Raw genomic sequence first — 57,671 nt, forward strand, 5'->3', positions numbered from 1 at the left:
TTATTTTTGAAGAAAGGCTCAGATTATAAAATCTAAGCCCTGACTTTTTAACTTACACACTTTGTGGGAGAGTGTCTCCCATTGATTAATTTTATTCAGAAACGGTTACTGGATAAAAGATCAATCGATATTAATTTCATATGTACACATAACTCAAGAAGAAGTCATTTTTCACAAGTCTGGGCACAGGTGGCCAGTGCGTATTTTAATGTTCCCAATGTTACCTGTTACTCCGGTGGTACAGAGGAAACCGCAATGTTCCATAAAGTTGTGGAAACACTGAATATGCAGGGGCTTTTTATTACAAAAATTTCTGATACCGTAAATCCTGTATATTCAATTAAATATGATGAGCATGTACATCCGGTGTTAGGGTTTTCTAAAAAATATGATAATTCTTTTAATCCTGCTTATGGTTTTGCTGCGATTATGACCTGTTCACAGGCAGATAGTCAACATCCTTTCATTAAAGGGGCTGATCTGCATATTCCCATTACTTTTGAAGATCCCAAAGTTTCTGACCGTACTCCTGAACAGACAAAAGTGTATCATGAAAGGAGTTTACAGATTGGTGCTGAAATGTTTTACGTCTTCTCCCAGATTAAATGACAGAATTGAATGAACCAATCAAAATAAAAATTATTGATCGGTTTTTTATTTAAATTTAGCTGATATAGTATGATAATTTTAGTATACTCATCAATAATTGATGAGTATTTTCCAATAGGATTAATAGTCAGGCTAACACTATATTTACAGTTTCGTATTACCTTTGTTCAAAAGATTTCAGTGTCCCGTCTTCATGATATTCAATATCATATTTATAACGCTCATTTTCGATGGATTGCGGGTACCATTGGATCGTATTTCTTCTTTTGCCGGCATAGATGGTATAATCTTCAGAATGACTCTCAATTTCTTTCCTCTTTTCTGAAAGAGCCCTGTATACATTAGTGACATTTCTAAAAGGAAGTTTATCAAGATTGATCAGCGAACCCTGTACATCATCCATTTTTGACAGAACAACCGGTTTTGGAGTTTGCCACTGTCCGTCCGAATATGTATATTCATCTACATAATTGCTGTTTTCAGGATTTTGAAGTTTAGTGATGATTCTTCCGTCATCATAAAAATGGATGAATTGATAAATAAAAATGGATTTACCCGCAAACTGATTCAGGTCTCGAAGCTGTTTTTCTGCCAGCTCCAGTTTTTCTTTTTGAGAGGTAAAAGGAATTGGCTGTTCAACTGGTTTTTCGATGATGACGTCCGTATTATCAGCAGAATCTGCTTCTGCTCTATTTTGAGAACTTTCGACTGTATTTTGAGAATCTAAGGTATCGTCGATGCTTTTTTTAAAATCTTTGCAGGAAACCAGAATCACCGGGATTATCAGGATATAAAAAATATTTTTCATTGGAATTTAATTATTAATTTCATCAAAAAAACTAAAGTTTTCGGGGTTATCAGGCAAATACAATATTTCTCTTTGTTTCATAGAGGAAACATTTCCGAGATTTAGTAAATCGACAATTTCTTTTTTGCTTGTTTTAATCAGCTTTCCCATTTTATCTTTGAACTCAAGTACAAATTCTATCTGAGGCTGTTCATTGATGTAAGTTCCTGTCTGCCGCACCGAAATAATATCGGCCATGGCCTTCTGGCCCCAAAATTTCAACCGTAATTGTTCCCGGGTCGTCTTATTGCCCATGATAAAAATTTTAAAAATCAAATACATGATACCGGGAAAAAAGATGAGACAGGCAGGTATCACAAGCAAAGGATGAAACAATTCCAAAAACCTCCAGCCCAAGCCGCCACTTTCAGTTGCATAAGCGTAGCGGTAATAGGCAATTACTCCTGCCAGGAATATGCCCCACACCAGAAATAAAAGATAATTGACTTTTGCCTGAGAACCCTCTAAAAAGAGATAAGGATTTCTTTTAAATGTATCATCAACTTTCAGGTAAATAATTTTTCCTGTTTCAAATCTGTTTTCTTCAGGTCTTGTATCTCTGATGATCATAGAATGCAGGATGTCATGACCCGAAAAATTATTGATGTCAAGCACAATTTCTCTTGAAACCGGACCTGACTGATGCTTATTAATCAGTTTTGATTCCTTTATTATCGCCTGGACCCTTCTTCCTGACTGTTCAATATAGGTAAGATTTTTTTTGGCTAAAAAACTGTTTTTTAAAATAAGCCATAAGGTATAACCTAAAGAAGCGCCCCAAAGAATACAGCTTAAGGCTAAGAAAAATAGGGCAAGCATTCCGTTAGGAGTATTATTACTGGAATGGGGGACGTTATAGTATATGATGCAGGGATGAATAAATATAAAATAGGCTATAAAAGCACCCCAAAATATAATAAATCCGTTTTTCATGTTCATTGAATTAATGATCAGTCAACGTTATAGCTAATCGGGCTTTTAAAGTCACAATCGGTATGGGCTATATTGATAACTGATATTGATATCTTACAGATCAAATTTATTCAAATTTTTCTAATTTCATCTTTTAATTTAAAAATAACCGATGGGGTTTTTGTGAAACTGAGCCGGAACCATCCTCTGTTATATCCATATATTGATCAGCTTTCTGCTCTGTTCCATGGCAATTCCGAAAATTAAGTGTGAACCGAATTCCCATACCCACCAGGACTTTGGCATTTCAGAGACTTTCCCCTGCAAACCCAGCACAGGAACAGTGGAACCATGTGTCAACGCCCAAACTGCTGTTCCTGCTTTGATGCCTCCGTCGATTTCTAAATTTTTATTATTATTTACTAAAACAACATACGTAATGCCCACTGCTGTCCCTAACATGTAGTGGATGCATTTCATTGATGTTAAAGTATTATCGTAGGAAAGTCTGTTGTGGGTAACAGCACGGTACACCTTTTTAGCAAGGATTGCCGGAGGCATATTGCCCGGCTGGCGGATTACGTCGGCTCCCTTCAGTTTAAGTTTGTCAGGTTCCGGCGGGAACAGGTTTTCACCCAGTTTTTGTAATGGCGGTTCTACGATTGATTTTATTAACGAGGCAAATAATCCAACGGCAATTCCTTTTAAAATATTCTTTGTCATTATATTCATTGGTAAATATTTTAGTAAATAAAAACAGGTATTCATCCTGACTTTATGCTGTTGCAGCAATATATCTGCTTGCTAAAATTATACCACGAAAACATGGGTAAGCGTTTAAGCTTCCTGTAGAGTTTCTTTTTGAAAATATTTTATGGTCTACATCATTACTGAGAATAGTTCATATTTTAATTTAACCAGCAGATTTTGATTGAACTTTATGCATGAACCCGGAAAGTAAAACAGGTTTGTTTTTCATCCGACATTACAGTTAGTGTACCATTGTGAGCCTTCGCTATTTCAGAAGCAATATAGAGACCCAGTCCCAATCCGTTTCGGCTGGATCGGCTGTTTTTGTTTTCCCGGTGAAAAGGGTGGAAAAGAGATTGCAATGCCTCCTGTGGAATTGGCTCTCCTTCATTGATTACTGAGATTTCCCAAATATTTTCATTAACCGCAGCTTGTATAATCACTGGAGCAGTGGGGGAACCGTGGATGATGGCATTAGCCAGTAAATTGGAAACCAGTTGGGATAAACGTCCCGGATCACAGATGACCGGCTGGTTTATATTAAAATCAGATTGAATGACGCGTTCCGGCCAGGCGAGTTTCAGTTCACCACTTACCTGATTAAGCAATTGCTCAAGATCAGATTCAACAGGAACAATGGGAAAACCGCCTCCCAGGCGTCCTCTGGCAAGATCCATAATGTCATTGATCATTTCGTACATTCTTTTTGATCCCGTCTGAATGATGCTAACAAGCTTCTGTTCACGCTCTTCCAGTTTGGCTCTTGCAAGCAGCTGGCCCGCACTCATAATTCCGCTAAGCGGATTCCGGAGATCGTGTCCGAGAACTGCGATGAACTGCTCACGGATATGGGCATTTTGCTGTTCCATTTTTAGGTTGGCTTCCGCAAGCTGTTTGGCCATCCGGAGATTTTCTTCATACAACCTGCGGTCTGTAGCCCGGAAAATGGTAAACCTTATGAAAAGCGGGTTTTCATTTTCATCTTTTCTTTCATATGCGTTTATGTAAACGGGTAATTTCCCTCTCCCGGAATCTGCCAGTTCCACAGCAACTTCATCAAAATATCCCTGCATCCGCAACAAAGGCCAGAGATGGGTTTCAAAATAAATTTTACCTCCGACAGCCAAAAGGTCAGAAAAACGTTTTCCCGGTAGTGTTTCAGGCTCCATATTAAGCCAGTCGGCTGCACGTTTATTAATGCGGATAATTTTACCTTCCCGGTCTGTAATGATAAAGCCGCACAATGATGATTCAAAAAAATCTTCAAAATCTTCGGCGGATGAAGAAAGGATAGAGTTACTGTCCATGTAAATAATTGTTCATAGCTAAAATAGTCTCCTCCGGAGCACTAAGATTCGGACAATGTCCCGTAGCATTCATAATAACAAGTTTGCTGTCAGGCATATGGTTATGCATATACTGGCCCACTTCTACCGGTGCAATCACATCACTGCTGCACTGCAGGATCAATACAGGAACATTGGTATAAGGCAGGATCCCGCGTTTATCGGTCAGGAAAGTAGTGCGGGCAAAATGCTTGGCAATTTCAGGATCGGTTTTACAAAAACTGTTGGCAAGCTCATCCTGAAGCTCTTTTCTTTCAGGATTTCCCATGATAACAGGAGCAATCGACATTGACCATCCCAAGTGATTGTTATTCATTGATTCCAGTAGCTCATCGATCTCTGGTTTGCTGAAGCCGCCGATGTAATCGTTCTGATTGATATAAGACGGTGAGGGGCTTACCAGAATAAGAGTTTTAAAGATATCCGGAGCCATGCCAGCGGCCATAATGCCCATAATAGAACTTACCGAATGTCCGACAAAAATGCCGTTTTTGATCTTTAGTTCAGTGGCAATTTCCACAATGTCTTCAGCATAGCCTTCAAGCCTGTCGTATTTCTGAAATGAATAGGCTGAAAGATCGGAATTTCCGGATCCTACGTGGTCAAAGAGAACGGTTGTATAGCGGTCTTGGAAATCAGGATAAATATACCTCCACATGTTCTGATCACAGCCAAAACCATGGGCAAACATCATCACAGTGTCTCCGGTTCCACCCACAACGACATTGTTTCTCTTAAGTATACTCATATACGACAGCTTTTCACAAAGATAGTTTATTATTCAAAACAAACATATTTCATTATTGCAAATTCAAAACGGCATTGAAGTAAATGAGGATTTTATTTTAATGGCCTGAAGCACAGGATGAGCCTGTCATGGAATTACTGATGGAATGACCAATATGGGTCTTAATTACTGTATTCTTTTTTCTCATTTCGTTAATTTTAATATCTTTAACTATCAAATTATAAAAAAATACACATGAAATCATCAACATTAGTACTGGCTCTGCTTTTCCAGTTTATAAGCCTGACGGTCTTTTCACAGAAAAATGCGGGCTTAGGTTCCCTGTTAAATAAAAATTCTGAATTTATTTTTCCACAGACTACTGAAAGTATTTCTTCTGTTTTAAAAGAAGAACCTGATTTTTATGAAGATGCTAATGAAGAGAAATATGTCAGATGGGTAACTCCATCGGGCTTGCAGCTTTATTGCAGCCTTGATGCAAGCAAAAATATTAATGAAATGTTTTTTACTATTCCTGACGATAAATTTGTAATTCTGCAGGGGCTTCCGTATAAACTTACTATGAATAAAACTACACTTCAGGAATGTGTTGCCAAATTCAGAAGTTATGGAGCAAAAACACAAAAGTTAGGAGAGGATACTGAATATTCGGGCGGTTCGAAACTTACGTTTAAAAAAGAGAGCCGTTACACCGTTTTACTTTTTGATCACAAGAACCTTTTAAAAGCGATGCAGTTGGTCACCCAGCTGATTGATCCTGCTGTCAATTGATCTTGATTACTGGAGTATATTTACTAAAACAATTTCATAATCAAAAGATTATCTTTAATTTTCTGTAATCTGACTGCTTTATCGTGTTGTTGTTATTTCTACAGATTATACTCTAAGATATTTCTGAGGCTTTCTTCTCCTGCTGATAATCAAAGCAACAAGAATTACGGTTACAGAGCATATTCCCATGGCAAGGAAGCTTTTTGTTACTGTCGTAATTTCTGCGACATACGTAAACAATAAAAGGCCTACGGAAATCAGACTGCTGTCGGAAATGATCACAGACATTACTTTACCCCTGAGATGATCAGGAGTTTTTTCCTGGAAAAGTACCCTGCTGTAACTTCTGAATAACTGGCTGAATAAACCCAGTAAAAATAGGATTGCATAAATAAAAATTATCTCTGGCCTTATAGATAATATAATAAGCAATACGCCACAGAATAAGCCAATCAGATACCACATGCGGATGCCTTGTCTGTTATTTTTAAAAACCCTGTGCAGGATACTTCCTGCCAAAACTGCTCCTACAGCTTCAACAGCTGATAAATACCCGAAATTTTTAATGTCCGATAATAATACATTTTTAACGTAAATGGAAATCATCGCGTCAAAAGGAAACATAACGAGCATCATAAGAATACTCACTATAAAGCACTTCATAAGAATTTCAGAATGATAAATAAAACAAAGCGCTTCTTTATATGAACTTATAAACGACCTTTTAATTCCCTGCTTTGCAGCCTCTGTTATTTTGGGAATTTTGAAAAGAATGATAAAAGAGGGGATCTGCAAAAGCCAGTCGATCCAGAATACAATATGGATTTGGAAATACTGTATAAGCAGTGCCGCCAAGATTGGCGCTCCAATTGCTGCAAGATTCAGCCCTGTGGCATAGTAACCCACAGCTTTTGTGATCATCGACTTATCTGCAATATGAGGTAAAATTGCATTTCTAATACTAGGCTCGGCACCGTCAAACACACTTCTTAAAAATAAAATTCCTGCTAAATAGTACCAGGCCGGCTGATCGTCAACCGAAATTAAGATGGTCTGCAGCAGAGAAGTGCACATAATTAAAAAATACAGCAGGATCATCATTTTTCTTTTGTTATGAAGATCGGCTAAATATCCCCCGACAAATCCCATGAAAAACCGGGGAATGATTCTAAAAGAAAGAACTTTCCCGATAATGGAAAGGTCATTATACGTTTCAAGCAGATACCAGCTTAAGGTGGTTAATGCCATATATTCCCCTAAAGCTCCTATACAGGTACAGTATAAAAAAGAGCGGTAAAATTTGTTGAGTTTCACTTTACCCATGATTAAGTAAAGGATTGGGAATATGACTGAAAACAGTGGAGTCCAATATCCTCATTCTTAAAAGTGATTTTACGGGAATGGTTGTCTTCAGTACAGAATCTTTAAACTTGATTTTATCTGCTGCTGCACATTCGGTTGTCTCTATGATCTCCAATGATATGTTTTTTACCATTTTCCAAAGCAGGTTAACATCCATATTATAATACTCAGCCGAAAAATCAATGATATGACCGATGAGGTTATAATATAATGAATGGAAGAACTCATCAATGCAGTCCTGATAGGATAAAATGGTTTTAGCCGGATCGGTCAGATTGGTGCTCATGTATTGTACCATACAGGATTCCTTCACCATCTGAATGCTTCCCAAATCCCTGTACACCATAGTGTTCGGAATGAAATTACGGTTAAACCTTATGAGGCAGTTCTGGCCATGAGTGTCAAGTGCAATACCCAGCTTCAGGAATATTTCAATAGGCAGATAAAGGATGACGTATAATAACCGTTCCAGATAATCCAAAGCTCCAAGTCCGGATTTTTCCTGAAATTTTATCAGCAATGACTTTTCAATATAGGCTGTAGCATGAGTGAGAGAAGATGCTACTACCAGTTTTTCGCTGTCTGAAGCATACAGCGACGGGTTTTCTCTAAGCGTAAATGAGAGAAGCGGACCTTGCCGGAACTTTTTCACCTCTTCGGTAAGATGCGATCCGTATACATCATTAACAATAATTCCTTTTCCTAAAGAAACAGATTCTAATTGTTTTGAATATATCGAAAGATTCTCAGAAAAGATGATCCCATTGTAAATGTCCCTTTCGGAAAGTAATCTGAACACACTGGTTGCCTGAATGGCAACAGGAAGCTTCACATGTAAACCCGTTCTTTCTTCAGCATTGATCTGCAGTGCATGTGTTCTGAATGAGAGTGTAGGATAGGCCACTATTTTTTCTTCATTCAGTCTGATGATTCCTTCTTTAAATTCTTTATTGAGCGAAGGAAAGATCATGTTTTTTAAATGCCATGGGTGTACGGGGAAAACAGTTTCATCATCATTAAAATGCAATAGAGTAGTGGATTTCAGATGAGACATCCATAAAGCATCATTGCCGTACTCTTTAATATATTCCTTTTTAACGGATAGCAACGGTAGTTCTACTTTCGGGAAAAATTCAGGACAATATTCATAGATTTCATTTTTTGATAACCCGAATTTTGTTTTTGTGCAGACGTGCAGCGGATGGCCTGTGAAAGGAATTGCTTCGGAGGCACGTAATGCTTTATCAATTTCACTAAATGAAGAGCAGTTGATAATGTTATCTATTTCAGACAGCAGGAACGGCAGATTTTTTTCCTCCCATTCAAATGCGGTTTTCATGTTCTGATATGAATTTGAAACTTCATGTAATACTTTTTTTCTTTTATCATCCGGAACATTCCACAGATCAAAAATGTGATGAAGAAAAGACCGGAATTCTACAGGGCGGAAATTTCCATTTTCGTCTACTTCAATAACAGACTGCTTGTTGTGCTTTCCCTGAAAAATAATTAAGAAGGTGTTTGTTTTCTTAATCTCAAAAATTTGGATTTGCTTGTGGTTCGTCTTATATTGAGCATCACCATTTTCGGAATGTTCACGTTCATTCATCAGGGATTTGATCAGTCTTTTTGTAATCTCCTTCTGCGCGATTTTGCTGTGAGCGTTTTTTGCTGCTTTCATCACTCGGTAAAAAGATAATTAAGATAAATTTCAGTAACATTTCGTGGCTTACCACTGGTAGGGAATTCGTGGTCAACAATGCTGGGTCTTGTATTGACTTCTATAACATTAAAATCTGACTGTTCATACGGCAGTGTAATATCTTCACAGCGAATATCCAGCCCAGCCACATCAATGTCCAGAAATCGGGTAATTTCTATTGCCTTTTTTATGATCTGCGGATTTATATCGTCTGTCACATCATGAGCAAGTGCTCCAGACCAGCCATTGCCACAGTTTCCGACATATCTTTTTTCCTGATAAGGAAGTATGTCATCTATGCTATAGCCATTTGATTTTAAAAGCTCTGCTGCGGAATCTTCAGAAATTTCAACCAGCATTTCCGTCTGTTTACCATATACGTCCACCTTAGTATTAAAACGTTTGTGATTCTCAATTTCTATAAGTTCGGAAATACTATTTTCGCCATTTCCCGTTATAAAAGGCCATTCATTCCATAAAACACCAACCACTTCATGGTTAATCAGTAGTATCCGGTAATCTCTTCCTTTGGCCTGCTTCTGGAGAATGGCTTTCTGGCTTACCGATTTAATATGGCTTACTGCAGATTCCAGCTGATACGGATCTACAATATTCATGTGAATTTCTACTCCTTTGTTGGTGTCAAAAGGCTTTGCTACGATCACTGAATGGGTGCTGAGAAAATCTAATGCAGAATCATCAACCTGATCTATGAAAATAAAAGGTGGGATAGGAAATCCATTCTGCTGTAAAATATAGTTACAGGTAATTTTATCTTCTGTAATGGCATTTGGGATATACCTTAGTGAAGGTGAGATCGCACGGTTGATCATAATGGTTTTTCCATTTTTTTTCAACGCTAAAAAATCCTCTTTCTGTGGCACTACAAATGTACATTCTATGTCCATCTGCTTGCACTTTTCAATAATCATCCAGGTATGGATGTTTCTTGTTCTGAAATTCATGGTTATTAATTTTATGGTTTTTTTAAAATCTGAAACTTGCGGTACCTACAACATTCCGTGGGTTCTGCGCCTGTGCATCACTATTCCAGTACTTTTGGTCAGTAATATTGTTAAATTTGAGGCCGGCGGACCAATTTGCACCTTCATACAGGATGCTGGCATTGACTATGGTGTAATGAGGGATAATAATTGAATTGGCGGCATCCCAGTAAACACTGCTTACATAATTTCCTCCTGCACCGATGCGGATATTTTGAAGGAATCCTTCAGGGATTTTATAATCAGCCCAAAGGTTATACATGTTTTTAGGTGATCCCTGCACTCCTTTCCCAATAAGACCTGGTTCTCCGTCAATGAATTTATTTTCATTATAGGCTATTCCGGAGATAAGACTTAAATGATTGAGCTGTGCGATGAGCTCAAATTCAAATCCACGGCTTTTCTGTTCACCGTTTTGCTGTGTGAAATTATTCGCATCTGAAAATGTAGCATCGTTTACGTTTATTTCGTAAAAACTAAGTGTGCCGAATAATTTTTTTTGCAGCAATTGTGCTTTTAGCCCTAATTCCTGCTGATATGCTTTTTTCGGTTTTAAAACAAGCTGTGAACCGTCAGGCTGACTTACCGGTCCCTGATTGATAAATCCGTTCATGTAATTTCCGAATAAGGATAACCTGTCTTTTAATAATTCATAGACAATTCCTATTTTTGGAGAGAAGAAGTTTTGCTCATAGCCGTCATCCTGTTTGGTATTATTTGCAATACTGGGATCATTTTTATAATGATCAAAACGGCCGCTCAGCAAAACGCTTAAATGTTCTGTAAAATTAATCACGTCAGAAAGGTAGACACTGCTGTTATACTCCGTACTGTTCCAGTGTCCTGCATTTCCGCTTCCTAAGATTGCATCAATTTTGGCACGGGTAATTGGTGCAAAGTCTTTATTCACATCAATATCATCATACTTGACCCATTGAAAATTCAGTTTTGTATCGGTTTTGGTGTAGTCGGCACCGAGCAAGATCCGGTTTCGTAAACCGAAAATTTTTACATCTCCATTGAAGTTCTGCTGAAATTGCATAAAAGATAATTTCCGGCCGCTGTATAATCCGACGTTTCGCTCAATCGTTGAGGCTGATGTCCATCTGGGATAAAGCAGATAGCTGAAATCTACAAAGCCCGCACTTGAATTAATGTGAGTGGAAGAAGTCCAGTGATCGGAAATTTTGTACACGGCTTTTACAAAAATATTGGTAACATTTGTTTTGGCATCAACATCTTCACCTCCTATGTACTTATCATAAGCAAGAGGAATTTCATTAAAGTTTTTAAAATAACCTCCTGATAAGTTAGGGTAAGGCATGGCCGTATTTTTTACCGTGGCAAATTCCGCATCGATGAGAACATTGAACCGATCGTTTACTTTGAACATCAGGCTTGGAGAAATAGTAGTATTTTTATAATATCCTATATCCTGAAAGGTATCCTGGTAATTATAAGCCGCATTCAGACGGAATAGAACCGACTTGTCTTTGTTTAACGGCTGATTGGTGTCAACTGTTAACCGTGCTAAATTGAAACTTCCTGCATAGATGGCAAACTCGGTTTTTTGCTGGTCGTAAGGTATTTTGGTCACCTTGTTGATAAGACCGCCGAAAGAAACGGCATTTGCACCATACAAGGTACCTGTAGGGCCTTTTACCACCTCCATCCGTTCGATATTGATGGGATCAGATTCAGCCCTGAACTGGGTAGCCATTCCGTTACGTATGGCATTTCTCGTTTCAAATCCCCTTATCCAGGCAGTAATTGCTCCGGTAGGATTATTAAATGCAACTACCCCTACTGCATTATTAATTATTTCACGGTTGCTGACCAATATTTGATTTTTAATAATTTCTTTTGGAATTACGGAGTACACCTGCGGATTTTCAATATTTTTTAAAGGCATCCTTGCAATGTCTGTACTTTGTTTTTCACCATATTTCTGCGTTGCAGTAATGATTACTTCATCTAAAGAAGTTGTTTTAACAGTGTCCTTTTTAGTTTCTTGGGCATAAGATGTAGTAGAGAGTAGCACTACAGCAAGCAACGGGTATTTTTTATTCACGGCCTTATATTAATTTAGAACAAATATAAATAAAAAATTATTGTGTGGTAGGTTTAATATATAATGATATTTGTCATGATGTATATTTGGAAGATTTTACAACAATTGGGATCATGTTTTTAACTATTTCCAGATATGAAACTGAGTATACGTACAGTCCAAACTGATTAATGTGCAAATTTCTGTTCACTAAATATTTAGTAGAAATATGTTATGATAATTCAATTAATGCATTTTTCGTAATAATAAATCAGTTATTTTATTATGTATTTGATGAAACTTTTTTATTATGAATTTTGGTTTTGAAATATCGTTTTAATTTTATTTATTTCTCAAAAAAATACCACATCACAAAGTTTTTAGATTTTGGGGTATCAGATTTGCATGCATCATCAGAGCAAACCATTTACACCTATTATTATGAAAAAGACAGAAACCCGGGAAAACGGGAATACCGGCAAAATAGCTGCCAAGTCTTCTGCTGCAGAAGGACTTAGAGAATTGTTTATTGATGAGCTTAAAGACATTATTTATGCTGAAAGAGCACTTGTAAAATCTTTACCTAAAATGGCTAAGAATGCTACTGAGCCTAAACTCATACAAGCAATAGAAGAACATGTTGCTGTAACAGAAGGGCAGGTTCAGAGACTGGAAAAGGTTTTTGAAATACTCGGAGAATCCAATCGGGGAAAGAAATGTGATGCAATGGAAGGCCTCATTAAAGAAGGAGAGGGTATTATGGAAGAAACTGAGGCAGGGCCGGTTCGTGATGCCGGAATTATCTCTGCTTCACAAAAAATAGAACATTACGAGATTGCTTCATACGGTACCTTAGCGGCTTTTGCGCGAACACTTGGTGAAGATGAAGTTGCGTCACTTTTAGAAGCTACGTTGGCAGAAGAAAAAGAAGCTGATTCACTGTTGACTGAATCAGCATACAACTCTATCAATTTCCAAGCTGCAGACGAAGATCAGGAATAAATTTTCAAATGCTGATGCCGTTGCCGAGATAAGCATTCAATTTTATAAAAATACAAAGCAGAGATTTGCTCTGCTTTGTATTTTTAGGCGAATTTTTTTGATGCGCAAAGTGCTGCATTAAATGATTTGGTACACCATTTGAAACATGCATTTCTTAAAGTTATCTTTAGGAATAAAATAGATCATGAAAAAAATAATTTTTACAGCATGTTTGCTATTATCTACAGTCAGTATCATCAGCTGCACAGCCTCTAAAATGAACGAGCCAAGCAATTCTGAAAGTCAAAATTCAGTAGCTGTAAGCGGAACTGTAACTCATATTGAAAATGGTAAAGACGGTTACATGGCTACTGTTAAAAATTCCAGCGGAAAAGAATATATTATAACCATCAGCATGGTGAATCTTCAGAAAAGCGGGATCCAGTTTAAACGGTATAATGTGGGAGATACAATCACAGTAACAGGGCCTTCCTGGAAAGATGAACAAGGCAAAGTATATATTACCGCAGAAAAATTGAACTAAGCAAAATGCAAATAAATATCCTTCTAAAAACCAGAAGGATATTTTTTATGATATGTTACTCAATAACATGTAAAAGCTATGTAGTGCTGATGTCACTCATAGAAATAAGATAAAACATTTTGAATATATAAAATATTAATTAAAATAAAAAACAGCTGTCCATGGACAGCTGTTTGGTTTTATAATAAATGCTAAGCTAGTCTTTTAAAATTTTCTGAGAAACCGGTTGATTGTTAACGGTTCCTGTAATAATGTAATTTCCTTTCTGCATATCTGCAACATTTAGAGTTTCATTTGCTTTTACAGAAGAAGTTTTAATTAACTGACCTGAAATTGAATATATTTTAAGGTCTTTTACATCTGTTCCGAATACTATTTCATTATTCCTTACTAAAGAATTTTTAACAAATTCATATCGTGGAGAATGATTGTATACATCACTAACAGCAAGTGCTCCGGCTTGTGGTGTAGGAAGCGTAACGGTAAAGTCTATATTGTTATTATTCGTATCTCCTGAAATTCTTGTAATCGAGTTCAGGATGCTTGGAGAAGGAGCCGCTCCTGAACCTTCATACTGATTTGCCAGACCATATCCCACAAAGTCCAGAACATTCGATGCTGTAGGTCCTGTAACCTGTGTGGTGTTGCTTGCCAAAGCCACTTTTCCTGAAGTAAGGGCAAGTCCTATACCTAATCCTACCGTAGGGCTTGATCCATCAAAGTTAAGAACTAAATTAACAATAAGATTAGGGTTAATAAGATTAATGATACCGCCGCCATCAGAACCTTCCTGGATTAAATAGGTTTGCCCGGGAGCAAGCGTAATAGTAGGTAATGTATGATACTGGTTGAACGGCCCTGAAACAGGACCATATTGTATAGTAGCTCCTGTGAGGGTAGAGGTGGAAGCTCCTATATTCTTCAGTTCTATGAAATCATTGGTCAACGTTGCACCCAAGATACCGCCTCCCGTATAAATTTAATTAATCACAATCTGAGCATTGGAAAACTCAGCTATCGAAACAAGTCCGATAAAAGTAAATACTTTTTTCATAAAATTAATATTTAGTTGATTCGATATAAAAAGTACAAAATAAATACCAAATTCATATTAATATACCATATTTTTTGATTTATTTTACATTTATTTTTAATTCTAATATTCTTAAATTATCAATGAATGGTTTATATGTTTAATTTTCAATTTATTGTGATATATATGATATGTATAAGTCTAAAAATGGAAGATTTCAAACAATCAAATTGTTTTTTATTTCTTTGTTGTTTCTTTCAGGGTGAATAAATTGTGTATATATTATCAAATTAAGTGATCATTAGTGATATATGTATATTTTTTATCACATTACATGTTAATATTTTAATTAATTGTATTTTTAGAATGAAATTTTTCAAATTTGTATTAAATAATTATTTACATTTACAAAAACTTTTAGCATGAAAAAAAACGGAGTATTGTATTCATTTTTCTCCATTCTTTTAATACTTTCTGTATCCTTTAGTGTAATCAGCTGTAATGATCGAGATGAAGAGGTAGCTGGCAATAGCGATTTTTCAACTTATAAGGTTGAGATTAAATATTCAGGAGATATACAGAATTGGGAAGAGCGTCTATCCATCTCAACAACAGTTAAATCACCTGTTGAACCTTCTCTTAAAGGGGTAGTAGTCAGTAATTCTGAAAAGATATCTGATGCAGAATACCGTTTTTTATTACCGCAAAATTCACCTTTTGACAAAAATTTTGAGACTAGCCCAAATATAAAATCGATCGCTATAAATGGCAATATTACAATGAAGAATTCAAATGCTCAGCAGGTAACGGCAGTGGTAAAAGTTTACAAAAATAATGAGCTGAAATTTGAGTCACCATTTGTTTTTAATTCTTCTAATACCTATCCATATTACAATATAAATGTAAATTGATCGGAGTCTTTGTATGTCCGATATTATGTATTCCTGTAATAAATATATTATTACTACATCATTATTTCCTAATTATTTTATTGACTACATAGGACTGGTCATCCATTAGTATTATGCAAATTATAAAGCGCAACATTTATAATTTGAATTAATGTTGCAAAATTTAAATTAATTATCATGAATAAAAAAAAATTATTGAGACCGATTGTTGCCATTGTTCTGATAGGCTCCATTTGTATGATTGCAAGTTCAGGACGTACTAAAAATCCATTGCCATCAGCTCCTACAACGCCACAGCCTGCAATTGCAGATAAAACTCTTACTGTTTCTTTACAAACAGTAAGCGCACTACCTAAACCTTCTTTCAGAAACCTTCCTTGTCCTGCCCCTCCTTACATTGGATCCGGAAACGGTAATGGTCCAGCACAGACAATCTATGATCAATATAAATATTACTGTGTTATTACTGTAAGAAATGTAAATAGTTCAACATGGGGAACCAACGGGGTGAAAACTAAAGTATGGGATGTTGCTAATCCTAATAAAACAACAATTGATGTCGCTGTTCCTGGAGGCCATAATTATAAAGTAACTGTTGATTATTATGAAGTTAGAAACAATTTCTGGACTGATAATGTTTCGGCCAGAGGAAAATGGACAACCGAACAAAACTTTAATGCCGGATATGCCGGTAATTGGAACTTTAATCAATGGGCATTTATGTCGAGACAATAAATAAAGAGTAACTATGAAAAAAATATTCGCTTCACTTGCTTTTGCGGCATTGTTAATGATGTCTTGCTCTAATGAAAACACTAATATCGGTAAAGCAGACGAAAATGTTTCGACCTACGAAGATGTTATATCTAAAATTTACAATTCAAAGGCTAAAAACCATATACTTATTGAAAATTTAGGAGGACTGCATTCAAATAAGAGATTATTCAGTATTTTATCACGTTCTATCGGCTCTGAACCATTAGCTGTTTCTTTCAGTGGAAGAGATATTACCTCACCGGTCAACTATTCTGAATTTGGAAATTCCTGGATCAGTAATGAAGATAACTCAAGCCTTTTTGGAAAAAAAATAAGCCTGATTCAAAAAAACGGTAAATTGATATTTTCCCCATTATCCAATTCAGCAAGTAAAAATGCAGAAGAAGGAGCCGCAGGTATCCATGTCTATATTCCTGATTTGGTACAAGTTGGAGTGTCAGGACTTGAAAACGGAAAGCTGGTTCCTGGCACTGTCATTACCTGGAATAAAGATGTTAACAATGAAAATGGAATAATTTTAGGGATTGAGTATAATCCTTATGAGCAGGAAGATCTTACCATCAGAGAATCTAAACCAAATAATGAAGTTGTATATGATAAAGTTGATGATAATGGTAGTTATACGGTTACAGAGGAAGATCTTGAAAAATTCCCTAAAGGTTCATTTCTTTCATTCTATATAGGAAGAATGGCCTATACAATTGACTCTTCAGGTTCGGTAGTAAATGACACTTCGGTTGGTGCTCTGAGTGCGGTGCGTGCTGATTATCAGATTAATTATTAATAACAATAATAAGAAGGCTGTCGTTACGAGGCAGCCTTCAAATTTTACGATGATTAAATATTATCTATTGATGCTTTTCCTTTTTTTCCCTTTATCATCATTTTTTTCTCAGGCAAAAAATACATCAGATGGTAAGGAATTTATTTATAATGTAAGCATCGGAGCAATTACAGGAGCAGTAGGAGCAATTATCAATAAAAAAAAAGATCAAAAACTTGGGGAAATTGCATTCAAAGGTTTTTATCAGGGCGCTGTAGGCGGGTATTTAAGTTTTGAAAGTAAAAGGTTAGTTAGACTTTCCGAAAAAGAAAATGACTGGAAATTGATGTGGGCAGCAAAACTAGTCAATGCTTCAGGTACTTCAATAAAAGAAAATGCTGCTTTAAATAAAGCATTTGGGGAATCTTGGCATATTAATATTGGATTTAACAGAATTGAATTTATTACAAAAGACAGATTTCATGTAAAATATAAAATAATGCCTATTGCCTTAATATATACTATTGGTGTAGCTGCGCAATCAAAGTCTAAATTTGAATTAACAAAATCTTTACAAAACGGACAGGTTATTTTTTCAAATACGAGCGCTCTCTTCGATCAGAATAATACCGTTGCAGCAACTTATCCAGGTGTTATAGTATATAAATTTTCAGAGGATAAAAACCAGCAGCTAATCCCTCATGAAGTAATCCATATATTTCAAGCTAATGATTTCTCCGTAACTGAAAGTTTCTTATATAAGCCATTAGCCCGTCTTGAATCAAAAAGCAAAGCATTGAATACCATAAGCAAGTATGTGCATTTTGACTTCAGATATGTACCTTTTTTTATTTTGAATAATTTAGAATTTAATAGCTCAACCTATTATTATCAAAACTTTTTTGAACGTGAGGCAGGATTCTATTCTAACACATTTGATAAAAATCTTTTGAAATGACCTATAGATATATATGGCTTATTATTTTATTTGGAATTTCAGCCTTCATTTCCTGGAATTATTTAGGAATTGTCTTTATTATAAATATAGTACTGTTATATGAGATTTTAAATAGAATTCAGTCTTATAATTTTGTTTCCAGATTTTTATATGTATTTCCTTTTTTTCTTACATTAAATGTTTTTGCGACATTTTGGTTATTTACTGTAGATGCTGTTAATTCTATTATTACCTATGGGACAAATTCTGCTCTTATGACCTTTTTCTTTGTGATAATATCCCATATCAACATAAAGAAATTTGACAATAAAATACTTTTGATATTTATCTGGCCTATGAGTGAATGGCTTTTGACAAAATGGGATATTGCATGGCCCTGGCTGACTTTCGGAAATGTTTTAGCAAACCAATGGTTTTTAGTACAGTGGTATCGTTTTATCGGTGTTTATGGAGGGACGATGTGGCTTATAGGAATGTCATATGTTGTTTTCCTGATCATAATTTCTGACAAAAGGAAAAAAAAATATTTATTAATATCTGTATTATCTATATTTCCGCTGTGGTCTCTGTTTTCGTACCTTAAAGACGATCCGGGTAATACGGAATCTGAATATGTTGCTTGTCTAGTACCCTCTGAAAATAATACGAATTCATCTGCTTATGATAAAGCTAAAATGTTATTAGAATTTCTTGAGAGAAAAAAATATCATGAAGAAATGATAGTATTGACCCCGGAATTGTTTTATTCTACAAGTTCAAAAGATTTAGAATATAGCGATTTTTCTTATCTTTTAGCTGGTTTCCTGAATAAAAATCCTTATAAACTTTTATTTGGAGCAGAAATCATAAATGATTCTGTCCATAAATTTAATGGTATTACTTATATAGACAAATCAAGCTATTTATTCAGGACAAAAAAAAAATATGTACCGATAACAGAATATACGCCTAAAATCCTTACTCCCTTCTTTGGAATGTCTAACTACTTGAAGAATAATAATGATGATGCTTACAAAATGAAAAAAAATATACATTCACTTCCTTTCGTATGTTATGAAATTTTATTTTCCGATTTTATCGCAGAGAATTCGATCAATTCAGATAAATTACTTTTACTGACAAGTGAGGATTTTATGAATGATTCCTTCTATGGAAGAAAACAGTATCTTAATATTGTCAGGTTAAGAGCTATTGAAAACGGAAGATATTTATTAAAATGTTCTTATAAAGGTAGATCTGTTTTAATTTCTCCGAAAGGGGATATTGATAAAACAATGAGTACTACCTTTAGTGTAACAAAAGTTCCGTTAAACAATGAAAATACAATTTATCAGAGTGCCGTCAGATGGTTATCTAGGTGATAAATTTGTGAAGTTGCATCCACAAACATGTAACAATTTGCATAAAACAATTGCTCCGGCTATCTCAAAAGATAGCCGGAGCAATTGTTTTACTAATTAATAAACTGATTAATGATGTCTTACACCTTTTTGATGATAGTTAACATTTTTATTTACTGCTTGGTAGTTTTTAGACCCATTTTCTGCTGTATTATTATATATATTAGCGGAAGAATTCTGGCTATCAGGTATAGGAGTGGTGAAACGCATTTCTTTACCATTTTTAAACACTTTATTATCATTGGTGCGATACATCTGGTTTTCTTTGTAGGTATTTCCGTCAGGAGCAGTGAATGTTTTCAATTTATTGTTTTTTCTTTTTCTCAATCCCCAGATTAAGGTTCCTGTTCCCAATAAAGCTAATGCTATTTTTATCTTGCTGTTCATAATATATTGTTTTGAAATTAATAATATTTTTATAATTGATTGTTAATTTAAGGTTGTCCGCTTCCTCCTGCGGCACCATAAATCTGTCCTGTGGAAAAACTTGCATTATTGGCAGCTAACTGGACGAAAATGGAAGCCAGTTCCGCCGGTTGCCCCGGTCTTCCTAAGGGTGTATCCGCTCCGAATTTTATCAGGTTTTCCTGAGTTTGTCCACCGCTAACTTCAAGTGCTGTCCAAACTGGCCCAGGGGAAACTCCGTTTACCCGTATTCCTTTCGGACCTAACTGTTTGGCCAGTGACTTTACATAGCTTGTGGTTGCAGCCTTGGTCTGTGCATAATCATATAAATTCTCTGAAGGATCATAAGCTTGAACAGAGGAAAGTCCGATAATGGACGATCCGGGCTTAAGATGAGGCAGGGCTGCTTTCGTAATCCAGAATGGTGCATAGATATTGGTTTTCATGGTCCGGTCAAATGCTTCAGTGCTGATGTCCAGAATGGATTCGTTCGTTTTCTGATGTCCGGCATTGTTAATAAGTATATCAAGCCCTCCAAGCTGTTGTACTGCCTGTGAAACCAGTTTTTTGCAAAACTCCTCATCCCTGATGTCTCCCGGAATGCCAATAGCCTTTCGTCCTGCTTTTCTGATCAGATCAATCACTTCTGCCGCATCAGATTCTTCTTCAGGAAGATAATTAATAGCTACATCTGCGCCTTCGCGTGCATACGCAATCGCTGCGGCACGGCCTATGCCCGAATCTCCTCCGGTAATCAATGCTTTTCTTCCCATCAGTCTTCCGGATCCGATATAACTTTTTTCGCCATGATCAGGCACCGGGTCCATTTTACCTGCCAATCCCGGGAAAGGCTGGAACTGGCTTTTGAAAGGAGGCCTAGGGTATTTGGTGGTAGGATCCGTAAGATCGGGTCCTGTAGTATTTCTCAAATTTTGATTTTGTGATTGAGCCAGAGTTTGCGGTGCCACTGCTGCAACCGCAATGGTCGCTGCGATCTTGCTGAGCGCATTTCTTCTTGTGATTGTTTTTTCCATACGATTAATTTGGTGGTGTGGTAGGCTGTACATAAAGCCTTAACCGTATAAGAGCAATGAACATTCCAAGCTGCTGTTCTTTATCTTTTTTTTAAATAATGTGGTATAAGTTATATCTTGGATACTTGCAGCAATTGTTGTGATTGATAAATAATAATGCTCCACAGCAAGGGCGGCAAGATAGTTGCTGAATTTAACTGCCAAACCATTACAGATATGAATTTACCATTACCTGAAGAATCTGAAACCATGAACGGAAATGATCAGTCAGATCATTTTCTTAATGACGTTCTCACAGGCCTTAAAAGCAATCCGAAACATTTATCTTCAAAATATTTCTATGACAAAACCGGGGATGAACTGTTTCAAAAGATAATGGCAATGCCGGAATATTATCTTACACGCTGTGAACTGGATATCTTTAAAAATAAAACTCCGGAGCTTGCAGATTTGATTCAGGCATACAACGGTGCTTTCGATCTTATTGAACTCGGAGCCGGCGATGCCATGAAATCTACTTTTCTCCTTAAACATCTTATTGAAAAAGGAGCCGACTTTACATATATGCCTATTGATATATCCGGAAATATTCTTTCTGTGCTTAAAAAAAATCTTAATAAAGATTTGCCTGAACTCAACGTTATTCCATTGGAAGGGGAATATTTTAAAATGCTGAAAACAGCATCGGCAATGTCTTCAAGACGTAAAGTAATTTTATTTCTTGGAGGAAATATCGGGAATATGAATAAGGAGGAAGCTGAGCAATTCTGCCGTGAGATGCATCGGATTTTGCGTCTTGAAGATATCATTTTTATTGGCTTTGACATAAAGAAAAATCCTCATACCGTGTTGAAAGCATATAATGACCCAGCAGGAATTACCGCGGCATTCAACCTTAATCTTTTATCAAGAATTAACCGTGAGCTTGGAGGTAATTTTAATCCTGATCATTTTCAGCACTACCAGACATATGACCCTCTCAGCGGATCATGCCGCAGTTTTCTGATCAGTCTCACTGATCAGGAGGTAACTATCGGTGATGAGAGTATTTTGTTTAGAGAGAATGAAGTCATTGATATGGAAGTTTCACAGAAGTTTTCTCATGATGAAATCCGCCGGCTTGCAGAAAAAACAGGGTTTAAAGTGGCGGGAGAAATTAAAGATTCTAAAAGCTGGTTTGTAGACAGCATCTGGAAAAAAGACGACCTTAAAGTTAATACTTATGGAAACTAAGACAAGCATCATCTCTTTAGTTAAAAGATATCAGGACATCCGTAGACACTCTACAGATATATGCGCGCCCTTGGAAATTGAAGATTATGTAGTACAGCCTATTGTGGATGTCAGTCCTCCCAAATGGCATCTGGGCCATACGACCTGGTTTTTTGAAACTTTTATCCTGCAGCCGTATGACCCTTCTTATAAAGTGTTTGATTCTCAGTACAATTTTGTATTTAACAGTTACTATGAGACAATAGGAGCACGCATTATCCGTACGGACCGGGGGAACCTTAGCCGTCCATCTGTAGCAGATGTTTACCGGTACCGAGACTATGTAGACGATAAAATGGCCATATTCCTTGAAAGTAAATATATGACTGAAGCTGTTGAGCCACTGCTGGAACTTGGGCTTAACCATGAACAGCAACATCAGGAATTGCTTTTGACCGATATTAAATTTATTCTGGGACATAATCCTCTTTTTCCGATCTATAAGAATGAAACAATTCAGAAAATCGAAGCCGGAGATCAAAAAATGATCCCGTTTTCCGGAGGAGTATACGAAGTTGGTTTTTCAGGGACAGGGTTTTGTTTTGATAACGAACTGGGAAGGCATAAAGTGTATCTCAATGATTTTGAAATTTCAAATCATTTGGTAACGAATGGAGAATATCTTGAATTTATGGCAGCCGGCGGATACACTGATTTCAGACATTGGCATGCCGATGGATGGAATTGGGTAAAAGATAAAGGCATGACTTCACCATTGTACTGGCATTATATTGACGGAAAATGGATGATGTATTCATTAAACGGCCTACATGAAATCGATCCTGATCAGGAGCTCTGCCATATCAGTTTTTATGAAGCTTCGGCATATGCTTCCTGGAAGGGGCTGCGTCTGCCCACTGAACAGGAATGGGAAATTGCATCTTTCGCTTTTGATTGGGGAAAGCGCTGGGAATGGACGAACAGTGCTTACCTTCCTTATCCGGGATTTACAAAAGAACCCGGAGCAGTAGGAGAGTACAACGGTAAATTTATGGTTAATCAGATGGTTTTACGCGGAGCTTCTGAAGCAACTCCCAAAGGTCATAGCAGGCCGACGTATAGGAATTTCTTTCAGGCCGATTTGCAATGGCAGTTTTCGGGAATCAGGCTGGCCAGATAATGTTCAGCGATGAAAAAGCAGAAACCAAGTTATTTGGATTTTAATTCAGAGGGTTATTCCTGGAAGCCTGATATTGACTACCGTGCCCATCCTGAATTGTACCGGGTAGGAAAGGGTGAGCAGGGAGTTCTTATCTGTGAACCTTATAAAAGTGAAATTGGACCGTATTGGCGTTTTAAAACTGTTGAAATTGCTGAGGAAAGCTCTGAAAAGATTTTCAGGATGTTTAAAGAATATTTAAAAAATGATGAGTTTGTAGGAGCGGATATGTCCAGGAAATATCTGCAGATGGGTTATACGAGGGCACGACGGTATTACAATTATAAGGGCGGAAAAAAATATGATAAAGAAAACGGATATACAATTTTGGAAAGAGGAAACGGAGATCCGGAAAAAGCGAAATCCGCATCAGTTTTTTATGATAAGTGGAAGGAAGCCGAAGCTGATCTTCAATATGCTGAAATGAAAAAGAGGTGGAAGCAACAAAAAGGGTAAACAAAATACTTATTAAGAGAAGCCGAAAAAAATTATATAAAACCGGTTTTTCTAAACTATTATTATAAAAATGTATAAACCGTACCAGCAGAATAATAGTTTAAATAATAAAGCTGTCGGTATAATCTTACAGTTGAAAAACCATCAGACTAATTAAAATAGACTATAGATAAAAGGACTGTTATATTCTAAAAATGAATTAAACCGTCCTCGAAATTAAGAAAATTAAACGGCCAATAAATTATTGATTTTAGAAATAATATCATCAAGGTCAAAAGGTTTTGCCACAAAATCGTTGGCTCCTGCATCTGATGCAATATCACTGCCGTCTACGCTGGCAGATAACACAATTACCGGAAGGTCTTTTATCTCATTGTTGCTACGGATTGCCTTGAGTACCTGGTCACCGGATAACAAAGGCATCCATAAATCAAGCAAAATAAGATCAGGCGAGTTATTTTGAATCTGTTTTATAAGATTGGTGCTGTTAATTTCCGTAAAAACAATAAACCCTTCTGTTTCAAGGAGCATCTGTAATACATCCAGTATGCCCTGATCGTCATCACAGACGATGATTTTTTTGCTATTCATTTTCATCATTTTTCATTATAGGTAAAGTAAAGCTGAAGGTTGACCCTTCACCAACTTCGCTCTCTACCCAAAGTGTTCCGTTATGATTGGCAATAATCTCATGGGAAATATAAAGTCCTATACCCAAACCGGGAAATTTTTTCTGGATATCTCTTGCTCTGAAAAATCTTTCGAAAATTTTTGTTTTGTCTTGGGCATTAATGCCCATTCCGTAATCTTTTACAGAAACTTTTATAAAATCGCCGACCCTGTTTATGTAAACGTCTACTTTATCTGAACCTGGAGAGTATTTAATGGCATTTGAAATCAGATTATTGATGACCTGAGAAATATGCAGCTCGTCCCCTAAAATGGTTGTACCGGTAGATCCAGATAAAGAAATTTTATGGTTCGGCGCTGCTAATGAGAGATTTTCAACCGTATCATAGATAATCTTATCGATTTTAAAAGGTTCTTTATGTAATTCAATATTGCCTGACTGAATTTTAGAGGTGTCTAAGAGATCAGATATCAGGATATTAAGACGGTCAACATAGACGGAAACCTTATCAAGTGTATCGTTATATCTTTCAGAAGCACCTTGAGGAAGCATCCTCTGAAGCATTTGTACAAGACCCTTTATAGTTGTTAAAGGAGTTTTGAGTTCATGGCTGGCTATCGAGAGAAAATCATCTTTCCTGCGGTCAATTTCTTTTTTCTCAGTAATATCCTCTATAGCAATTAATATCCTGTCCTTAAACTGTCCTTCGAATTCGATACGGAATGCATTCAGCAACATCACTTTTTTCCCGATATGAGGAAAATCGTGTTCTACTTCATAATCGATAACCGGGTTATTGGTCGGCAGGATTTTTACCAGCAGCTCTTTTAAAGAGTCGATGTCCCACTGGTGATTTCCCAGTTCAAATAAAATTTTTCCTACCGTATCTTCTGAAGTTACCTTAAATGAACTCAGAAAATGATTATTTGCACTCAATACCCTGTAGTCTGCATCCAATACTAATAAACTCTCTCGGACCGTCTGAATAATACTTGAAAGGAAAGCTTCATTTTCCACCAGTTCTTTCGTACGTTCCTGAATCTTTTTTTCAACAGAAGATTTTTCTTCACGAAGTTCATGTTCTGATTTTTTACGTTCGGTGATATTATTCTGTACACCGATAAAGTGCGTGATAATTCCTTCGTTATTTTTTACGGGAGATATGTAGAGTTCATTCCAGAACAGCTGGCCTTTTTTATTGTAATTTCTAATCTCAACCTTGCACTCGGTCCCCTTATTGATACATTCTTTAATATATTTCCTTTCAGGCTGTGATCTGTCCTGGGCCTGTAAAAAACGACAGTTATGTCCTATGATTTCGTCATAAGAATATCCTGTCATACTTTCAAAGGCCGTATTGCAATAAATGATAGGATTATCGGGTTGGGTATTATCAGTAATAATAATACCGGAATTTGCCGAATTCAGTGCCTGAATGTAAATATCAAGGTTATTATCCATCATAAAGGGTCTTTTTTGTGATGTTTCCAAATTGTACGGTTATTATTGACATCATTGCAAATATATGAGTAAAATCATAAAGTTTTGCATATTCGCATAACTGATTCTTCTCAGGCAAATAGTATGCCTATAATATGATTTATTTTAATTAATTATTGATGCTCACATAATTTTATTAGTATTCTTTAGATTGATTCACTCTAACTGTTTGCAAGGCAGTGTGAACCAAAAACGGCTTCCTTTGCCGATTTCACTTTCTACACCGATTTCTCCTTTGTGGCGCTTAATGATTTCTGAAGAAATGTAAAGTCCTAATCCGAGGCCGGAATATTTTTTACCCTGATGATTGGCCCGGTAATATCTGTCAAATATAAATGGTTGAATTGCAGGATCAATACCGTCGCCATTATCCTTAACGCTAATCTTTACAAGATCATTATCAAGCGTCTCTACTTGCAGGTAAATGTCTCTGGAGTTGGGCGCATATTTTACCGCATTGTTTACAAAATTGATAACTACCTGTTCAATTCTGTTTTCATCAGCAAAAACAAAAGCATTTGGATCACCTTCTATGTTCAGATTGTATTTTCCCATAAAACGGATATCATTGCAACAGTTGTTGAGCATTTTGTACACATTAAATATTTCTTTTTTAAGCTCCAGCTGACCTTCACTGATGCGGTGCATATTTAAAAGATCATCCACCAAAGCATTTAACCTTTTCATACTGCCGGATGCCTGGTCGATAAGCCGTGGAACCATTTCATGTCCCGGATTCCCTTTTAGCTTTGTGAGTAGCTGAATGGTTGCTTTCAAACTGGTAATAGGTGTTTTAAGTTCATGGCTGGCAATTCCAAGAAAATCATCTTTCTGTACTTCATAATTTTTCCTTTTGGTAATATCGACGGTCACTCCTATCATATGAGCAGGATCCCCCGCATCATTGTAGCTTGGCAAACCTGATGCGCTCATCCAGTGTAAAGAACCGTCCGGCCATTTGATCATATATTCTGCCTGGTAAGGTAATCTGCTTTTAACCGCATTGTCAACTTCTTTTTTTACATATTCTCTGTATTCCGGCAGAATACTGTTCATCAGGTCTTCAAAATTAAATGCATCATGTTTTGCAACTCCATAGTTGGCTTTGCATATTTCCGAGCAGCTCATGATGCCGCTTTTCAGGTCTAAATTATAGGAGCCGAGCTGACCGGCATGCAAAGCAATTTTAAGCTGTTGGTTTAGTTCTTCCAGTTTTTTTCCCTTTTTAATCCTGTCGGTAACTTCATTGGCAATCACGATAATGGCTGTTGATTTCCCATGTTCGTTTTTCAGCGGTTCATAAATAAAATCGAAGTAGCAGTCATTAACCGTCCCTTCTGTTTCCATTTTGACGTGGGCTGTATCACCTATATATGTAATCCCTGAAGTGAAAACATCATCAAGTATAGAGAAATATGGTTCACCTTTAAGTTCAGGCAAAGCTTTTGCTAGCGGTTTCCCGATTACAGAACTGCTTTTATTCCATATTTTCAAAATCATATCATTGGCCACTTCTATAATCAGCTTTCTTCCCGTAAGAATCCCAAATGCTACGGGAGCTTTGCTGATAAATGATTTTAACCGCTGTTCGCTGTTTTTAAGATTATTATTAAGCAGTACTGTAAGATCATACGATTTGCTCAGCTCATTGTTAACCTTATTAAGTTCATCATTGGTCGCTTCCATTTCCATATTAAATTCCGCCAGCTCAGAAACTGCATTCTCTAATTTTTTTTGAGCCTCACTTAACTGAAGATTTACCTGTTTGACTTCATCGATGGTATCCAGGGATGATCTTCTGAGTTCTATCTGGTCCATCGCTGTTTTGGCCAGGCTTTCGAGAATGGTCCTGTCAGCATCGCTGAATATTCTTGATTTCCGGTCAATTATACACAGGGTTCCTATAAGAAAACCGTCATGAGTGACCAAAGGGGCTCCTGCGTAAAATCTAAGTCCCAAATCGCCGGTGACATTAGGATTAGCCAGCAGGCAAGGTTCTTTCAGGGCATCTTCAAACACAGTAACTTTTTCATCCAGTATAGCTAATGCGCAAAGACTTTTTCCTCTATTTGCACGGGTTGCCTTACCCATCCCGATATTAGCCTTAAAGAATACGGATTCAGCGTCCACCAGCGAAAGCAATGATATCGGTACGTCAAATATTTTTGCGGAAAGCCTGGCAATACCGTCAAAACTTTCTTCTGAAGGTGTATCTGTAATCCTGTAACGTTTTAGGGCATCAAGACGCGCTGCATCATTTTCAGGCACGATATTTATTCCAAAAGTATTTTCAATCATAGTGTTCTGTTCTAATAAATAAGGAAAAGCTGATGCTAATAGATTAAGTAAATATACTATAAAAAACCAAAATGTGGTATCTGGTCATCCTTATAATATAATGCTATTTTATATCTGCATTTATTGGATAAGTAAGTTCTAATTATAAATTCCTTAATCTTATTGATCTTCAGTAAGTTTTTTAATCATTCCGTTAAAAAGATAGGCATGGAAAGGAAGTACGGAATACCAGTATAACCTTCCCAATAATCCTACCGGCCGGAAGGTTGCTTCCTGTATTAGTTTTCCATTTTCAATTTTGAAATCAAGCCAGGCTTCGCCCGGCATTTTCATTTCTGCAAAAAGGAGCAGCCTTTTGTTTTCTTTGCTGGCATACAATACCCTCCAAAAATCAACACTGTCACCTGCATTTACCGTAGCTGAATTCTTACGTCCTCTTTTCAGTCCTACACCGCCGAAGAGCTTGTCAAGCAATCCTCTTATGCTCCAGAGATGATTGGCGTAATACCAGCCGTTTTTTCCTCCGATTCCGAATATTTTATTTAGAGTTGCTTTCTCATTTTTAACTTCATTGATTCTTCTGTCTTTAAAAACACCCATGACTGGTACCTCTAAAAAGTCCCATACATTTTTGGTGTATCTGTAATTCCCGAAGGAATCATACCAGGTTGAGAGAACCTCATTCTGTTCAATTTTATCAAAGCTCAGTTTCAGACTTTCGCGATACGTCAGGAGTTTTACATGAAGTCTTTCGGCAAGATCATTATCTTTTGCCACCACATTAACGGTCATGCTGTCAACCAGATTTTTGGCTAGGGCATATGATGTTGATGTAATAAAATAGAGCCAGTAAGAAGATAATTTAGGACTAAGAAACGGTACGGAAATAATGAATCTCTTTAAATTTCGTTCACTGGCAAATATCAGCAGCATCTGCTTGTAGGACAGGATATCAGGACCTGCAATATCAAAATGTTGATTATATGTAAAGTTCTGATGGATCACACCGGTAAGCATTTCGATTACATTTCTTATGGCAATCGGCTGGCAAAGTGTTTTTAGCCATTTCGGAGCTACCATAACAGGAAGCTTTTCCACAAGATCACGAATAATTTCAAAAGAGGCAGAACCGGATCCGATTATGATTCCTGCACGGAGTACGGTAAGGCTGTAATTCGGAGACTTCAGTTCTTCCTCTACATCTTTCCTGGACTGGAGATGTTTTGAAAGCTTGTCTTCGTTGACAATACCGGTAAGATAAATTACCTGTTTACAATAAGTTTTTTCAATAGTTTCAGAAAAATTTTTAGCAGATATTTTTTCAGCCTTACTGAAGTCTGCATTGGAAGACATGGAATGGATAAGATAATAAGCTACATCGATATCTTTTTCTACAGGAACAAGGGTTTGGGGATCATTATAATCATGTTCGATGATGCTCAGCTTGTCCTGGTAATTATGATACATTGAAATATCAAATCTTTTTTTATCGCGCACCGAACATATAACTTCGTGCCCTTCACTTAAGAGCTGTATCAAAAGCCTCTTTCCGATATATCCTGTTGCGCCTGTAAGAAATATTTTCATATGCTGTCCATTTTTATTGTAGGTTAACAAGATTTATTCATAGTTGATCTTTTATTACCAGATCCGTTCTGTCCTTGTTCATTGTACTCTGACGCCTTGAAAGTTTACAAAACTGATACCATATAATAAAAATTTTGATTTTAGTTCTTGATTTGTTAAAATTGGTCTGCTTTATGCTAAGAAAATAACAGCAGGTTGATGATCACCTGGTTTTAATAGAAACACCACAAAATTATATAGTATGAAAGAATCTACTCAATGGGACAATGCCTCAACAATGAACAAGGAAATCGAACGTCAGAAAGCACTTAAGGTGCTCGAAAAAGCTAAGATGATCAGCAGAAAGGTTGTCTTTTTGCCCAAAGGAGCCAGCGGAAGCCAAAAGCAGAATAATTTATTTTAATTTTCGGTTTCTTTCCTGATATACAAGCTACTTCAAGTAGCTTTTTTTTTGACATTAAAAGTACGGATTGTGTTAGGCATTCGTATAAACAATTGCTTATAGATTAATTTAAAATCTATTTCTGATAAAAAACCTTTTCAGATTTTACATTAGTATTGTCAATAACTTATTCCGCATATGAATAAAAAATTATCCAGTATCAGTGGATTTGTGTCTTACAGAACGAAGTTGATAAATGCTTCCCTATTTTTTCTGCTTACTGTTTCATTTTTAATATTAACTTATTTTGTTCTTTCAAACCGTTCTGCCCACTGGGATTATTATATCTCCGGGATACTTCAGCACCAGCAGCATGCTGTTCTCGACACTTTAATGAAAGGATTCAGCTGGCTCGGAAAAGTACGGGTTGCTTTTTTTGCTATTTGCTTTACTTCATTATGTTTTTTAATGTACGAAAAAAAACGGGAGGCAATTCTGGTTGGCTCCACAATTCTTACGGGTGCCATAAGCTGGACCTTAAAAATGCTTATTGACCGTCCGAGGCCCGGTGCAGATGTAGTAAGGGTAATTGAAGAAACAAAATACCAGAGCTTTCCCAGCGGACATGTTCTATTCTACACCGTTTTCTTCGGACTTTTATCTATAATTGTATTTTATGCCCGAGGAATAAGCGGCAGGATAAGAGGGATTATGATTTTCCTGCTGGTCTTAATGATTGCTTGCGGAGCAGTTTCAAGAATCTATCTCGGTGCACATTGGTTTACTGATATTCTGGGAGGATTTATTGTCGGAATTCAGTTTTTGCTGATTGCCAGGCTGCTGTATTTAAAAAATAAGGCGTAATTGATATATTATTCTGACAATGGGAATAACAAAATGAATTTGTTAGTATTCATAGTATAAATTTAATGAATGATATTAGTATTATTACAAACGTTTCTGTTCTTCCGTTTTATCACCTGCTTTTGCTTCTTTTACTTTTTGATTTCCGAAATTATATTTAAAATTGATCATAAAATACTGCGTATCACGGTAATCTTTAAAATACTGATTCTGGTCTGCGTATCTCGTGGAAATGGTATTTTTGTTTGTTCTAAACAAATCATTCAATACCAAACCGGCTTCTAAGCGCTTATTAAACATTTTTTTGTTTAAGATAATATTGGTATTTTGGGATGAGCTGATATCAAAAGAGCCCTGAATCGTTTTTGAATTATAGACATAGCTGATATTAAGATCCCAGGTTTTTTCCTTATCAAGTGTAATCTGTGTGGAAATATTGGCATTATAAAAAAACACATCATTTTTATAGAGAATTTTATCAGTTCCCATAAAATAATTCTCATTGTATTCTCCCATAGCAAAAAGATTCAGCTTCCAGAATGGCTTCAGGGAAAAGCTTTTTGAAAAATTGATTCCTATATTTTTTCCGTGATCGATGTTGGTATAGTTATAAACCGTTTCAAAGGTTTGCGGATTCTGGACGGAGATTTCCATAGACGGATCTTTAATATAGCTGTAATAAGCTTCAAAATTCCAGTTTTTTAAGGTGTAAGTAAGGCTTAGGTTATGAATGATGGTTGATCTTAGATTGGCATCTCCCTGGAAATATGAATATAGATTATAATAGGATCTTGACGGATTTAAAAAATCGTAATTGGGGCGGTCAATTCTTTTTCCATAAGAAAAGCCGATCTGCTGGTCATCCTTCAGGTTGTACATCAGGAAAAGAGTAGGAAAGAGCCCTGTTCTTGAGGTTTTATTTCTTACGTCCGGATTGTCTGATTGTGTACTGATTAATGTGGTCTCCGATCGAAGGCCTGCTTTCAGTTCCCATTTATTCCATTTATATTCGGAAGAAAGATAAGCGGCAATAATATTTTCCTTATAAGTAAACATATTGCTTTTTGCAGGATCTGAAATTAAAATTCCTGTGGTTCCGTCAAAGAAGCCGAGATTATTGCTGTTATTGACAAAGCTGTATTTAATTCCGCTTTCCAGGGTAAGTTTATCATTTGAAAAGCGGTAATCCATTTGAGACGAATAAAGCGAAACATCCTGAATGCTGTTGCTGGCAAAACGATTTTTATTTTCGGGCTGGTTGATAAAATAAAGTGAGGTTTCAACATCCTGGTTTTCCTTGTATTTTTTTGTACTGAAATTATTGGTGAAGGTAAGGGTATGATCTCCGAATTTTTTATCATATACAAGATAAGTATTGAAGCTGTTATTGTATTGATTCCTTTTATTGGAGGTAATATAATAAGATTGCAACTGGTTGTTCTCCGTATTATAAATATTCGTCGGAACATTATAATTTCCCTGATTTTTGGGTGCATTGTATCCATCAAACCCGAATTGTATTGTCGAAAGGCTGTCTATACCGTATTGTCCTGAAAAATTATAGATGTGCTGCTCACGGGATCTGGTTTTTCTTACCATATCGCTTTCCCAGCGGGTTTTATCTTTATCAAAGGTTACAATATCAAAATTCTGACGTACGTAATCTCCTGTTATAAAATTATAGTTGCCGCTCAGCTGCCATTTTGCCGTATTGTAAGATTGGGACAGCCCAATCGTCCCTTTTGCGTAAATGGACTGATGGTATCTTGTGGAAACCCTGCCTTTATATCCGGAAAGTACGTTCTGCTTCATTTTGATATTGATGATGGCGCTTCCCTGTGCTTCATATTTTGCAGGAGGATTGGTAATCACCTCAACGGAAGATACGTTATTTCCATCGGTGTTTTCCAGCAGCTGTTTCAGCTGTTCCTGTGTCATCAGAGTCTTTTTATCGTTGATGGTTACGATGATCTGTGAGTTTCCGCGAATGCTTAACTCTTCATTTTTAACTAAAATGTTTGGTGTGCTTTTCAGGATGTCCCATGCATTCAGGTTCTGAAGAGGCGTTTTTTCAATATTGAATTCCAGCCTGTCAATTTTTCTTTTTAAGAGAGGCTTGTTAGCCGTAATCGTAATGGCTTCAATGGTTTTAATAGTATCTTTTTTTAAGATAATATTCAGGAATTCGTTTTGTTCTATTATGATTTCGTAATCCTGATAGTCTGGTTTTTTAATGAGGATAGATGTCGGAAACGATTGCATTCCTTCAACCGTGAAATTGCCCTGCTGATCGGAATAAAATAAAGTCTTATTATTTTTCACTTCAATACTGCATCCTGAAAGTGGTTGTTGATTTTCATCTTCAATGTGTCCTTTGATATTCTGGCCCCATATAATTACAGGAAATAAAAATAAAATAATGCTGTAAAATTTCATTTCATTAATTTTATTCAAAATTGGGAAGAAATGCAGGAAATATTTGTTAATGAACGGTTAATGAACGGTTAATGCTGAAAAGAAAGAAAATTAGATTGTATTTTTGAAATATGAACCGGAAGAAAATTAGTAAAGTAGGTTTGTTTTTATTCAGTCTGGCCATTTTGGTTGTACTGCAGGTGTATTTCATTTACAATTCTTATCGTCTTGAGGAAAAGGAACTCAACAGACAGGCCAGGGATATGGCCGAGCTTGTTATCGCTAAGATGGAAAAATATGATGCCAGTACCAATGAGGATAAACTGGTGGCAGATTTTCAGAAGCTGAACAATAAAATCAATATTCAGAGAGAAGAAATCATTCACCATGGAAAAATTACTGCTTCCGGAAATGAGCAGAGTAGGAAACTGGAAATGATCCTTAAAGAGCAGCTTTGCGAGTCCGGTTTTGACTTAGCTATAAAAAGTGAAATTTATTCAGTATATGACGAGCTGACTAAAAAAGAACTTTTACCGGAAAACCGTTCTGTTATTTTATATCAAACTGCAAAACCAATCACAAAACCGTTGGTTATTAACGAAGGCAAGTGGTCCAGCCGCAATTCCAGCAAAAACACGGAGATTAATCTGGAGGAAAAGCAAAATTACCTCATAAAATCAAAATCCAGTTTCCAATTGCTGAATATCCGCTTTCTGATTTTAAAAAAAATTATTCCTCTTGTAGTCATCAGTCTCTTTATTGTCTGTTTGATTATTTACCTCTTCAGGAACAGCATGAGGAACCTGAACCGTCAGGAAAATAAAATCTTACAGCTTCACACTACTATAGACTCCATTGCACATGAACTCAATACCCCAATTACCACGCTTAAATTTTCAATCGTTCAGTCCCCGGATATAGAGAATAAAGCTTTGTTAGAAAGACAGGTTAAACGACTTGAAAATATTGTGTCATCTATCCATTCGTATGATTCTGAAGGGGCACGGATAGATAAAAAGGAAATTGAGAATTATTTTTCGGAACTCAGGATAACACATCAGCATACCAATTTTAATATAAAAATTGATTTTATCGAAAATAAATTGTTGCTATACAATGATTTTAAGCAGATCATGGATAACCTTATGAATAATGCTTTAAAGTACGGAGCGACAGAAATAGAAGTATTTTTAAAAGTAGATAAAGCCGTTGAAATAAAAATTTCTGATAACGGGATCGGAATTCCCAAAGAAGAGCATAAGCTTATTTTTGAGAAATATTACCGTGTTACAAGACCGGAAAATTTTCACGTTAATGGTTTGGGAGTCGGCCTTTTTCTCGTGAAAACAATAGTGGATAAGTACAAAGGTGATATCGGGGTACAGTCGAAAAAGAAAGGAGTTACATTTAAAATTATGTTGCGGAATGAAGCTTAAAATTATATTGGTAGAAGACGATCCGGATCTGGGAATGGTATTGAAGCAGTATCTTGAATTTTCTGATTTTGAGGTAGTCTGGATTACACATCCTGAAGAAATCCTGAAAAATAAAAAGATGATCGACGGTTATCAACTGGCAATTCTTGATGTCATGCTTCCCGGAATAGACGGATTTGAACTTTCTAAAGAGATCAGAAAAACTTCTGATATTCCTTTTCTTTTTTTAACGGCAAAGTCCCAAAGTATTGACAGGATTTTGGGACTGAAGCTGGGTGCGGATGATTATATTACCAAGCCGTGCGAGCCTGAAGAACTGATTTTAAGGATTAAAAATATTCTCCGAAGGCAAAATCATATAAAAGAGGATATTATTAAAATCGGGTATTATTCATTTGTGCCGGAACAGTTCAGACTGATTTACCAGGACCACGCGATTCAGCTGACTGAGAAAGAATCTGAACTTTTGCTCCTTCTTTCTAAAAATAACCGAAGAATCATCAACCGGAAAGAAATCCTGGAGACACTCTGGGGGGAAAATGATTATTTTCTGGGCCGGAGCCTGGATGTTTTTATGACCCGTTTGCGAAAATACTTCCAGCATGACGAAAGGATAACGCTTGATTCCGTCCGCGGCGTTGGTTTCAAAGTAGAATTTCCTGATAACAGGTCCTGATTAGGAAGACGGCGATGTCATAAATATAAATCGATGCGAAATAGAAAATAGTTCGCATCGATTTATATTAACCTCACAAGTCGTAAAATATATCCGTCACCCTCTAACCGTATTTCCTATTAGAATTATAATTGCCTGCCGGATGGATTCCGTGAAAATTATTATACGTGTAATAAAGGTCTTTAAAATAAATTTCGGTCTCGACTTCATATTTTTCAATCACCAGATCAGTTTTCTGTCTTTTAGAAACTGCAGGGATATGATTCTCTTTAATCGCTTTTTTGTTGCAATGACAGTATAAATGATCATTTTCTACGTGTTGCTCAAGATCCATAACCACAATTTCCGTCTGCGCATACCTCTTGGATTTTTCAAAGGTTTCCTGCTCCAGTGTAAACCATGGTTCACCATGATAAAAAAAATGGTCGATAATTTCAGGATGGTTACTGTCTTTTTTTTCTAAAGGGGCAGCTGAGGAATAGCCATTGCATTTTGTGCACATGGCAACCTGTATTTTTATAGACATATTACTGGATTTATAGTGTTGTAGCTTTCCTACATCAGAAGTTGTGCCATATCCGTAAAATTGGGAAAAAATTATACGGTTACTTTTTGACGCAGAGTAGTAATGAGAATTATTACTATTCAGACAATTCTAAATCACAAAAGATAAATGATCTTAATATATCGAAGAATTATTCTGAATAACAGTAAAGCCTTGACTGCAGTTTTTTAATAATATATTATTAAAAAATTAATCCGGATAAATGTTACGGATTAATTTTTCGGTAGTTTTTTATAGTCTTGCATATAAAAATGGTAAAGAAAAAATTCTTTTTTTGAAAAATTTGATGGCTAAAAAGTGTTTTTTATACACTTTTAGTTAAAAAAAAATAAATATATTTTAACGTTTCTTATCATATCATTTAAATAGATCATTTAAATAATATTTTTTTATATTTTTTAATGTAATCAATTGTTGATTCAAGTATTACGGCGTTAATAAGTATAAATGATATGATAACCTTATCATTAATTTTATACAATTCTTATCATAAAAAATCGATATGTAAATTGTTGATATGTAACTGATAGCATTAATTTTATTTTTTTTATTCAATTGAATTTTTATATTTGTGATGTTACATAAATGTTAACGATTTAAATGAGCCCTAATTTTATTCATACGTATGTATCTGTCGACTGTGTTGTATTCGGATTTGATTACGAAAACAGGTTAAATATTTTACTGGTTCAGCGGCACGTTGATGAAGTTCCGGTAGAACGGCAGAAAAAATTACCGGGCAGCCTGATTTTTAGCGATGAGGATGTAGACGATGCTGCGCAGCGTGTTCTCCATGAACTGACTGGTATTAAGAAAATGGTGCTTAAACAGTTCAAATGTTTTGCAGATCCTTCACGGGCCAACAATAAGCATGACATTAAATGGATGGGAGAGGAATACAAGCATGATATTGACAGGATTATCACCGTAGCCTATCTTTCGCTTTGTAAAATTGATCATAAGATCAACAGCACAAAGTATGATACGGTAGACTGGTTCCCGATTGATGAAGTTCCTTCATTACCGTTTGACCACAATAAAATTATCAGTGAATCTCTGGTAGAAATCAGAAAATGGATAGAATCGGATTTCACCATTATTTTTGAACTGCTTCCGAAAAGATTTACCATCAGACAGCTGTATCAGCTCTACACTGCATTAAGTGAAAAGCATATTGATATTAAAAACTTTCATAAAAAAATATCGTCTTTCAACTATATTGTTCCGTTGGATGAAATTGAAAAAAATGTATCTCACCGGGCAGCACGATATTATAAGTTCGATGCTAAAATTTACAAGAAAAACAATACCAAACTAATCAAATAACACGCTTCTATATAAATTATGTATTTACTAGGCTATGACATCGGCAGTTCTTCCGTAAAAGTTTGTCTCATCGAGGCATCCAGTGGAAAAGTGATTGCTTCAGAATTTTCCCCCAAAAAGGAAATGAAAATCACCGCTGTGAATCCCGGATGGGCAGAGCAGAATCCTGCTGACTGGTGGACGAATCTGAAACTTGCTCACGAAGCTGTCATGCATGAATCGGGAGTACATGCGGAAGATATTAAAGGTATTGGAATTACATGGCAGATGCATGGTCTTATTCTTGTTGATAAAGATCAGAATTTACTGAGACCTTCCATCATCTGGTGCGACAGCCGTGCGGTTCCTTATGGGGAAAAAGCCTTCAGGGAAATCGGGGAAGAAAAATGTTTATCACACCTTCTGAATTCACCGGGAAATTTCACAGCTTCAAAACTGGCCTGGGTAAAAGAAAATGAACCGGAAATTTTTGATAAGATTGATAAAATCATGCTTCCGGGAGATTATATTGCCATGAGGCTTTCCGGACATATCGGGATGACGATTGAAGGATTATCAGAAGGTATTTTCTGGGATTTCAAAAACAACTGCATTTCAGAAGATGTTATCAATCATTACGGAATTCCAAAAAGTTTTTTTCCGGAAATTGTTCCTACTTTCGGAATTCAGTCTACGGTTTCTGCCTCTGCGGCTCAGGAGCTGGGATTAAAAGAAGGGACACCGATTTCTTACCGAGCGGGAGACCAGCCGAATAATGCACTTTCATTAAATGTTTTTAATCCGGGAGAGATTGCTTCTACAGCAGGAACTTCAGGAGTCGTATATGGAGTTTTGGATCAGCTTGAGTATGACAGATTATCAAGAGTCAATACATTTGCCCACGTCAACCACACCTTAGAGCAAACCCGACTTGGTGTTCTGCTTTGCATCAATGGGACGGGCATTTTAAACTCATGGCTGAAGCATAATTTCGCCACTTCACTGTCTTCTTACGGCGACATGAATGAGCTGGCTTCACTTTCACCCATAGGTTCCAAAGGCTTAAGCATCGTACCGTTTGGAAACGGAGCAGAAAGGGTTTTGGAGAATAAGGAAACCAATTGCTCCATTCACGGAATCAATTTCAACATTCATACAAAAGGAGATATTCTGCGTGCGGCGCAGGAAGGAATCGTATTTTCTTACGAGTACGGAATGAATATCATGCGGAATATTGGGATGAATATCGAGGTGATCCGGGCCGGAAATGCCAATATGTTTTTAAGTTCAATTTTTCGCCAGTCGCTTTCCAGTGTCAGCAATGCGGTAATTGAGCTTTACGATACCGACGGAGCTGTGGGAGCTGCAAGAGCGGCGGGAATAGGAATAGGGTTTTATGCAGATTCCAAAGAAGCATTTGCATCACTAGAAAAAATTGCAGTGATAGAGCCTGAACACGAGAAACAAGAACAATATCTGGAAGCCTATACAAGATGGAAACATCATCTTAATGAAATAATCTAAAACGAATCAGCGGAAAAAATTCCTTGGCACTTACTGATCTTTCTACATCAGTGAGAAGGGAATCACTACGCAAACTTTAAATAAAATAAATAAAAAATATGAACACTTTAACAGGTACGAAAGAGTTTTTTACAGGTATCGACAAAATTAAATTTGAAGGAAAGGAAAGCAGAAACCCAATGGCATTCCGCTATTATGATGCTGAAAAAATTGTCATGGGAAAACCGATGAAAGACTGGACGCGTTTTGCAATGGCCTGGTGGCATACCTTATGTGCTAATGGAAGCGATCCGTTTGGAGGACCTACCATTCACCATCCTTGGGATATCGGAAATGACGCCGTTACCAGAGCAATGCACAAAATGGACGCCGGTTTTGAATTCATGTCCAAAATGGGCTTTGAATATTACTGTTTCCATGATATCGACATGGTAGACCCAGCCGACAACTGGAAAGACTATGAGAAAAACCTTCTGACAGTTGTAGAATATGCAAAGCAGAAGCAGGCAGAGTCAGGAATCAAACTTCTTTGGGGAACAGCCAATGTATTTACCCATGAAAGATATATGAACGGTGCTTCTACCAACCCTAACTTTGATGTATTGGCTTGCGCCGGAACCCAGGTTAAAAATTCTATTGATGCAACCATTGCTCTTGGCGGGGAAAATTATGTTTTCTGGGGTGGAAGAGAAGGCTATATGAGCCTTTTAAATACGGATATGAAGCGTGAAAAAGATCATTTGGCACGTTTCCTTTCCATATCAAGAGATTATGCGCGCCAACAGGGTTTCAAAGGAACTTTCCTGATCGAGCCTAAACCGATGGAGCCTACCAAACACCAATACGACTACGATTCTGAAACCGTAATCGGATTTCTGAGACACTACGGATTGGATAAAGACTTTAAATTAAATATTGAAGTAAACCATGCTACGTTGGCCGGCCATACTTTCGAGCACGAGCTTCAGGCAGCAGTAGATGCAGGAATGCTAGGAAGCATCGATGCGAATAGAGGAGATTACCAGAACGGTTGGGATACGGATCAGTTCCCGATAGACTACTTAGAGATGGTACAGGCGTGGCTCGTGCTTCTCCCTGCAGGCGGATTAGGAAAAGGAGGAGTAAATTTTGACGCAAAGATCAGAAGGAATTCTATCGATCCGGAAGACTTGTTCATCTCTCATATTTCGGGAATGGATGTATTTGCAAAAGGTCTTTTGGCTGCTGCAGACATTCTTGAAAATTCTGACTATAAAAAACTGAGAACAGACCGCTATGCCTCTTTTGATAAAGGGAACGGGAAAGCGTTTGAAGAAGGAGCTCTTACCTTGGAAGATCTTCAGAGAATAGCTCATGAAATCGGTGAACCTCAGCCAAAAAGCGGAAAACAGGAATTGTTTGAGGCTATTGTAAACATGTATATCTAAAAAAGTAAAAAGGCTGTTTAACATTAAGGATTTTTATCAACTGACACTACGTACGGGCAGCCTTTTTATTCAACCCTAATATTTAAAAATAATAATTATGAACCGATTTTATTTTGCTAAAACCAATAAGGCTGCGCTGTTTTTTGCAATGGCTTTGCTGCCTTCAGGCATGGTTTACTCACAGGTTAAAAAAGATACGGTAACAAAAGAGAAGAAGATCGATGAGGTGGTTGTTATCGGGTATGGTACCCAAAGAAAAGAAGCGGTCACCGGATCTGTTGCTACGGTAAAAGGAGACGTATTACGTGAAGTTCCTTCTGCAAACATTACTCAGGCTTTACAGGGAAGAACTGCCGGAGTAGATATTTCTCAGACCTCATCAAAACCGGGAGCTGCGATGCAGATCAGAATCCGAGGAGCAAGATCTTTTACAGGAACTAATGATCCTTTAATCGTTTTAGATGGCATTCCATTTATTGGGTCGCTAGGTGATATTAGTTCTAATGATATCAAAAGTATAGACATCTTAAAGGATGCTTCTGCAACGGCTATTTACGGATCAAGGGGCGCAAATGGTGTTATCTTGGTGACAACAAACAGAGGATCAAAAGGGCAAAAACCCAGATTCACTTATAATTCATTCACAGGAGTTCAAACGTTATTTTCCAGATATCCAATGATGGATGGTCCAAAATTGGCAAAACTTAGAGCTGATGCCGGAAATATTTATGGATTAGGAACAGATGAAACGTTGGATACCAATACAGACTGGCAAAAACTGTATTACAAACCGGCTATGATGACGAGTCATGATGTGGGTGTTTCAGGTGGAACAGATGGTGGTAATTATAATGTAGGTTTATCCTATTTTAAGCAGGATGCTCTAATTCCAATTCAGAATTATGAAAGATTTTCATTAAGAATTGGTTTGGATCAGCAGGTGGGTAAAAGTTTTAAATTCGGATTTACAACCAATACAAACTATACAGTGTCTGAAGGAAATGGTGTATCAGGAGCACCGATATTAGGTTACTCCCCTTTAGCTAATCCTTATAATCCGGATGGTAGTATTAAGAGAAGCATGAGTACCGCATCAAATGTAGATCAATCTTGGATCTATATAAGAAAGACACTTGAGAATTTAGGAGATAAATACGTTGATGAAAGTAAAGGTTTTAGTTCATATAATAATATATATGGTGAAGTAAGCTTACCTATTACTGGTTTAAAATACAGATTAAACGTTGGATTGGATTACCTTACTTCCAATAGTGGAAATTACACAGGAGTAGGAGTATTTAATGTAAATGCAGCAACACCTTCTAGTGCAGGAAGAGGAAATAACCAAACCTACCATTGGACTTTAGAGAATTTATTAACCTATGACAGAACGTTTGGAAAGCATAAAATCAATGCAGTAGCTTTATATTCAGCAGAAGGAACCAGATATGTGAGCACATATATGAGTGCTAAGAATGTACCTGCAGACTTTTTTCAATATTATAATTTAGGACAGTCACCACAGGCGGATATTTCTGTAAAACCAGAGGATCAGGTGTATTGGCGGAGAGGGCTTTTGTCTTATATGGGTCGTGCAATGTACACATATGATAATAAGTACATGATTACGGCTACACTCCGTGCAGATGGTGCATCTGTTTTGGCACCGGGTAACAAGTGGCATACGTATCCCGCAATATCGTTAGGTTGGAATCTGGCTAATGAATCTTTCATGCAGAGCATGAAATTTATCAACCAGTTTAAACTAAGATATGGATGGGGACAGACATCTAACCAGGCAGTTGACCCTTATACGACATTAGGATCTCTACAGGTAACTCCTTATAACTTTGGATCTTCAAATACAACAGGAGTTTATATATTAACTGCCCCAAATACTGGTTTAGGATGGGAATATTCTAAAACAAATAATTTTGGAGTCGATTTTGGTCTATTTAACAATAGAATCACAGGAACAGTAGAATATTACAGAACAAAGACTGAAAAAGTTTTATCTGGTACGAGACTACCTCCTTCAGGCGGTATTGATAGAGTGACTAATAATATAGGACAGATAGAAAACAAAGGTTGGGAAGTTTCACTTAACGGTAGTATCATAAATAATCCAGACGGTTTTAGTTGGGATGCAGGTATAAACTGGTACGCAAACAGAAATCAGATTTTAGCTTTATCTTCAGGAACTACACGTGATGAAATTAACAATTGGTTTGTAGGGCACAATATTAACGCTATTTATGATTATCAAAATATTGGTTTGTGGCAGCAAGGTGATCCGTATCTCAATATATTAGAACCAGGTGGTAATGTGGGAATGATTAAAGTTCTTTACACCGGAGGTTACAATGCAGATGGTAGTCCTGTTAGAGCAATAAATACAACCGATAGACAAATTATTGATACAGCTCCGGACTGGCAGGGTGGTTTTAATATGAGATTTTCTTATAAAAACTTTGAGTTAAGTACAGTAGGTGCATTTCAGCATGGTGGGGTTTTGATTAGTTCTATTTACGGTTCTTCAGGTTATCTTAACAGGTTAACAGGAAGAGGTAACAATGTTGATGTAGAATATTGGACAGCAGACAACCCAAATGTAAGAAATCCTAAACCGGGAGGAATTATGAGTGGAGATAATCCAAAATATGGTTCTACGCTTGCTTATTTCGATGGATCATATCTTAAATTAAGAACGATAACATTAGGTTATAATATAAAGAAAGAGTTCTTAGATGATTTGAAGTTAAGCAGTCTTAGAATTTATTTTACGGTGACTAACCCTTTAGTTTTATTCTCTCCTTATCACAAAGAGTCTGGTATGGATCCGGAACCTAATTCTTACGGAAACCAGAATCAGGCGGTTAACAGTAGCCTTCCTTATAACAGCCGTCAGCTTATTATAGGGGCCAATAATCCATCTACGCGTAATTATCTAATGGGAATCAATTTATCTTTTTAAATTACAAAATCATGATAAAGTTTAATAAAAAAATAGTTATAGGAGCATTCTTCTTATCACTTTGTTTATCCAGCTGTAATGAGATTCTGGACGAACAACCAAGATCTAATTATACGGTTGATTACTTTAATACTCCGGATGGAGTTACTGCAGGTGTCACATCTCTATATAGAAGTTTACGCTTATTGTATGGTAATGGTTACTTTATGAGTAATTGCCAGAATGGTACTGATGAAGCTACTTGGGCGCAAAGTGCGGATGGAAACTTCAAGGAAATGGACTTTTCAGGAAATGGAAATGTTACATCAGCTACTTTCCCGCCCAGTATGGTTTGGGGATCTGTTTTTCCTTATATCAACACAGCAAATGGAATTGTAGAGAGAGGTCCACAATTTGGGGTATCCGAATCATTAATTTCAGAAGCAAGATTCTTTAGAGCATTTGATTACTTTATGTTGGTACAGACTTATGGAGGTGTGCCATTGGATTTAGGAGCTGGAGAACTTGCACTCAATACAAATGCAGTGACAACTTCTAAGAGAAATACAGTTACTGAAGTTTATACAAGAGCTATTTTTCCTGATCTGAAAAAAGCCATAGAAAATTTACCAACTTCTCCAAGAGTAACCGGAGGAGTAACTAAAAATGTTGCAAGATTGTTTTTGGCAAAAGCCTATCTCACTTATGGATGGTGGCTACAGAATCCTAATAGCATCCCAACTTATCCTGAAACTCCAAGAACTGATCCGGATGGTCATAATGCACAATGGTATTTCCAGCAGGCTTATGATATTGCCATGACAGGAATTACAAACCCTGGTACTTATGGTCTGCAGCCAACTTTCTATGACGTTAATGTAGGTTCTAATGATAGAAATAATGAATGTATGCTCTATGCAGATCATACTCAGGCAAGCGCATTCTATAATGAATCCGATCCTGTCGGTTTTGGTTCGGGATGGTCTCCTGATAATTTTGCTGCATGGATACATACGTGGAACTATACAAATCTAAAGAGTAGTAGTTCGGCAACCAACTGGGTAAACGTAAGTTCTGTACAACGTGCCGCAACACAGTCGCTAGGACGTCCATGGGCACGTATGTGTCCTACAATCGGGGTTATTCAGAACACATTTGCTGATAAAACAACTGATTCAAGATATGATGGAACTTTCGTAACTACTTATAGAGGAAATTGGGACAAAGCAGGGGTTACTAATCCTGTTCTGTACAATGCTAATAGTTTACCTGTACAACCAGGAGGAGCAATTCTAAGTTTCCTTAATGATGATTCTCAAATGCCAACTTATCCTTCAGATGCAGGGCAAAACGGTGTCGGTGCAGGAATATTGCCAGGAAGAGCCGACTGGGTTGTTGCACCAAACGGAATAAGCAGAATTGTATACCCCGGCTTATGGAAAATCGGAACCTATCGTACGGATGATCCAAACGGATTAGGCTATCCGAATGCAGGATTGACAAGACCTTTCAACGTGGCAAAATTCTCTGAGTTTTATTTTATTGCTGCTGAAGCAGCAGTAAAAGGTGCTTCAGGAACCATGAGCGCAAGAGATCTTATCAATGTTATCCGTGCAAGAGCAGGAAAATGGAAGTTTAATAATGCTCAAAATACTACATTTATTGCTGATAATAGTTCAGCTATGACCGCAGCAACACCTTCAAATATTACCATTGATTATATTCTTGCAGAAAGATCACGTGAATACTATGGTGAATTTTACAGATGGTATGATCTGGTACGTACACAAAAGTGGGGAGAATATGCAGCTACTTATAAAATCGGAGGAACTGCTTATGGAAACCATACGCCACAGACAATAACGCGAAATATTCAGAAATTCCATTACCTGAGACCAATCCCACAAGGACAAATAGACGCAATGAGTGGTGCATCTGCTGAAGAGAAAGCGAAATTCCAGAATCCTGGATACTAATTAATTTTATTCTTACATTCATATTAATAACAAAGTAGGTGTTTGTAAAAGAGCGCCTGCTTTGTTTAATGAATAAAAATTGAAGATTATGGAAAAAACATGGCGTTGGTTTGGCAAAAAAGATAAGATCACACTAAAAACACTCCGTCAGATCGGGGTCGAAGGCATTGTTTCAGCACTTCATGATATTCCCAACGGACAGGTCTGGAGTTTAGAGGCGATAAATGATTATAAAAATTATATAGAAAGTCACGGTCTTCGCTGGTCTGTAGTGGAAAGCCTTCCTGTAAGCGAGGCGATCAAATACGGAGGTGAAGACCGGGATTTTTTAATAGAAAATTACATCACAAGTCTCGAAAACCTTGGTAAAGCCGGTGTAACGACCGTTTGTTACAATTTTATGCCGGTGCTCGACTGGGCCAGGACCGACCTTTTCCATGAATGGGAAGACGGTTCGTCGTCATTATATTTTGATAAAGCCAAATTCGCTTATTTTGAAATTCATATTTTAAAAAGAAAGGGAGCCGAAGCAGATTATACTCAGGAAATTCTTCAGAAAGTTGAAGAACTTAAAAATACCCTTACCGAACAAGATAGCAATGATCTGATCGATTCGGTGATTGTTAAAACCCAGGGATTCGTAAACGGAAATATTAAGGAAGGCGATTTGAATCCGGTAGAAAAATTCAATAATTTATTGGCTTTGTACGATGGAATCGATAAAAACAAGCTTCGTGAAAACCTGAAATATTTTCTGGAAAGAATAATGCCGGTTTGTGAAGAATGGGACATCCAGATGTGTGTACATCCGGACGATCCGCCTTTCGCCTTACTGGGGCTTCCAAGAATCGTGACCAATGAAGAGGATATCGACTGGTTCTTAAACGCCGTAAACAATCCGCATAACGGACTGACGTTCTGTGCAGGATCACTAAGCGCAAACCTTAACAATGATGTTCCAAAACTTGCGCAGAAGTTTGCGCACCGCACGAAATTCGTTCACCTCAGAAGCACCAATGTTTTTGACAATGGCGATTTCATCGAAGCGCATCATTTAGGCGGAAGAGGAAAATTGATCGATGTTATAAGAGTTTTTGAAAAAGAAAATCCGGATTTACCGATGAGAATAGATCACGGAAGACTTTTAACCGAAGATATTGATAAAGGCTACAATCCAGGCTATTCGTTTTTGGGCAGAATGCTTGCCTTAGGGCAGATTGATGGCGTAATGGCAGCCGTTCAAAATGAAATGGCCAGGCAAAATTAGCACTCGTTTTAATCAATTATCAATCATCATTTATCAATCATAAAAATGAACGAAATATTCAGCATAAAAGATAAAGTAGCCGTTATTACAGGTGCTTCCGGAGTTTTAGGCGGAAGTGTGGCAAAAAGTTTCATCGAAGCCGGAGCAAAAGTGGTGGCATTAGGAAGAAGCCAGGAAAAGCTGGATGCTTTTGTTAAGGAATTAACGGTATCAGGCGGTGATGCCTTTGCCGTAGAAGCCAATGTGATGGACATTTCAAGTCTTGAAGAAGCTTCAAAAAAAATTACTGAAAAGTACGGAAAAATCGATATCCTCTTAAGTATTGCAGGCGGAAATATTCCCGCAGCGACCTTATCTCCCGACCAGTCATTCTTTGATATGGATATGAAAGGATGGGATGAGGTGACCGATCTCAATATCAACGGAACCGTTTATCCATGCTTTGTCTTCGGAAAAGCGATGTCGGAGCAGGGTAGCGGAAGCATTGTCAACATCTCATCCATGGCAGCTTATTCGGCGATTACAAGAGTAGCGGGATATTCGGCAGCAAAATCGGCCATCACCAATTTTACCCAATGGCTGGCTTCGGATGTTGCTTTGAAATTTGGCGATAAAATAAGAGTGAATGCCGTAGCACCGGGATTTTTCATCGGTGACCAGAATCGGGCAATTCTCCTGAATCCTGATGGCTCATTAACGGAGAGAAGCCAGAAAGTTATTGCCAAAACACCGATGCAGAGATTCGGGGAAGTAGAAGAACTGAACGGAGCTGTACAGTTTCTCTGTTCAGAAGCCGCAAGCTTTATTACCGGTGCATTACTGCCTGTTGATGGTGGTTTCAGCGCTTTTAGCGGCGTTTAGCAGAAAGTTATATTTTCTTCATATTTAAATAAACAAGATCTTAGTCAAAATAAGGTCTTGTTTTTAAAAATTAAATTCTGAATCATTAAAACCAGCTAATGACTCATTTACATAATAATAAAGAAGTTTTCGGAAAATCATTTTTACTCGGGTCCGCCAAAGCAGAAAATCTTTACTTCGGCTATGCGAAAGACATGCCGATTATCGATTATCACAACCATTTGGAACCGGATGTGATCTCCAATAATCAGAATTTCCGTTCTCCGACAGCCATCTGGCTGGATGGTGACCATTACAAATGGCGCGCAATGCGTAATTTCGGGATTGACGAGCAATTCATTTCAGGAAGTGCTTCAGACCCTGAAAAATTCAAAAAATGGACTGAGGTAGTACCTTATACCCTCCGCAACCCTTTGTTTCACTGGACTCATCTGGAACTTAAAAATCCTTTCGGAATCAACGAGTACCTATCTACAAAAAATGCAGATTCCGTCTATTCGAGGATGAATGAAAGCCTGCAGACCGAGGATTTCCTGCCACAATCTATTATCCGTAACTTCAAAGTGGAAACTTTATGTACCACTGATGATCCTGCCGATGATCTGTCTTATCATAAAGCCCTTAAGGACAGTAATTTTGCGACAGGCGTTTTGCCCGCTTTCCGACCGGATTCATACATCAACATCGTTGATCCCCAACATTATCTAAAAGCAATCAGAAAGCTGGAAAATGTAACAGATACAACCATACATTCAACATCTGATTTACTGGCCGCGCTTCATTCCAGAATCCAGTATTTTGCAGACGCGGGTGCAAAAGTAGCAGACCACGGCTTCGAATATTTTCCCGATACAGCCCTTTGGACTCAAAATCTGGAAACCGAATTTTCAGATTTTTTAAAGGGAAATAAACCGGTTTTTTCAAATCCTGAAGCATTGTGCGGTTACCTGCTGAAAGAACTTTGCAGAATGTACAATGAAAAGGGATGGGTTCAGCAGTTTCACGTGGGCGCGACAAGAAACAATAATTCCGACATGCTCCGTAAAATCGGTGCTAATTCCGGATATGACGCGATTGGCGAACAATATTTTGCCCAAAAGATGAGCGTTCTTTTAGATGATTTAAACGCTAAGGATCAGCTCACTAAAACAATTATCTATAATCTCAATCCTACATTCAATGAAGTACTGGCATCACTGGCCGGAAATTTCAACGAGAGCGGGATTAAATCTAAAGTGCAGTTTGGAGCGGCCTGGTGGTTTTTAGACCAGCTCGACGGAATGAAAAAACAGATGAATACGCTTTCCGGTATCGGGCTTATCAGCACATTCGTAGGAATGCTTACCGATTCCAGAAGCCTTCTGTCATTCTCCAGACACAATTACTTCAGAAGGCTGCTTTGCGATATGTTTGGCAGTGAAATGGAAAAAGGATTGCTGCCTGATGACGAAGAATGGATCGGAAAAATAATACAGGATATCTGTTATTACAATACCAAAAACTATTTCGGACTCTGATGGTTTGAAATAAATCTAATGAAAGAGTTATCCCGCAAAGGCAGAAGAAGACTTTTGCGGGTAAACGAAAAACTAATTGAAATTTAAAACTAAAAACAGCCAATGGCATCTTCAGAGAAAATAGTATGTTTCGGAGAACTGCTGCTCCATTTTGCCCCGGATTCTGACGGAAACTGGTTAAATGAACAGACTATGAAAATTTTCGTTGGTGGCGCAGAATATAACGTGGCTTCCGCACTTTCGCAATGGAAAAATCCGGTTAAATTACTTTCTGCTTTACCGGAAAATTTTGTCGGAAATCACTTAGAAATTCAGCTTCAAAATAAAGGTATTGAAATTTTAGCGGAAAAAAGCAACGGCAGAATCGGAACTTTTTACCTGTCATCGGATGGCGACATGCAGAACGCTGCGGTAGTATATGACCGTTTTCCATCGGTTTTTACGCAGTCCGATTTTTCTCAATTTAGCTTTAATGAAATTTTTTCTGAGGTTAAATGGCTTCACATCAGTACAATTACACCGGCATTGAGCGAAAACGCTTACCAAAAATGTCTTGATTTAATGAAGGAGGCGGTGAAAAGAAATATCATCGTTTCCCTGGATTTAAATTACCGTGCTGCGCTTTGGAAAGACAGAAATCCATCTGAATTAATCAGAAAAATGATGCCGTTCGTTAATGTTCTAATGGGAAATATCTGGTCAATCCAGAAGTTTCTGGAAATCCCAATTGAGTATGAACTGAATGGAAGTTTTGACGATGAAAATCTTTTAAAGCAAGCCAAAAAATCGGCGTTGGAAATTCAGAAACAATTCCCGGATGTTGAAATGATTGCCAACACCTTCCGTTTCACAAATGGCGAAAAAGTGAATTATTATGCGACATTATTCACCGACCAGCTTTTAGTTTCAGAACAATATCAATCCGATAAAGTCGAGGAAAGAGTAGGTAGCGGCGATTCGTTTATGGCAGCATTAATTCACGGAAAAATCAAAGGAAACCCTTCACAGAAAATCTTGGAAGATGCGACAAGGGTGGCCTTCAAAAAACTATTTGTAAAAGGCGACACCATTGACGAATCTATAAATATCGAAAAATTATGAATCCAGTCATACAGAAAATAAAAGACCAGAAAATCGTTCCGTTGTTCTACAACGAATCTTTTGAGGTTTCAAAAAATACAGTAAAAGCCCTTTACGACGGCGGAATCCATGTCATAGAATATACCAACCGTGGTGCTCAGGCTTTGGAAAATTTTACCAGGCTCAAAGAAATTTCATCCATAGAATTTCCAGGACTTTTATTAGGAATCGGAACGGTAAAAAATACGAATGAAATGGAAGATTACGTAAATGCAAATGCCGATTTCATCATTACACCGGTTATTAGCAGGAAATTGATCAAACATTCGGTAAAGAAAAATGTGCTGCTGATTCCGGGCTGTTTTACACCGTCGGATGTTAATCTGGCTTTTCAGAGCGGACTTACTTTAGTCAAAATATTTCCGGCAGATGCTTTAGGTAAAAATTATATTAAATCAATTCAACCCGTTTTTCCGGGAATGAATTTTATGCCAACCGGAGGCGTCAATGCTGATGTTGAGGACATTAATGAATGGTTCAAAGGCGGCGCAATGGCCGTTGGATTGGGAAGTTCTTTGGTAAGATCAGATATAAACGAAGAGCAACTTACCGAAAAAGTAAAAAATTTGTTACAACAACTTAATCAAAACTAATGCAGGTTCCTAAAAACCGCAATATCAGATGGTTTATGCTGTCTTTGGTCTTTCTGGCAACGACCATCAATTATCTCGACCGTCAGGTAATGGGATTGTTAAAACCTATCCTGGAAAAAGAATTCGTATGGGATGAAAAAGACTACAGCTACATTGTGATGGCATTCACAGCGACGTATGCCATCGGATATCTGGCGATGGGACGATTCATCGACAGGGTCGGAACCAAAATAGGATACGCCGTTTCTTTGATTGTCTGGAGTTTAGCGTCTATCGGACATGGTTTTGTGAAAAGTACGGTCGGATTTTTAGTCGCAAGAAGTACTTTGGGTATCAGTGAAGCAGGAAATTTCCCGGCAGCCATAAAATCGGTAGCGGAATGGTTTCCGAAAAAAGAACGCGCCTTAGCCACAGGAATTTTCAATTCGGGCGCAACAGTCGGAGCTATTTTAGCACCGCTCCTGGTTCCGTTTATTTTGGGACATTACGGCTGGCGAGAAACTTTTGTCTGGATTGGCGCACTGGGTTTATTGTGGATTGTTTTATGGTGGAGATTTTACAACATTCCGGAAAAAACTAAAAATCTAAGTGAGGAAGAGCTTCAATACATCAAAAGCGACCAGGATGGAAAAACAGAAGAGCAATCCAAAGTTCCGCTTTCGGAATTGCTAAAACATAAGGTAACCTGGGCTTTTGCCATCGGAAAAATCCTGACCGATCCGATCTGGTATTTCTTTATGTTCTGGCTTCCTGCCTATTTCGCCGACGTTTTTAAAATGGATTTAACCAAACCTTCCATCCCGTTGATCATCATTTACAGCGGAACTACGATTGGAAGTATCGGAGGCGGTTATCTGTCTTCAGTTTTAATTAAAAAAGGCTGGGCGATCGGTAGAGCGAGAAGTTTCACAATGTTGCTTTTTGCGCTGATGGTTGTTCCGGTCATGTTTTCAAAATACGTCGATAATATGTGGATGATTACGATTATCATTGCTTTGGCAACCGCTGCGCATCAGGGTTGGGGCGCAAATCTGATGACCACGGTTGGCGATAAATTACCCAATAATTATGTGAGTTCGGTCATCGGCTTTGGCGGAATGCTCGGTTCGGCAGCCGGAATTCTTTTTCCTCTTTTCATTGGAATTGTGTTGGATACTTTCAAAAAAGCTGGAAACATCAACGGCGGTTACAACATCATCTTTTTCATTGCCGGTGTTTCTTATATCGCGGCGTGGGGAATTATTTGGCTGATTAATAGAAATGCAAAAGGAAATTCCGTTTCAGAAAAGAAAACGTAAAAAATGAACTGTAAATTTTCCATATTAACCCTTTGTCTTTTCATAAGCGGATTTTCCTTTGCCCAGAAAGGCGGAAAATACAAGCTGTGGTACGACAAACCTGCCAAACAGTGGGTGGAAGCATTGCCGATCGGAAACGGGCGGCTTGCAGCAATGGTTTTTGGAGATCCTGCTAAAGAAAAAATTCAGCTGAATGAAAGTACCTTCTGGTCCGGCGGCCCTTCGCGGAACGATAATCCTGACGGTCCGAAAGTTCTCGATTCGATCCGGTATTATTTATTTAACGGAAATTACAAACGTGCCCAGATTCTTGCGGATAAAGGTTTAACGGCAAAAACCCTTCACGGTTCAGCCTTCCAGAATATTGGTGATTTAATTCTTGACTTTAAAAATAGTAGTGATTTTAAAAATTACTACAGAGAATTAGATATTGAAAAAGCAATTACAACAACCACTTTCTCAGCCAACGGGATCAATTTTAAAAGAGAGGTTTTCGCTTCGATTCCTGATAATGTCATTGTTATCAAATTAAGTTCAGACAAAAAAAATGCACTGAGTTTTTCAGCTCAATTCAACAGCGAACTCAAAAAAAACAGCAAAGCAATTGATATTAACACATTGCAAATGGACGGTTTGTCTTCAACTTTGGACGGCGTTCAAGGGCAAGTCAGATTCAGTGCAATCGCAAAAATCCTTAATAAAGATGGCAAAACGGAAGTTTCAGAAAACAGTATTGCCGTAAGCAACGCCAGTGAGGTCACCATTCTGATTTCCATTGCAACCAATTTTACCGATTACAAAACTTTAAGCACCGACGAAGTTTTAAAAAGCAAAAAATACATTTCGGAAGCAGAACCTAAAAGCTTCAACACTTTACTTAAAAATCATCTGAATACCTATCAGAGCTATTTTAAAAGAGTTAATTTAGATTTAGGCACTTCCGATGCGGCAAAAAATCCCACCGATATCAGGATTAAAAACTTTGCCACATCTTACGATCCTGAGCTTATTGCATTGTACTACCAATTCGGACGTTATTTGCTGATTTCTTCATCACAGCCGGGCGGTCAGCCTGCCAATCTTCAAGGCATCTGGAACAATTCCAACAAACCGGCCTGGGACAGCAAATACACCATCAACATCAACACCGAAATGAATTACTGGCCGGCGGAAAAAACGAATCTTCCGGAAATGCACGAACCGCTGATCCAAATGGTAGAAGACCTGAGCGAATCCGGAAAGGAAACGGCAAAAACCATGTACAACAGCCGTGGCTGGGTCGCTCACCACAATACCGACCTCTGGAGAATTACCGGAGTGGTGGACTTTGCCAATGCCGGCATGTGGCCGATGGGCGGAGCCTGGCTTTCTCAGCATCTTTGGGAGAAATATTTGTATAATGGTGATAAAAATTATTTAAAAACCATTTATCCTGTCCTGAAATCCGCCGCACAATTCTACGAAGATTTTCTTATCGAAGAGCCTATGCATCACTGGTTGGTCGTAAGCCCGTCCATGTCTCCCGAAAATATTCCGCAGGGACATCAGGGAAGTGCTTTAGCAGTTGGAAATACAATGGATAATCAACTGATGTTTGACCTTTTTAGCAAGACAAAAAAAGCAGAAGAAATTCTTAATGTAGATTCAGATAAAATAAAAGTTTGGAATAAAATTATCTCTAAATTACCGCCGATGCAGATCGGACATTACGGCCAGCTGCAGGAATGGATGGGCGATTGGGACGACCCGAAAGACAATCACCGCCACGTTTCCCATCTGTACGGATTATTTCCGTCCAATCAAATCAACCCGTTCACCACGCCGGAACTCACAGATGCTGCAAGAACCGTCCTCATCCATCGCGGCGACGTTTCCACAGGATGGAGTATGGGGTGGAAAGTGAATCTCTGGGCAAAACTGCTCGACGGAAACCATGCCAATAAATTAATCAAAGACCAACTGACCCTGGTAGAAAAAGACGGCTGGGGAAGCAAAGGCGGAACCTACCCGAATCTGTTCGATGCTCATCCGCCGTTCCAGATCGACGGAAACTTCGGCTGTACCTCGGGAATCACCGAAATGCTGCTGCAGACGCAGAACGGTTTCATTGATATTCTTCCGGCACTTCCCGACGAATGGAAAAACGGCAACATCTCCGGACTGAAAACCTATGGCGGATTTGAAGTGAGCATCGTCTGGGAAAATCATAAAACGAAAGAAATTACCATCAAATCAACACTGGGTGGAAATTGCAGAATCAGAATTCCAAACGAAATGGAATTAAAAGGAAAAACGAAATTTAAAAAAGCACAAGGCAAAAACCCGAATCTTTTTTTTGAAATACCGGAAATAAAAACACCGTTGATCTCAAAAGATGCAAAACTGAATCCCATTGAAATGAAAAACCATGTGATTTATGATTTCCCGACAGAAGCCGGAAAAATCTATAAATTAAAAATAAAACAAAAAGTCCCGAAGGGACGGCTTAATATAGAATAGGATAAAATCCTATTAAAATATAACAGAAAAAAAATTAAGAAATTTATATATGAAAAAGAGACCCATGAATCCGAATTTTTTAAAGAACAAATTCACCCTGCTGACGGCAGCAGCGTTCTTAAGCGTGAGCAACATTTCTGCTCAGACCTTTTCCGATTTCAACTACCGTGGAAACGACAAAATATACAATGACAATCCACTGAAACCGGACGAGTTCTATTCGCCGATCCTTCAGGGCTGCTATCCGGATCCGAGCATCACCAAAAAAGGAGACGACTATTATCTGGTAAATTCCTCGTTCTCCATGTTTCCTGGCGTCCCGATTTTTACTTCGAAAGATATGGTCAACTGGAAGCAGATCGGCCACGTTCTCGACAGGCCTTCTCAATTAAAAGTAGAAAAAGGAGGTGTTTCCCAGGGAATTTATGCACCGGACATCAAATATAATAAATACAACGACACGTTCTACATGATCACCACGCAGATTGCGGGCGGAGTTGGAAATATGGTCGTGAAAACCAAAGATCCGGCAAAAGGCTGGAGTGAAGTGCAGAAGCTGAATTTTGACGGGATCGATCCTGCGATCTTCTTTGACGATGACGGAAAAGCCTATATCGTTCACAACGATGCGCCGCCAAAGGGAACCGAGCAGTATCAGGGACACCGCGTTATCAAAATGTGGGATTACGATCTGGAAAAAGACCAGGTGGTAGCGGGCTCCGATAGAATCATTGTTAACGCCGGTGTGGATATTACCCAGAAACCGATCTGGATCGAAGGTCCGCATTTATACAAATACAAAGGAAAATATTACCTGATGTGCGCGGAGGGCGGAACCGGCGGATGGCACAGCGAAGTAATCTTTATGGCCGATTCCCCGAAAGGACCGTTTGTTCCGGCGAAGAATAACCCGATCCTGACACAGCGTTACTTCCCGAAAGACCGCAAGGAAAAAGTAGACTGGGCGGGCCATGCCGATCTGGTGGAAGGCCCGAACGGACAATGGTACGGCGTATTTCTGGCCATCCGTCCGAATGTCAACAACCGCGTGAACAAAGGCCGGGAAACCTTCCTGCTTCCGGTGGACTGGAGCGGAACCTATCCGGTGTTCCAGAACGGACTGGTGCCGATGAAGCCGAAATTGAAGTTACCGGAAGGCACCCAGAACCAGACCGGGCAAAGCGGATTTTTCCCGAACGGAAACTTTACGTACAATGATAAGCTGACCGATAAAAATCTGGATTACCGCTGGATCGCCATGCGCGGACCGCGTGAAAACTTCATTACTTCTACGAAAAATGGGGTAAAAGTGAATCCGATGGAAACGAATATCAAAGCTTTGGCTCCGGTTTCCGCCTTATTCCACAGGCTGCAGCATGAAGATTTTGAGACGTCCGTAACCCTGGATTTCAAACCGAAGTCCGAAAAAGAACTGGCCGGAATTACTTGCTATCAAAGTGAAAGATTCAACTATGTCTTCGGAATTACCAAAAAAGACAAAGACTATTACATCGTGCTGGAAAGAACCGAAAAAGGAGTTTCAAAATTAATTGCCAGCGAAAAAATTTCATTGTCAAAAGCCATTAAACTTCAGGTGGCGGGGGAAAATGATAACCTGAGCTTCAACTATGCATTGGATGGTAAAAACTTCAAAAACCTGGGCGGACCGGTTTCCGGAGACATCTTATCCACCGATGTGGCCGGCGGTTTCACCGGAAGCTTGATCGGGCTATACAGCACGTTGTCTAACGATATTGTACCAAATTAATTTTAACGTTATTGGACATCAATAGGAACGGGCTTTAGCCCGTTTTCAAAAAGAAAAATGCGTTCGGCTTTAGCCAAAACTTAAAAAGGTTGAGCTGGATTATAAAACCACAAGTGGTTGTTAATCTAAAACGTTGAAAATAGTATTGCTTTGCTGAGTTTACGCCTTTGCGAACCTAAAAGCAGTTGGTAGTTAAAAAATCTTTGCGGGCATTGCGTTTAAATAAAAATTTTCAAATCTTGAATATTAAAAAATCATTTTATATAGTTTCTTTTTGGGGATTTATCGGGCTGAATTCACTTTCAGCCCAGATAAACCCTTTTCAGAGAAAAGCGACAATAGAATTTACCAATCCCATCATCTGGGCCGACGCTCCGGACTTGTCCATCACCCGCAATGGCGATGATTTCTATCTGATCAGCACCACGATGCACCTCATGCCGGGCGCTCCGGTCATGCATTCCAAAGACTTGGTGCATTGGGAAATGGCAAGCTATGTATTTGACACCCTGAATGACAATTCTAAATATGACCTGCTGAACGGAACCGTTTACGGGCGCGGGCAATGGGCATCGTCCATACGGTATCATAAAGGAAAATATTATGTCTTGTTTTCCCCGAATGACGAACCGTTTAAATCCTATTTCTATGTCACGGATAATCCCGAAAAGGGCAATTGGAAACTCATTACAAGGACCAGGCATTTTCACGACGCCTCTTTGTTCTTTGATGACGACGACCGCGTCTATGTGTTTACTTCCAATAAAGTTTTTGAGCTGAGCCCGGATTTTAAAACGGTTATTGGAAACCCCGACGGTACGCAGGTCTTTCAAAAAGATGAATCTGAAACAGGACTTCTGGAAGGCAACCAGATCATCAAAAAGGACGGAAAATATTACATGATGATGATTTCCTGGCCGAGAGGCGGAAAACGCAGACAGGTCGTGTACCGGTCTGATAAAGTAACCGGGCCTTTCGAAAAGAAAGTCGTTCTGGAAGATAATTTCCTTGGATTTTCCTATGCCGGGCAGGGTGCCCTGATAGATGACAAAAACGGCAACTGGTATTCACTGATCTTTCAGGACAGAAATGGAGTAGGAAGGGTTCCTGTTTTACTTCCTGTAAAATGGGAGAACGGATGGCCGGTATTGGGTGACAATGGAAAAGTTCCTTTAACAGGAGAAGTTCCGCTTCCGCCGTTCAGACCGAAAAACCATCTGGTAGAAAGCGACGAATTCTCCGATAAAAAAATGAAAATCCAATGGCAGTGGAACCACAATCCGGTGAATGAATCCTGGTCCTTATCCGATCGAAAAGGCTTTTTAAGACTGAAAACCAGCAGGGTAGTGGACAACCTTTATCTTGCACCGAATACATTGACGCAGAGAATGGAAG

Annotated in this window: 48 protein-coding genes (1 of these 48 running past the window's edge); 30 read left to right on the forward strand and 18 right to left on the reverse strand. The window is 37.9% G+C overall.

The window, feature by feature from the left end; all coding sequences use genetic code 11:
• The first annotated feature begins 63 nt into the window (after window positions 1–63).
• On the forward strand, window positions 64–609 hold the full coding sequence (locus MKJ01_RS15045; RefSeq protein ID WP_241614972.1) for a hypothetical protein: 546 nt from the start codon (window positions 64–66) through the stop codon (window positions 607–609).
• Window positions 610–766: 157 nt separating this feature from the next.
• On the opposite strand, the gene MKJ01_RS15050 is transcribed toward MKJ01_RS15045, so the two are convergent.
• From MKJ01_RS15050 to MKJ01_RS15070, 5 genes are all read right to left on the reverse strand, one after another.
• Window positions 767–1,417, reverse strand: a complete 651-nt coding sequence (locus MKJ01_RS15050; protein WP_241614971.1) for a hypothetical protein — start codon at window positions 1,415–1,417, stop codon at window positions 767–769.
• A 6-nt stretch (window positions 1,418–1,423) separates the two neighbouring features.
• The gene (locus MKJ01_RS15055) at window positions 1,424–2,389 is read right to left on the reverse strand and encodes a hypothetical protein (protein WP_241614970.1); all 966 of its coding nucleotides are present in this window, start codon (window positions 2,387–2,389) and stop codon (window positions 1,424–1,426) included.
• Window positions 2,390–2,578: 189 nt separating this feature from the next.
• A complete protein-coding gene (locus MKJ01_RS15060; RefSeq protein ID WP_241614969.1) occupies window positions 2,579–3,100 on the reverse strand; it encodes a DUF1440 domain-containing protein in 522 nt (173 codons plus the stop codon).
• 206 nt (window positions 3,101–3,306) lie between these two features.
• Window positions 3,307–4,425 (reverse strand): PAS domain-containing sensor histidine kinase, encoded by a 1,119-nt coding sequence (locus MKJ01_RS15065; protein WP_241614968.1) that lies wholly within the window; start codon window positions 4,423–4,425, stop codon window positions 3,307–3,309.
• Window positions 4,415–5,212, reverse strand: coding sequence for an alpha/beta fold hydrolase (locus tag MKJ01_RS15070; RefSeq protein ID WP_241614967.1), 798 nt, complete (start codon window positions 5,210–5,212; stop codon window positions 4,415–4,417). The genes MKJ01_RS15065 and MKJ01_RS15070 overlap by 11 nt, the downstream gene beginning before the upstream one ends.
• 234 nt (window positions 5,213–5,446) lie before the next feature.
• Here MKJ01_RS15070 and MKJ01_RS15075 point away from each other — a divergent pair, with 234 nt between their 5' ends.
• The gene (locus tag MKJ01_RS15075; protein ID WP_241614966.1) at window positions 5,447–5,983 is read left to right on the forward strand and encodes a hypothetical protein; all 537 of its coding nucleotides are present in this window, start codon (window positions 5,447–5,449) and stop codon (window positions 5,981–5,983) included.
• Window positions 5,984–6,088: 105 nt separating this feature from the next.
• On the opposite strand, the gene MKJ01_RS15080 is transcribed toward MKJ01_RS15075, so the two are convergent.
• Genes MKJ01_RS15080 through MKJ01_RS15095 form a run of 4 tightly spaced genes read right to left on the reverse strand, consistent with a single transcriptional unit; the run spans window position 6,089 to window position 12,122 of the window.
• Entirely contained in the window at window positions 6,089–7,306 is a 1,218-nt protein-coding gene (locus tag MKJ01_RS15080) for an MFS transporter (RefSeq protein ID WP_241614965.1), read from the reverse strand.
• On the reverse strand, window positions 7,299–9,026 hold the full coding sequence (locus tag MKJ01_RS15085; RefSeq protein WP_241614964.1) for an IucA/IucC family protein: 1,728 nt from the start codon (window positions 9,024–9,026) through the stop codon (window positions 7,299–7,301). Before MKJ01_RS15085 ends, MKJ01_RS15080 begins: the two co-directional genes overlap by 8 nt.
• Window positions 9,026–10,012, reverse strand: a complete 987-nt coding sequence (locus MKJ01_RS15090; protein ID WP_241614963.1) for a hypothetical protein — start codon at window positions 10,010–10,012, stop codon at window positions 9,026–9,028. Before MKJ01_RS15090 ends, MKJ01_RS15085 begins: the two co-directional genes overlap by 1 nt.
• Window positions 10,013–10,034: 22 nt before the next feature.
• Window positions 10,035–12,122: a TonB-dependent receptor gene (locus MKJ01_RS15095; RefSeq protein WP_241614962.1), complete on the reverse strand. Its 2,088-nt coding sequence runs from the start codon at window positions 12,120–12,122 to the stop codon at window positions 10,035–10,037.
• A gap of 420 nt (window positions 12,123–12,542) precedes the next feature.
• On the opposite strand from MKJ01_RS15095, the gene MKJ01_RS15100 reads away from it, so the two are divergent.
• Window positions 12,543–13,103 carry a ferritin-like domain-containing protein gene (locus MKJ01_RS15100; protein ID WP_241614961.1) on the forward strand — a complete coding sequence of 187 codons (561 nt, stop codon included), beginning with the start codon at window positions 12,543–12,545 and terminating at the stop codon, window positions 13,101–13,103.
• A 184-nt stretch (window positions 13,104–13,287) separates the two neighbouring features.
• Window positions 13,288–13,626 (forward strand): hypothetical protein, encoded by a 339-nt coding sequence (locus tag MKJ01_RS15105; protein WP_241614960.1) that lies wholly within the window; start codon window positions 13,288–13,290, stop codon window positions 13,624–13,626.
• A 196-nt stretch (window positions 13,627–13,822) separates the two neighbouring features.
• Here MKJ01_RS15105 and MKJ01_RS15110 read toward each other — a convergent pair whose 3' ends face one another.
• A complete protein-coding gene (locus tag MKJ01_RS15110; protein ID WP_241614959.1) occupies window positions 13,823–14,584 on the reverse strand; it encodes a T9SS type A sorting domain-containing protein in 762 nt (253 codons plus the stop codon).
• A 497-nt stretch (window positions 14,585–15,081) separates the two neighbouring features.
• On the opposite strand from MKJ01_RS15110, the gene MKJ01_RS15115 reads away from it, so the two are divergent.
• The 5 genes from MKJ01_RS15115 (at window position 15,082) to MKJ01_RS15135 (ending at window position 19,429) form a co-directional block, all read left to right on the forward strand.
• Window positions 15,082–15,570: a hypothetical protein gene (locus MKJ01_RS15115; protein WP_241614958.1), complete on the forward strand. Its 489-nt coding sequence runs from the start codon at window positions 15,082–15,084 to the stop codon at window positions 15,568–15,570.
• Between the two features lie 177 nt (window positions 15,571–15,747).
• Complete coding sequence (locus MKJ01_RS15120) at window positions 15,748–16,305, forward strand: hypothetical protein (protein ID WP_241614957.1); 558 nt, start codon at window positions 15,748–15,750, stop codon at window positions 16,303–16,305.
• A gap of 13 nt (window positions 16,306–16,318) precedes the next feature.
• The gene (locus tag MKJ01_RS15125) at window positions 16,319–17,131 is read left to right on the forward strand and encodes a hypothetical protein (RefSeq protein ID WP_241614956.1); all 813 of its coding nucleotides are present in this window, start codon (window positions 16,319–16,321) and stop codon (window positions 17,129–17,131) included.
• A 67-nt stretch (window positions 17,132–17,198) separates the two neighbouring features.
• A complete protein-coding gene (locus tag MKJ01_RS15130) occupies window positions 17,199–18,068 on the forward strand; it encodes a hypothetical protein (RefSeq protein WP_241614955.1) in 870 nt (289 codons plus the stop codon).
• A complete protein-coding gene (locus MKJ01_RS15135; protein ID WP_241614954.1) occupies window positions 18,065–19,429 on the forward strand; it encodes a hypothetical protein in 1,365 nt (454 codons plus the stop codon). Before MKJ01_RS15130 ends, MKJ01_RS15135 begins: the two co-directional genes overlap by 4 nt.
• Window positions 19,430–19,537: 108 nt before the next feature.
• Here MKJ01_RS15135 and MKJ01_RS15140 read toward each other — a convergent pair whose 3' ends face one another.
• Both MKJ01_RS15140 and MKJ01_RS15145 read right to left on the reverse strand, forming a co-directional pair.
• On the reverse strand, window positions 19,538–19,855 hold the full coding sequence (locus MKJ01_RS15140) for a hypothetical protein (RefSeq protein ID WP_241614953.1): 318 nt from the start codon (window positions 19,853–19,855) through the stop codon (window positions 19,538–19,540).
• A gap of 47 nt (window positions 19,856–19,902) precedes the next feature.
• A complete protein-coding gene (locus tag MKJ01_RS15145) occupies window positions 19,903–20,907 on the reverse strand; it encodes an SDR family oxidoreductase (protein WP_241614952.1) in 1,005 nt (334 codons plus the stop codon).
• Window positions 20,908–21,123: 216 nt separating this feature from the next.
• Between MKJ01_RS15145 and egtD the strand changes: the two genes are divergently transcribed.
• The 3 genes from egtD to MKJ01_RS15160 are packed head-to-tail and all read left to right on the forward strand — an operon-like array spanning window position 21,124 to window position 23,794.
• Window positions 21,124–22,140, forward strand: coding sequence for an L-histidine N(alpha)-methyltransferase (gene egtD / locus MKJ01_RS15150; RefSeq protein WP_241614951.1), 1,017 nt, complete (start codon window positions 21,124–21,126; stop codon window positions 22,138–22,140).
• On the forward strand, window positions 22,130–23,299 hold the full coding sequence (gene egtB, locus MKJ01_RS15155; RefSeq protein WP_241614950.1) for an ergothioneine biosynthesis protein EgtB: 1,170 nt from the start codon (window positions 22,130–22,132) through the stop codon (window positions 23,297–23,299). The genes egtD and egtB overlap by 11 nt, the downstream gene beginning before the upstream one ends.
• A gap of 9 nt (window positions 23,300–23,308) precedes the next feature.
• Window positions 23,309–23,794 carry a DUF4385 domain-containing protein gene (locus MKJ01_RS15160; RefSeq protein ID WP_241614949.1) on the forward strand — a complete coding sequence of 162 codons (486 nt, stop codon included), beginning with the start codon at window positions 23,309–23,311 and terminating at the stop codon, window positions 23,792–23,794.
• Window positions 23,795–24,019: 225 nt separating this feature from the next.
• Here MKJ01_RS15160 and MKJ01_RS15165 read toward each other — a convergent pair whose 3' ends face one another.
• The 4 genes from MKJ01_RS15165 to MKJ01_RS15180 all read right to left on the reverse strand — a co-directional run bounded on the left by MKJ01_RS15165 (window position 24,020) and on the right by MKJ01_RS15180 (window position 29,810).
• Window positions 24,020–24,385 (reverse strand): response regulator transcription factor, encoded by a 366-nt coding sequence (locus MKJ01_RS15165; protein WP_241614948.1) that lies wholly within the window; start codon window positions 24,383–24,385, stop codon window positions 24,020–24,022.
• The gene (locus MKJ01_RS15170) at window positions 24,378–25,889 is read right to left on the reverse strand and encodes a PAS domain-containing sensor histidine kinase (protein ID WP_241614947.1); all 1,512 of its coding nucleotides are present in this window, start codon (window positions 25,887–25,889) and stop codon (window positions 24,378–24,380) included. The genes MKJ01_RS15165 and MKJ01_RS15170 overlap by 8 nt, the downstream gene beginning before the upstream one ends.
• 192 nt (window positions 25,890–26,081) lie before the next feature.
• Entirely contained in the window at window positions 26,082–28,223 is a 2,142-nt protein-coding gene (locus tag MKJ01_RS15175; protein WP_241614946.1) for an ATP-binding protein, read from the reverse strand.
• 159 nt (window positions 28,224–28,382) lie between these two features.
• Entirely contained in the window at window positions 28,383–29,810 is a 1,428-nt protein-coding gene (locus tag MKJ01_RS15180; protein WP_241614945.1) for an SDR family oxidoreductase, read from the reverse strand.
• Window positions 29,811–30,051: 241 nt separating this feature from the next.
• Here MKJ01_RS15180 and MKJ01_RS15185 point away from each other — a divergent pair, with 241 nt between their 5' ends.
• Window positions 30,052–30,213, forward strand: coding sequence for a hypothetical protein (locus MKJ01_RS15185; RefSeq protein ID WP_241614944.1), 162 nt, complete (start codon window positions 30,052–30,054; stop codon window positions 30,211–30,213).
• Window positions 30,214–30,390: 177 nt separating this feature from the next.
• Window positions 30,391–31,056, forward strand: a complete 666-nt coding sequence (locus MKJ01_RS15190) for a phosphatase PAP2 family protein (RefSeq protein ID WP_241614943.1) — start codon at window positions 30,391–30,393, stop codon at window positions 31,054–31,056.
• Between the two features lie 84 nt (window positions 31,057–31,140).
• Here MKJ01_RS15190 and MKJ01_RS15195 read toward each other — a convergent pair whose 3' ends face one another.
• Window positions 31,141–33,492, reverse strand: a complete 2,352-nt coding sequence (locus MKJ01_RS15195) for an outer membrane beta-barrel family protein (RefSeq protein WP_241614942.1) — start codon at window positions 33,490–33,492, stop codon at window positions 31,141–31,143.
• Window positions 33,493–33,602: 110 nt separating this feature from the next.
• On the opposite strand from MKJ01_RS15195, the gene MKJ01_RS15200 reads away from it, so the two are divergent.
• On the forward strand, window positions 33,603–34,907 hold the full coding sequence (locus tag MKJ01_RS15200; protein WP_241614941.1) for a sensor histidine kinase KdpD: 1,305 nt from the start codon (window positions 33,603–33,605) through the stop codon (window positions 34,905–34,907).
• Window positions 34,897–35,583 carry a response regulator transcription factor gene (locus tag MKJ01_RS15205; protein ID WP_241614940.1) on the forward strand — a complete coding sequence of 229 codons (687 nt, stop codon included), beginning with the start codon at window positions 34,897–34,899 and terminating at the stop codon, window positions 35,581–35,583. Before MKJ01_RS15200 ends, MKJ01_RS15205 begins: the two co-directional genes overlap by 11 nt.
• A gap of 103 nt (window positions 35,584–35,686) precedes the next feature.
• Here MKJ01_RS15205 and MKJ01_RS15210 read toward each other — a convergent pair whose 3' ends face one another.
• A complete protein-coding gene (locus MKJ01_RS15210; RefSeq protein WP_241614939.1) occupies window positions 35,687–36,109 on the reverse strand; it encodes a hypothetical protein in 423 nt (140 codons plus the stop codon).
• 639 nt (window positions 36,110–36,748) lie between these two features.
• On the opposite strand from MKJ01_RS15210, the gene MKJ01_RS15215 reads away from it, so the two are divergent.
• From MKJ01_RS15215 to MKJ01_RS15280, 14 genes are all read left to right on the forward strand, one after another.
• A complete protein-coding gene (locus tag MKJ01_RS15215; RefSeq protein ID WP_241614938.1) occupies window positions 36,749–37,474 on the forward strand; it encodes an NUDIX domain-containing protein in 726 nt (241 codons plus the stop codon).
• Window positions 37,475–37,492: 18 nt separating this feature from the next.
• Window positions 37,493–38,977, forward strand: a complete 1,485-nt coding sequence (locus tag MKJ01_RS15220) for a xylulokinase (protein WP_241614937.1) — start codon at window positions 37,493–37,495, stop codon at window positions 38,975–38,977.
• Between the two features lie 98 nt (window positions 38,978–39,075).
• Window positions 39,076–40,404, forward strand: coding sequence for a xylose isomerase (xylA, locus tag MKJ01_RS15225; RefSeq protein ID WP_241614936.1), 1,329 nt, complete (start codon window positions 39,076–39,078; stop codon window positions 40,402–40,404).
• Window positions 40,405–40,501: 97 nt separating this feature from the next.
• Window positions 40,502–43,378, forward strand: coding sequence for a SusC/RagA family TonB-linked outer membrane protein (locus tag MKJ01_RS15230; protein ID WP_241614935.1), 2,877 nt, complete (start codon window positions 40,502–40,504; stop codon window positions 43,376–43,378).
• Window positions 43,379–43,389: 11 nt separating this feature from the next.
• Window positions 43,390–45,333, forward strand: a complete 1,944-nt coding sequence (locus MKJ01_RS15235) for a RagB/SusD family nutrient uptake outer membrane protein (RefSeq protein WP_241614934.1) — start codon at window positions 43,390–43,392, stop codon at window positions 45,331–45,333.
• Between the two features lie 88 nt (window positions 45,334–45,421).
• Entirely contained in the window at window positions 45,422–46,600 is a 1,179-nt protein-coding gene (uxuA, locus tag MKJ01_RS15240) for a mannonate dehydratase (protein WP_241614933.1), read from the forward strand.
• A gap of 45 nt (window positions 46,601–46,645) precedes the next feature.
• Complete coding sequence (locus MKJ01_RS15245) at window positions 46,646–47,461, forward strand: SDR family oxidoreductase (RefSeq protein WP_241614932.1); 816 nt, start codon at window positions 46,646–46,648, stop codon at window positions 47,459–47,461.
• A 98-nt stretch (window positions 47,462–47,559) separates the two neighbouring features.
• Window positions 47,560–48,978, forward strand: coding sequence for a glucuronate isomerase (gene uxaC, locus MKJ01_RS15250; protein ID WP_241614931.1), 1,419 nt, complete (start codon window positions 47,560–47,562; stop codon window positions 48,976–48,978).
• A 102-nt stretch (window positions 48,979–49,080) separates the two neighbouring features.
• Complete coding sequence (locus MKJ01_RS15255) at window positions 49,081–50,079, forward strand: sugar kinase (RefSeq protein ID WP_241614930.1); 999 nt, start codon at window positions 49,081–49,083, stop codon at window positions 50,077–50,079.
• Entirely contained in the window at window positions 50,076–50,711 is a 636-nt protein-coding gene (locus tag MKJ01_RS15260; protein ID WP_241614929.1) for a bifunctional 4-hydroxy-2-oxoglutarate aldolase/2-dehydro-3-deoxy-phosphogluconate aldolase, read from the forward strand. Before MKJ01_RS15255 ends, MKJ01_RS15260 begins: the two co-directional genes overlap by 4 nt.
• The gene (locus tag MKJ01_RS15265) at window positions 50,711–52,009 is read left to right on the forward strand and encodes an MFS transporter (protein ID WP_241614928.1); all 1,299 of its coding nucleotides are present in this window, start codon (window positions 50,711–50,713) and stop codon (window positions 52,007–52,009) included. The genes MKJ01_RS15260 and MKJ01_RS15265 overlap by 1 nt, the downstream gene beginning before the upstream one ends.
• Window positions 52,010–52,012: 3 nt before the next feature.
• Complete coding sequence (locus MKJ01_RS15270) at window positions 52,013–54,508, forward strand: glycoside hydrolase N-terminal domain-containing protein (RefSeq protein ID WP_241614927.1); 2,496 nt, start codon at window positions 52,013–52,015, stop codon at window positions 54,506–54,508.
• A gap of 49 nt (window positions 54,509–54,557) precedes the next feature.
• The gene (locus MKJ01_RS15275; protein WP_241614926.1) at window positions 54,558–56,276 is read left to right on the forward strand and encodes a glycoside hydrolase family 43 protein; all 1,719 of its coding nucleotides are present in this window, start codon (window positions 54,558–54,560) and stop codon (window positions 56,274–56,276) included.
• Between the two features lie 239 nt (window positions 56,277–56,515).
• Window positions 56,516–57,671, forward strand: the 5' portion of a protein-coding gene (locus MKJ01_RS15280) for a glycoside hydrolase 43 family protein (protein ID WP_241614925.1). Its footprint extends 467 nt past the window's final position; 1,156 of the gene's 1,623 nt are visible here — the first part of the coding sequence; its start codon is at window positions 56,516–56,518; its stop codon lies off the right edge, out of view.

It is taken from the genome of Chryseobacterium sp. SSA4.19, assembly GCF_022601875.1.
GTDB lineage: Bacteria > Bacteroidota > Bacteroidia > Flavobacteriales > Weeksellaceae > Chryseobacterium.

Bases quoted from the DNA above. Each gene is read 5' to 3' on its own strand.
- MKJ01_RS15140 (WP_241614953.1), bottom strand. From the start codon at position 19,855: ATGAACAGCAAGATAAAAATAGCATTAGCTTTATTGGGAACAGGAACC.
- MKJ01_RS15120 (WP_241614957.1), top strand. From the start codon at position 15,748: ATGAATAAAAAAAAATTATTGAGACCGATTGTTGCCATTGTTCTGATA.
- MKJ01_RS15270 (WP_241614927.1), top strand. From the start codon at position 52,013: ATGAACTGTAAATTTTCCATATTAACCCTTTGTCTTTTCATAAGCGGA.
- MKJ01_RS15200 (WP_241614941.1), top strand. From the start codon at position 33,603: ATGAACCGGAAGAAAATTAGTAAAGTAGGTTTGTTTTTATTCAGTCTG.
- MKJ01_RS15245 (WP_241614932.1), top strand. From the start codon at position 46,646: ATGAACGAAATATTCAGCATAAAAGATAAAGTAGCCGTTATTACAGGT.
- MKJ01_RS15175 (WP_241614946.1), bottom strand. From the start codon at position 28,223: ATGATTGAAAATACTTTTGGAATAAATATCGTGCCTGAAAATGATGCA.
- MKJ01_RS15230 (WP_241614935.1), top strand. From the start codon at position 40,502: ATGAACCGATTTTATTTTGCTAAAACCAATAAGGCTGCGCTGTTTTTT.
- MKJ01_RS15170 (WP_241614947.1), bottom strand. From the start codon at position 25,889: ATGATGGATAATAACCTTGATATTTACATTCAGGCACTGAATTCGGCA.
- MKJ01_RS15185 (WP_241614944.1), top strand. From the start codon at position 30,052: ATGAAAGAATCTACTCAATGGGACAATGCCTCAACAATGAACAAGGAA.
- uxuA (WP_241614933.1), top strand. From the start codon at position 45,422: ATGGAAAAAACATGGCGTTGGTTTGGCAAAAAAGATAAGATCACACTA.
- MKJ01_RS15065 (WP_241614968.1), bottom strand. From the start codon at position 4,425: ATGGACAGTAACTCTATCCTTTCTTCATCCGCCGAAGATTTTGAAGAT.
- MKJ01_RS15085 (WP_241614964.1), bottom strand. From the start codon at position 9,026: ATGAAAGCAGCAAAAAACGCTCACAGCAAAATCGCGCAGAAGGAGATT.
- MKJ01_RS15115 (WP_241614958.1), top strand. From the start codon at position 15,082: ATGAAAAAAAACGGAGTATTGTATTCATTTTTCTCCATTCTTTTAATA.
- MKJ01_RS15260 (WP_241614929.1), top strand. From the start codon at position 50,076: ATGAATCCAGTCATACAGAAAATAAAAGACCAGAAAATCGTTCCGTTG.
- MKJ01_RS15100 (WP_241614961.1), top strand. From the start codon at position 12,543: ATGAAAAAGACAGAAACCCGGGAAAACGGGAATACCGGCAAAATAGCT.
- MKJ01_RS15060 (WP_241614969.1), bottom strand. From the start codon at position 3,100: ATGAATATAATGACAAAGAATATTTTAAAAGGAATTGCCGTTGGATTA.
- MKJ01_RS15160 (WP_241614949.1), top strand. From the start codon at position 23,309: ATGAAAAAGCAGAAACCAAGTTATTTGGATTTTAATTCAGAGGGTTAT.
- uxaC (WP_241614931.1), top strand. From the start codon at position 47,560: ATGACTCATTTACATAATAATAAAGAAGTTTTCGGAAAATCATTTTTA.
- MKJ01_RS15050 (WP_241614971.1), bottom strand. From the start codon at position 1,417: ATGAAAAATATTTTTTATATCCTGATAATCCCGGTGATTCTGGTTTCC.
- MKJ01_RS15125 (WP_241614956.1), top strand. From the start codon at position 16,319: ATGAAAAAAATATTCGCTTCACTTGCTTTTGCGGCATTGTTAATGATG.
- MKJ01_RS15090 (WP_241614963.1), bottom strand. From the start codon at position 10,012: ATGAATTTCAGAACAAGAAACATCCATACCTGGATGATTATTGAAAAG.
- MKJ01_RS15255 (WP_241614930.1), top strand. From the start codon at position 49,081: ATGGCATCTTCAGAGAAAATAGTATGTTTCGGAGAACTGCTGCTCCAT.
- MKJ01_RS15135 (WP_241614954.1), top strand. From the start codon at position 18,065: ATGACCTATAGATATATATGGCTTATTATTTTATTTGGAATTTCAGCC.
- MKJ01_RS15180 (WP_241614945.1), bottom strand. From the start codon at position 29,810: ATGAAAATATTTCTTACAGGCGCAACAGGATATATCGGAAAGAGGCTT.
- MKJ01_RS15205 (WP_241614940.1), top strand. From the start codon at position 34,897: ATGAAGCTTAAAATTATATTGGTAGAAGACGATCCGGATCTGGGAATG.
- MKJ01_RS15275 (WP_241614926.1), top strand. From the start codon at position 54,558: ATGAAAAAGAGACCCATGAATCCGAATTTTTTAAAGAACAAATTCACC.
- MKJ01_RS15210 (WP_241614939.1), bottom strand. From the start codon at position 36,109: ATGTCTATAAAAATACAGGTTGCCATGTGCACAAAATGCAATGGCTAT.
- egtD (WP_241614951.1), top strand. From the start codon at position 21,124: ATGAATTTACCATTACCTGAAGAATCTGAAACCATGAACGGAAATGAT.
- MKJ01_RS15265 (WP_241614928.1), top strand. From the start codon at position 50,711: ATGCAGGTTCCTAAAAACCGCAATATCAGATGGTTTATGCTGTCTTTG.
- MKJ01_RS15105 (WP_241614960.1), top strand. From the start codon at position 13,288: ATGAAAAAAATAATTTTTACAGCATGTTTGCTATTATCTACAGTCAGT.
- MKJ01_RS15070 (WP_241614967.1), bottom strand. From the start codon at position 5,212: ATGAGTATACTTAAGAGAAACAATGTCGTTGTGGGTGGAACCGGAGAC.
- MKJ01_RS15215 (WP_241614938.1), top strand. From the start codon at position 36,749: ATGAGCCCTAATTTTATTCATACGTATGTATCTGTCGACTGTGTTGTA.
- MKJ01_RS15075 (WP_241614966.1), top strand. From the start codon at position 5,447: ATGAAATCATCAACATTAGTACTGGCTCTGCTTTTCCAGTTTATAAGC.
- MKJ01_RS15145 (WP_241614952.1), bottom strand. From the start codon at position 20,907: ATGGAAAAAACAATCACAAGAAGAAATGCGCTCAGCAAGATCGCAGCG.
- MKJ01_RS15195 (WP_241614942.1), bottom strand. From the start codon at position 33,492: ATGAAATTTTACAGCATTATTTTATTTTTATTTCCTGTAATTATATGG.
- egtB (WP_241614950.1), top strand. From the start codon at position 22,130: ATGGAAACTAAGACAAGCATCATCTCTTTAGTTAAAAGATATCAGGAC.
- MKJ01_RS15220 (WP_241614937.1), top strand. From the start codon at position 37,493: ATGTATTTACTAGGCTATGACATCGGCAGTTCTTCCGTAAAAGTTTGT.
- MKJ01_RS15080 (WP_241614965.1), bottom strand. From the start codon at position 7,306: ATGGGTAAAGTGAAACTCAACAAATTTTACCGCTCTTTTTTATACTGT.
- MKJ01_RS15190 (WP_241614943.1), top strand. From the start codon at position 30,391: ATGAATAAAAAATTATCCAGTATCAGTGGATTTGTGTCTTACAGAACG.
- xylA (WP_241614936.1), top strand. From the start codon at position 39,076: ATGAACACTTTAACAGGTACGAAAGAGTTTTTTACAGGTATCGACAAA.
- MKJ01_RS15235 (WP_241614934.1), top strand. From the start codon at position 43,390: ATGATAAAGTTTAATAAAAAAATAGTTATAGGAGCATTCTTCTTATCA.
- MKJ01_RS15165 (WP_241614948.1), bottom strand. From the start codon at position 24,385: ATGAATAGCAAAAAAATCATCGTCTGTGATGACGATCAGGGCATACTG.
- MKJ01_RS15055 (WP_241614970.1), bottom strand. From the start codon at position 2,389: ATGAAAAACGGATTTATTATATTTTGGGGTGCTTTTATAGCCTATTTT.